This window comes from Streptomyces mayteni (assembly GCF_054783955.1).
On record NZ_BAAGPR010000047.1, the window covers coordinates 1 to 54444 of the forward strand.

Consider the following 54444-nt stretch of genomic DNA (forward strand, 5'->3'; position numbering starts at 1 on the left):
AGACGGGCCGGCGTGGGGCCGGGGGCCGCCGCGCGGCGGCCGCGGCCCGCCGCAGGCGGTGGTGGCGCCGAGGCGGAGCCTGTGGCGCCCCGGCCGAAGCCGAGTGCGGCGGTGGCGCCGTGGTCAAAGCCGAGCGCAGCGATGTCTCAGCCCTCCTCGATCGCGCCGGCGCGGCCGGTGACGGTGATGGGGAGGCTGAAGGCGCCGGGGAAGAGGACGGGGACGTGGAGTTCGACGACGGCCTGGCGGACGTCGCCGTTCAGGGGGCAGGAGACGGAGGCGTCCCAGGCGCCGGATATGACCCGCAGGGCCGCGGCCTGGCAGTCGCCGCCCGCGGCGGCGGCGCGGGCGCCCTCGTCGGCCGCGTTGCCGGCCAGCGAGAAGGTGTAACCGATCACCACGCACTGCCACATGACGGCCAGCATCACCAGGACCAGCGGGAACAGGCCGGCGAACTCCACCATCACCGCGCCCCGGTCGCGCTGCTCGGCCGCCGGTGTCATCCCCGCCTGCCCCGGCGGCGGCCGGCGGCCGGCGCGTTCTCGGGCGGGGTGAGCCCCACCTCGGCGGCCAGCGCCCACATCGCGCGCCGCACCTGGCCGCGGGCCTCCAGGTCCTGGATGCGGCCGGCGTCCTGCGCCTCCTGCAACTCCCGGAAGCCGGCCGGGATCACGCCGCGCGCCACCTGGGTGCCGGTGATCCTGGCGATCAGCGGCGGCTGGATGGCGCTGGCCCGGCTCATCCGGTTGACGACGGTCAGGGTCTCCTGCGCCTTGCGGATCTGCAGCCGGTCCCACATCCGCACCATCCGGTTGACGGCCCGGACCGAGATCACGTCCGGCGTGGTGACGAGCAGCGCCGCGTCGGACATCTCGATGGCCGCCGCGTTGGCGGCGTTCATGTGGGAGCCGCAGTCGACGACGACCACGTCGTGCCGGGCCCGCACCGCCATCAGCAGCTGCCGGGCGGTGGCCTCGCTGACGTCCTCGCCGCGCTCGCCCTCGGCCGGCGCGATCAGCATGGCGAGGCCGGTCTCGTGGCTGAACACGGCCTCGCCGAGCACCTGTGGCGAGATGTCGGCGATGCCGGCCAGGTCGGCGACCGAGCGGCGGAACTGGACGTCGAAGTAGGAGCCGACGTCCCCGCAGAGCAGGTCGAGGTCGACGAGGATCACGCCGCGCTCGTAGCCGCCCGACGTCTGGGCGGCCAGGGCGAGTTGGGTGGCGAGCAGGGTCGCGCCGACGCCGCCCTTGGCGCCGGTGACGGTGATGATCCGGCCGCCGGGGCCGGTGGCCACGGCGTCACCCGCGCCGAGGTGCCGCCGTACGCCGGCGACCCAGTGCGCGGCGGCCGCGATCCGCGCCGCCAACTCGTCGTAGGACAGCGGGAGGCCCACCAGACCGCGGGCCCCGGAGTCCATGGCCGCCGAGTAGAGGCCGGGGCTCGGGTTCTCGGAGACCAGCACCACGGCCACCGCGGGGAACCGCAGCGCGACCTCCCGGATCAGCTCCAACGCCGGCAGCGGGCCCACCCGTTCGTGCAGGACCACCACCTCGGGCAGGTCGGCCACGGACTCGTGGCCGAGGCCGGCGAGCGTGTCGAGGAGCGTGGTGGAGTCCGGCACGGAGCGCATCGGCTCGCTGTCGGGGAGCTGGCTGAGCAGGGTGATCAGGGCACGGGCGGTGTCCGGGTCGCCCACCGCAGGGAGAACGCGCGTCGTCATCGGAACAGGTCACCTGCTTCCTTACGGGAAGAGCGCGTCGAGATCGAGGTGCGGATCTCCCGCGTTGTCACCAATGATGGTGTACGTACGCTCCTCGTCGGGGATCTCCCGCTCGTCCCCGGGCGCGACCAGCGCGAGCCGCACCTGTTCCGCGAACGCCTCGGCGAAGGTGACCCGTTGGGCGTCCACGTTGTCCAGCGCGAAGGTGATCGGCACGGCGTCCGTGCTGTTCCGCTCGTCGTCGATCACCTCGGTGAGGTCGCCGACCTCGATGACCTCGGCGTTGTTGACCATCAGCCGGACGATCTCGTACTCGTCCTCCACGTCGCCGGTCCGCTCCGTGACCCGGAAGGCGGCGTACATGTTGATGGTGGCGCCGGGATAGATCTTGCCGGCCACCCCGGTGGCGGCGTCGATCATGACGGCGATCTCCTGCTGCCCCTCGTCGAGTTCCGGCCGGTCGGAGAGCATGTCGCGCTGGAGTAGCGAGCCTTCGCGCAGCGGCCCTATGGCGACCTGCCCCTCCACCTGCTCGGGGTCGGTGACGGCGGAGTCCGGTATGTAGCGCTCGGGGATGGAGACCTCACGCAACTGGTCGGCCGTCACCTCCTCGTAGGGCTCGACGTCCTCGCTCAGCTCGTAGGCCGTGGCCTCGGGGCCGACCCGGGACTCCACGTCGTTTATCACCCCGAGCACCCCGGCGAAGGCGCCGAGCGCCAGCAGGATCGAGACGACCAGCAGCAGGATGCCGCGTCGCTGGCGAGCGTTCATGAAGCGTGTCTACCTTCTCGTCTTGCGGCACGTGGTCGTTGGAGCAGCCTCGGGGTCAAGGGTTTCCTTCGTGACGGCGGTTATCCACCGCCGGGTGCCAGGGCTCGGCGACCGGCCGCCGCTATGGCCCGCGGTGCCCGCTCCTGGTGCGGCACGGGGGCGGAGCAGAACGCGCAGCGGTCACCGATGAGGGTGAGGCCGCACCAGTGGCAGTTCTCCTGCCGCATGGAGCTGACCATCTGGTAGAGCAGGGACGCGTCGGGGATGGCGGCGGCGAACTCGACCACCTTGGGGGTGGCCCACCAGCCGGTGGAGTCGGCCGGCAGCGGCACCGGGCGCACCGCCTGGACCTGCCACTGGCGGGCGAGCCGGCCGGTGACCCAGGTGCTGTCCAGGTTGCCGGCGGCGTAGGTGAGGGCGGTGGAGAACTGCGGCCCGGCCAGGGTGACGTCGCCCTCGGCGCGCACGAGTTGCGGGATGGGGCCGGCCAACACGGCGCACTGGCCGCCCGATTGGCGCCCGCCGCCCGCGGCGGTGGGCAGGGTGATCGGGACGCGGTCGAGCCGGCTGCCGGAGGCGAGCAGCGCGCCGGCGTAGATGTAGTGGGCCAACAGCCGGGCCGAGGCGCCGAGTACGCCGGGGGCCAGGTCGCTCGCGGAGAGCTGGCGCAGCTGGCGGACGAGCACGGCGGTGCCGAGCGGCGGCAGCGCGCTGGGCAGCAGGGCTATCCGGTCGGTCTCCAGCATCGCCCGCACGGCGTGCAGCCGTTGGACGTGGGCGCGCGGCGTGGTGGTGGGGTAGACCACGATGAAGTGGCCGTGCCGCTGCACGAGTTGACCGGCCTCGGCGAGGGCGGCGGCGAACTCCTGCCCGTCGGGGCCGCCGAGCACGTGGGCGCCCGGGGTGTGCGGGTCGGTGGGCGGCAGCACGAGGTCGGCGCTGGTGACCGCGATGGCAATCGGCATCGCCGCTTCCCCCCTTGGTGAGTCTGCCCGCCGGAAGCTGCGGGCAGCTTATCGACTGCGGACGCTCAGAAGACCGCAAGCCCTCAAAAGAAAGTGCGGATGTAGTCCGTGACCGTGCCGTCGCCCGCGACGAGCGGGATCAGCGGCCACTTCTCGAAGATGGTGCAGGGGTGGGACATACCCAGCGCCACCCAGTCCCCCACCTCGGGCCCGGCGGACTCGTCCGACACGGTGACGAACGCGTGCTGGTCGGCGAGGCGTACGACGTCGAGGCCCGCGCCGCCGCGCACCCGCCCGTCGGCGCCGCGGACGGCCTGGACCTCGGGCAGGCCGAGGTCGTAGGCGATGTCGCGCTTGCCGGCGTTGAGCAGGGCGAGCCCCGGCTCCGGCCGGGAGACGACCTGGGCCCAGAGCCGGAAGGCGGGCAGCAACGACCCTTCCTGCGGTATCCGGTTGAAGGGCGTGACGTGCCGGTAGCGGCCGTCGTCGTGGCTGACGTAGGCGCCGGAGCGCAGCATCCGGCACACCGGCCGCGACAGGTCGGGGAGTTCGCCGAACGCCTCGGCGACGGCGTCGAACCAGGCGCTGCCGCCGGCGCTGACGATGATCTCGGGCAGCCCGGCGAACCGGCCCGCCTTGTCGAACTCGACGGCGAGACCGCACAGCAGGTCGAGCCACTCGCGCACCGACTCCCCGTAGGCCTCGGGCAGTTCGCCCTCGTAGCCGGCGACGCCCACCAGCCGCAGGGTGTGGGTGGCGGCGACGGCGTCGGCGACCTCGGCGGCCTGCCCGACGTCCCGGACGCCGCTGCGGGCGCCCGGCGCGCCGAGCTCCACCACCACCTCGACCTGGCGGACCGCGCCGGCCGCGCGCAGCGCCTCGTCCATCAGCGCGACGCCGCGCGTCGAGTCGACGTAGCAGACGCAGCGGAACACGGGGTCGTCGTCCTGCTCGGCGGCCAGCCAGGCCAGGGCGGCCGGGTCGACCAGCTCGTTGGCGAGGAAGATCCGCGGCACCCCGAAGGCCCTGGCCACCCGGGCCTGGTGCGGGACGGCGACGGTGATCCCCCAGGCGCCGTGGTCGAGTTGGCGCTGGAACAGCTGCGGGGCCATCGAGGTCTTGCCGTGTGGCGCCAGGTCGAGGCCGTGCCGGTTGGCGAAGCGCTGCATGGAGCGCAGGTTGTGGTCGACGGCCTCGGCGGAGAGGGTGAGCACCGGGGTGGTGAAGCCCCCGGTGTAGAGGTCGCGCCGCTCGGCGGCCAGCTCGCGGATCCGGTGCCCCGTCGCGTCGGGCGGCAGGCCCTTGAAACGGTGGTCGATGATCTCGTCGGCGAGCGCGTCGAGCGGTCTGGTCATGGCGACTCCGTGGCCGTTGGAGTGGTGCTGCCGTCCCGACGGCTCCGCCGGGATCCCCGCACCCTACCTAGCACCGGGTAGAGGGCGGGTCAACGGAGTGCGATCGCCACGTTACGTCCGTCACGACCCGCGTGGGCGAAAACACAGGGCGACCCGCGTTACACGGTCGTAAGGTTGCCAGCATGATGCAGGTGATCCAGTCGGCCAAGCTCGCCAACGTCTGCTACGAGATCCGGGGCCCGGTTCTCGACGAGGCGCAGCGGCTCGAGGCTGCGGGTCACCGCATCCTGAAGCTCAACACGGGCAACCCCGCGGCCTTCGGTTTCGACTGCCCGCCGGAGATCCTGGAGGACATCCTCCGCAACGTCTCCTCGGCCCACGGCTACGGCGACGCAAAGGGCCTGCTGGCCGCGCGCCGCGCCGTCACCCAGCACTACCAGACCAAGGGCATCGACCTGTCCGTCGAGGACGTGTACCTGGGCAACGGCGTCTCCGAGCTGATCCAGATGTCGATGCAGGCGCTCCTGGACGACGGCGACGAGGTGCTGGTACCGGCCCCCGACTACCCGCTGTGGACGGCGTCGGTGGCGCTGGCCGGCGGCACGGCGGTGCACTACCGGTGCGACGAGCAGTCGGACTGGATGCCGGACCTGGCCGACCTGGAGCGGAAGATCACCGACCGCACCAAGGCGCTGGTGATCATCAACCCGAACAACCCGACCGGGGCCGTATACGACCCGGCGGTGCTCGAGCAGCTGACGGACATCGCCAGGCGGCACCGTCTGGTGGTCTGCTCGGACGAGATCTACGACCGGATCCTCTACGACGGCGCCACCCACACGTCGACGGCGGCCGTCGCGCCCGACCTGCTGACGCTGACGTTCAACGGCCTCTCCAAGAACTACCGGGTGGCGGGCTTCCGCTGCGGCTGGCTGGCGGTGTGCGGCCCGAAGGACCACGCCAGGAGCTACGTCGAGGGCCTGACGATCCTGGCCAACATGCGGCTGTGCGCCAACATGCCGGCCCAGCACACGGTGGCGGCGGCGCTCGGCGGCCGGCAGTCGATCGAGCAGCTGGTGCTGCCGGGGGGCCGGATGCGGGAGCAGCGGGACGTGGCGCACGAGCTGCTGACGTCGATCCCCGGCGTGACCTGCGTGAAGCCGCGCGGGGCGCTGTACGCGTTCCCGCGTCTTGATCCGAAGGTGTACAAGATCAAGGACGACCGGCAGATGGTGCTGGATCTGCTGCGCGCCGAGAAGATCATGATCGTGCACGGCACGGGGTTCAACTGGCCGGATCCTGACCACTTCCGCATCGTGACGTTGCCGCCGGCGGCCGAACTGCGGTCGGCGATCGAACGCATCGGCTCGTTCCTGGACGGCTACAGCCAGTTCTGACGGCCCCGGCGGTTTCTCCCCCACCCTCCCCCAGCCATGGGGGTCCCCCCGGGACGGAGTCTGGGGGGGTTGGGAGGTGCCCCCACGCCCTTCCTAGCGCTGCGCGCGGCGCAGGCCCTCGCGGGCCCGGGCGCTCCGCGCCGTGGCGGTTCCCCCACCCACCCACCCACCCGCCCCGCGCTCCGCGCGGTGGGCCCTGACGGGCCCGGCCTGCGGCGGCTTCGCCGCCGGGCCGGCGGCCCGCGCGGGCCAGGCCTGGGCGGCCCTGCCACAGTTCCCCCGCCCACCCGCCCCGATGCGTGCTCGCGCGGGCGAGCCCCGGCCGGCCTGCCTGCGGCGGCTGCGCCGCCAGGCCGGCGCTGCACGCGGCGTTCGCGGGCCCCGGGCCTGGGCGGCCCTGCCGCAGCGCCCCCCACCACACCTGCCCTTGTCGCCGCGCTCCGTGCGGGCGGGCCTGCGGCCCGACGCCGCGCTGGCCACCGGCCAGGGCTTGTGGAGGCACCGCCCAGCGTTAGCTGGGGGGGGTGGGGACGGCACGCCGGGCGTTCGCGCACCGCGCGGGTCGGTGCCCTGACGGGCCGACGTCCCGGCGCTCCGCGGGGCCCCGCGGGCCCAGGGCCCGTGGCGGCTGCGCCGCCGGGCCGCTCCCGTCCGCGCTCCGCGCGAGCGGGCCCTCGCGAGCTCAGGCCCGCCGCGCTCCCCACCCGCCAGGGTGTGGGGGCGCCCCCAGCCTCCCCCAGACTCCGTCCGGGGGACCCCCATGGCTGGGGGAGGGTGGGGAGAAACGCAGCGGCCGGGCGGGCCGCGGTCACGGCTCGCGGTGCGCCAACCGCAGGTGGGCCGGGGTCCGCGGGCCCGTCCGGCCAGGGCCCCGCACGTCGTTGGGCGGGGCCCCTTGCCTAGGCCCGCCCGAGCTGGGCCAGGCGTTCGGTGAGGGCCTCGTACTCGGCCCACAGCCCCTTCGGCGTGTGGTCGCCGAAGGTGCGCAGGTGGTCGGGGATGAGCGCGGCCTCCTGCTGCCAGATCTCGGGGTCGACGTCGAGCAGGAACTCGAGGTCGGCCCGCGTCAGGTCGAGGTCGGTCACGTCGAGCGCGCCGGCGGCCGGCAGCACGCCGATCGGCGTGGTGACGCCGTCACCGCGGCCGTCGAGCCGGTCCACGATCCACTTCAGGACCCGGATGTTCTCGCCGAAGCCTGGCCAGACGAAGTCGCCCGCCGCGTCCTTCTTGAACCAGTTGACGTAGTAGATCTTCGGCAGCTTCGCCGGGTCGGGCGCGTTCTCGCCGACCTTCAGCCAGTGGCCGAAGTAGTCGCCCATGTTGTAGCCGCAGAACGGCAGCATGGCGAACGGGTCGCGCCGCAGCTCGCCCACCGTGCCCTCGGCGGCGGCCGTCTTCTCGGAGGCGACGTTGGCGCCGAGGAAGACGCCGTGTCGCCAGGAGAAGGACTCGGTGACCAGCGGCACGGCCGTGGCCCGCCGGCCGCCGAAGAGGATGGCGGAGATCGGGACGCCCGCTGGGTCCTCCCACTCGGGGGCGATGGTCGGGCACTGGGCGGCCGGCACGGTGAACCGGGCGTTGGGGTGGGCGGCCGGGACGTCGGAGTCCGGGGTCCAGTCGTTGCCGCGCCAGTCCACGAGGTGGGCCGGGGGCTCGTCCGTCATGCCCTCCCACCACACGTCGCCGTCGTCGGTGAGGGCGACGTTGGTGAAGACGGAGTTTCCCCACAGGGTGCGCATCGCGTTGGCGTTGGTGCGCTCGCCGGTGCCTGGCGCGACGCCGAAGAAGCCGGCCTCGGGGTTGATGGCGTAGAGCTGGCCGTCCTCGCCGAACCGCATCCAGGCGATGTCGTCGCCGATGGTCTCCACGGTCCAGCCGGGCAGCGTGGGCCGCAGCATGGCGAGGTTGGTCTTGCCGCAGGCCGAGGGGAAGGCGGCGGCGACGTACTTCGCGTCGGCACCGTCCTCCGGCGGGGTGAGCTTGAGGATCAGCATGTGCTCGGCCAGCCAGCCCTCGTCGCGGGCCATCACGGAGGCGATGCGGAGCGCGTAGCACTTCTTGCCGAGCAGCGCGTTGCCACCGTAGCCGGAGCCGTAGGACCAGATCTCGCGGGTCTCGGGGAAGTGCGAGATGTACTTGGTCGAGTTGCACGGCCAGGGCACGTCCTGCTGGCCCGCCGCGAGCGGGGCGCCGACCGAGTGCACGGCGCGCACGAAGGCGCCGTCCTCGCCGAGTTCGTCGAGCACCGCGCTGCCCATCCGGGTCATGGTGCGCATGGCGACCGCGACGTAGGCCGAGTCGGTGATCTCGACGCCGAGCGCGGAGAGCGGGGAGCCGAGCGGGCCCATGCAGAAGGGCACCACGTACATGGTCCGGCCGCGCATCGAGCCGCGGAACAGGCCCTGGGCGCCGCTGAAGATCTCCCGCATGTCGCCCGGCGCCATCCAGTGGTTGGTGGGGCCGGCGTCCTGCTCGCGTTCGGAGCAGATGAAGGTGCGGTCCTCGACCCGGGCGACGTCGGTCGGGTCGGAGGCGGCGTAGTAGGAACCGGGCCGTTTCTCGGCGTTGAGCGGGGTGAAGGTGCCGTTCGCGACCAGCGTGGCGCACAGGCGGTCGTACTCCTCCTGGCTGCCGTCGCACCAGACGACCTCGTCCGGCTCGGTCAGTGCTGCGATCTCCTCGACCCAGGCGACGAGCTTGCGGTGCCGGGTCGGGGCGGTGGCGGCGACGGGAGCTGCTGAACTCAGCGTCACGTTCGCTCCTGTGGTTTGAGGGTTTTGTTGAGCAGTCGAGCTGGTTGAGCAGGTCGAGCTGGTTGAGCAAGCCGCGCGCTGCTGAGCACCGCGCGACCAATGCGCTCATCCGATAAGAAGGAGCGCTCATCTGATGGTGCCGGTTCTTCTCTTCTGTGTCCAGGGCAGCTCATCTGAGCAGCTTGCGCGGCCGCTATACCATCAATCGCATGACTCCGCCCGTCAAGCCCCGATTGCGCGGCTGGCTGCACGCCGGCATGTTCCCGGCCGTGCTGATAGCCGGCATCCTGCTGACCGCCTTCGCCGGCAGTCCGCGTGCCCGTGTGGCCTGCGCGATCTACGCCATAACGGCGTGCGCGCTCTTCGGTATCAGCGCGCTCTACCACCGGGGTGAGTGGGGTCCTGGCTGGGAGGCCGTGCTGCGCCGGCTCGACCACGCCAACATCTTCCTGATCATCGCCGGCACCTACACGCCGTTCACGATCCTGCTGCTGGACGGTGCCCGCGGACAGCTCCTGCTGTGGGGGGTCTGGGCGGGCGCGCTGGCCGGCATCGTGTTCCGGGTGTTCTGGACCAACGCGCCACGCTGGCTCTACACGCCCTGCTACATCGCGCTCGGCTGGGCCGCCGTGTTCTTCCTGCCCGACTTCCTACAGGCCGGCGGGATCGCGGTGCTGGCCCTGGTGGTGATCGGCGGGGTGCTGTACAGCGCCGGCGGCGTGGTCTACGGGCTGAAGCGGCCGAATCCGTCGCCGCGCTGGTTCGGCTTCCACGAGGTGTTCCACTCGTTCACGCTGGCCGCGTTCGTCGTCCACTACGTCGGGATCTCGCTGGTGGCCTACCAGCACGGATGACCGGGTTCCGCACGACAACTTGACAGCCGCACTCTTCCGAGAGTCACTATCACTTGATAGCGACTCTCGGAGGTTTGCCATGACCACGGCCACGACGCCGGCGGACACGACGCTCGACGCCCGCCGCTGGTGGGCACTCGGCGCGCTGGTGCTCGCGATGCTGGTGCTCGGCTTCGACACCACGATCCTCAACGTGGCGCTGCCCACCCTCGCCGCCGACCTCGGCACGAGCAGCAGTGAGCAGCAGTGGATCGTGGACGCGTTCCTCGTCGTCTTCGCCGCCTGCATGCTCCCGGCCGGGCTGCTCGGCGACCGTCCCCCAGCTAACGCTGGGAGGTGCCCCCAGGCCGGCGCCGCATGCTGGTGGCCGGCCTGGCGATCATGCTGGTCGGCTCGCTCGCCGGCACCCTGGCCGGCGGTCCCGGCGCGCTGATCGCGGCGCGCGCCGCCATGGGCCTCGGCGCCGCGCTGACCACCCCGCTCGCGCTGGCCGTGCTGCCCACCGTCTTCGGCCCCGAGGAGCGCGGCCGCGCCGTCGCCGCGCTCACCGCGGCGCTGGCCGCCGGCATGCCGCTCGGGCCGCTGCTCGGCGGGCTGCTGCTCGACCACTACTGGTGGGGCTCGATCTTCCTGCTCAACGTCCCGCTGGTGGCCGCCGGCATCGCGGCCTGCCTGCTGCTGCTCCCCGAGAGCCGCAACCCGGCCGCGCCCCGGCTCGACCCGCTCGGCATCCTGCTCGGCGTCGGCGGCCTCGGCCTGCTGGTCTACGGCGTCATCGAGGGCCCGGCCAGGGGCTGGAACGACGTGCTGACGCTGGGCACGCTCGTCGGCGCGCTGCCGCCGCTCGCCTGGCTGTACCTCCGCGACCGGCGCCGGGCCGAGCCCATGCTCGGCCTCGGCCTGCTCGCCAACCCCGGCTTCCGTTGGGCCACCCTGATCGGCACGGTGGCCAGCTTCGCGATGGCCGGTCTGCTGTTCGTCGTGCCCCAGTACCTCCAGGCCGTCCAGGGCCACAATGCCTTCGGCACCGGGCTGCGGATCATGCCGCTGATGGGCGGGCTGCTGGTGGCGGCGCGCGGCTGCCAGCCGCTGAACCGGCTGCTCGGGCCGCGCTTCACCGTCGCCACCGGCCTCGCGCTGCTCGCCTTCGCCGGCGTGCTCGGCGCCACCACCGACACCGGCTCCGGGTACGGGCTGACCGCCACCTGGCTGACGGTCACCGGCCTCGGCGTCGGCCTGGCGCTGATCCCCTCCATGGACACGGCGCTCGGCGCGCTGCCGACCGACGCCGCGGGTACCGGCTCAGGGCTGCTGATGACGATCCGGCAGGTGGGCGGCGCCGTCGGGGTGGCCCTGCTCGGCAGCCTGCTCGCCGAGGGCTACCGCGCCGACCTCGACACCGGCGGGCTGCCGGCCACCACGGCGGACGCCGCCAGGGAGTCCGTCGTCGCCGCCCATCTGGTGGCCGACCGCGCCGGCCTGCCCCGGCTCGCCGACTCGGCCGACGCCGCGTTCCTGCACGGCATGGGCCTGGTGCTGTTCGCCACCGCGCTGATCGCGGCGGCCGGCGCCGCGTTCGCCGGCTGGCTGCTGCCCGGCCGGGATGTGGCACCGCCCAGGGCGCGTACCCGAGAATGATCCGCATGCCCACCGCACCCCAGCCCGGCACCGGCCTCCGCGAACGGAAGAAGATCCGCACCCGGCAGGCCATCCGCCGGGCCGCCTACCGGCTGTTCGAGGAGCGTGGCTTCGAGGCGACCCGGGTCGACGAGATCGCCGCGGCCGCCGACGTCTCGCCGAGCACCGTCTTCCGCTACTTCCCGACCAAGGAGGACATCGTCCTCAGCGACGAGGAGGACCCGATCGTGGAGGCCGCGCTGCGCGCCCGCCCGGCCGGGGAGCCGCCGCTGGCCTCGCTCCGCGAGGCGCTGCGGCAGACGATCGAGCAGCTATACGCCTCGCCCGAGGCGCCGGAGGAGATCGCCCGGCGGATGCGGCTCATCGCCACGGTGCCGTCGATCCGCGCCAGGCTGCACGAGTCGGTCGCCGACACCAGCGGCATGCTCACCCGGGTGCTCGCCGAGCGAACCGGCCGGCGCCCCGAGGACCTGGAGATCCGGGTCTTCATGGGCGCCGTGCTCGGCGGCCTCACCGAGGCGATGCTGCACGTGGCCGAGCACCACGCGGAGGTGGACGTGGTCGACGTCCTGGACCGCGCGCTGACGGTCCTGCAGAACGGCCTGGCCGACTGACCGCCGCTCACTGGTCGCGGTGCCGGACCGCGACCACCGTCAGCGCCGCGGCGACGGCCGCCCAGACCGCGTAGACCGTCCACGCGCCGCCCGTGGTCATCGGGTAGGGCACGTTCCCCCAGTCGACCGTCCTGGTCAGCTCCTGCCAGGCGGAGGCGGGCAGCGCGTGGCGGATGGTGGCCGACCAGTACCGGCCCTCGCTGAAGAACGTCGGCAGCAGCGGCAGCGCGACGACCGCGCAGATCACCGCCGTCGCACTGTGCCGGACGACGGCGCCCAGGGCCGCGCCCACCAGCCCGCAGACCGGCGCGAGCAGCGCCGAGGCCACCACCACGCGCAGCGCGCCCGGGTGGTCGATCGCCACCCCCGCGTCCCGCGCCGACAGGATCGCCTGGGACGACCAGAACGAGACCGCGGCGACCACCGCGCCGAACGCCGTCAGCACGGCCGCCACCTCGCACGCCTTGGCCGCCATCACCGAGCCGCGCGCCGGCACGGCCGCGAAGGTGGTGCGGATCGAGCCGCTGGCGTACTCGCCGGTGACGGCCAGGGCGCCGATGGCGCTGGTGGCCAGCATCAGGATGAGGCTGGCGTTGGTGGTGAACGCGTCGAGCAGCGGCAGCCCGTTGGCGACGAAGTTCTCACGCGTCTGCTCGTCGTACTGGTGCCAGTAGCGGTAGTGGTCGTAGGCGGCACCCGCGTTGAAGCCGACGACGGTGAGCCCGGCGAGCAGCAGGAACCAGGGCGTGGAGCGCAGCGACCAGAACTTGAGCCACTCGGCGGCCAGCAGGTCCACGAACCGGGCGCGCGGCTCGGCGGCGTCCACGGCGTCGACGGTGGTGACGGCGGTCATCGGGCGGCTCCTGCGGTGTACTCGACGCGGTCGGCGGTGAGTTCCATGAACGCCTCCTCGAGGGAGGCGTGGGGGGTCAGTTCGTGCAGCGGGACACCGTGCCTGAGGGCGAGTTCGCCGATCGCGGCCGCCTTCAGCCCGGTCACCGAGAGGACGCCGTCCGCCTCCCGCACCGTGCCGCCCTCCGCCGTCAACGCGGCCGCCAGCGCCGCCGGCTCCGGGGTCACCACGGTCACGCGGTGCGAACCGCCGCGGGCCGCGAACGCGGCCAGGCTCTCCGCCGCGATCAGCTCCCCGCGCCCCACGACCACCAACTCGTCGGCCGTGTGCTCCATCTCGGACATCAGATGGCTGGAGACGAACACGGTGCGGCCCTCGGCGGCCAGTCCGCGGAAGAGACCGCGCAACCACTGCACGCCCTCCGGGTCGAGGCCGTTCAGCGGCTCGTCGAAGAGCAGCACCGGCGGATCGCCGAGCAGGGCGGCCGCGATGCCGAGGCGCTGCCGCATGCCGAGCGAGAAGCCGCCGATCCGGCGCCTGGCCGCGCCGGAGAGCCCGACCTCGGCAAGCACCTCGTCGACCCGGGCGCGCGGGATCCGGTTGGCGACGGCCAGCGCGATGAGGTGCGCCCTTGCGGTGCGTCCGCCGTGCACGTCGCCCGCGTCCAGCAGCGCGCCGACGTGCCGCAACCCGCGCCGGTGGTCGCGGAAGGGGCGGCCGTGCACGGTGACGGTGCCCGAGGTGGGGGCGTTGAGCCCCAGGATCAGCCGGAGGGTCGTCGACTTGCCGGCGCCGTTGGGGCCGAGGAAGCCGGTGACCTGGCCGGGCCTGACGGTGAAGGTCAGGCCGTTGACGGCCGTGGTGCCCCCGTACCGCTTGGTGAGTTCGTTGACTTCGATCACGCCCTCCACGCTGCCGTGGGCGGGGCGTCCGGCGCGTCGGCCCGCGGCCGACAATGACCGCGACGACTGTCATCCACGGGTGTACGACCGTGGGCCGATGCCCGGGCGCGGGGCGCCCGCCTACCATCGGGTCATGCCTCGAACCTCGTCCTTCCCGCAGCTCAGGGGCCTGTCGCCGGGCGACTGGACCGTCCTGGCCTGGGGCGTGGGCGCGGCGCTCACCTTCCTGATGCGGATCCGGCTGCCGGGCGAGAGCCAGCCGAGCGTCTTCCCCGGCGTGCTGCTCTACCGCTACGACGGCCTGTTGTTCCTGGTGGTGGCCACCCTGCTGACGATCGCCGGCGCCCGCCGGCTCGACCGCCGCCCGGTGCGGGCGCTCGCCCTGCTGCTCACCGGCTCCGTCATCGCGACGATCCCGCTGAGCGTCGGCGAGATACCGATGGCCCAGTTCCTCGCGGTCGACGTCGCCCTCTACTTCGTGGCGGCCGCCGGGCCGCGCCGCACCGGCCACGTCGCCCTCGCCCTGTCACTGGCCACCCTCGTCGGCTTCGTGACGGCCCGGCTGCTGTCCCGCTGGCCGGCCGGTATCTCGGCCGAGCTGGCGGTGGCGCTGACCGCCGTGATCGCCGCGCTCCTCGGCGGCGCGGCCCGGCAGGCCCGCGAGCACGCCGAGGCGGCGCGCGCCCAGGCCGCCACCCAGGCGGTGACGGCTGAGCGGCTGCGGATCGCCCGCGAACTGCACGACATGGTGGCACACAGCATCGGCGTGATCGCCCTCCAGGCCGGCGCGGCCGGCCGGGTCATCGACAGCCAACCGGCGCTGGCCAAGGCCGCGTTGGGCGAGATCGAGACCGCCGGCCGGGAGACCCTGTCGGGGCTGCGCCGCATGCTCGGCGCACTGCGCCGCTCCGAGCCGGGCGCCGCGCCGCTCGCCCCGGGGCTCGGCCTGGCCGACGTGGACCGGCTCGCCGCCGCGACGACGGCGGCCGGCGTCCGGGTGGACGTCCGCTGGCTCGGCGATCCAGGCCCGCTGCCGCCGGAGATCGACGTCTCGGCCTACCGGATCATCCAGGAGGCGGTCACCAACGTGGTGCGGCACGCCGGCACCGCGGCCTGCCGGGTCACGGTCGACCGGCGCAGCGAGGAGGAGCTGGCCATCGAGGTGCTGGACGGCGGCGAGGGGCCGGGCGACACGGCCTCCACCGGCTGGGGGCTGATCGGCATGCGGGAGCGGATCGCCCTGCTGCACGGCGAGTTCACGGCCGGCCCGCTGGCCGGCGGCGGCTTCCGGGTCGCCGCGCGGCTGCCGGTGCCGGTGGGTGTCCGATGACGGTCCCCGGGCCCGGGGGCCCGGGAGGTGCCCCCATCAGGGTGCTGCTCGTCGACGACCAGCCGCTGGTCAGAACGGCCCTGCGGATGGTGATCGCCGAGGCGCCCGACCTGACGGTCGTCGGCGAGGCGGGCGGCGGCGCCGAGGCCGTCAGGCTCGCCGAGCGCGAGGCGCCCGACGTGGTGGTGATGGACATCAGGATGCCCGGCATGGACGGCATCGAGGCCACCCGCCGAATCGTGGCGGGCCCGAGCCCGGCGCACGTGATCGTGCTCACCACCTTCGACGACGACGACTACGTCTACGGCGCGCTGCGCGCCGGCGCGGCCGGCTTCCTCGTCAAGGACATGGCGCTGGACGACATCCTGGCCGCGGTCCGCGTGGTCGCCACCGGCGACGGGCTGCTGGCCCCCGGCATCACCCGCCGCCTGATCCGCGAGTTCGCCACCCGCCCCACGACCCCGGTGGCACGCGCCGCCCCCACCGGCATCACCGACCGCGAACGCGAGGTCCTGACGTTGGTCGGCAACGGCCTCACCAACGCCGAGATCGCCTCCCGCCTCTCGATCAGCGCGGCCACCGCCAAGACGTACGTCACGAGGCTGCTCGCGAAACTCGACGCGAGAGACCGGGTTCACCTGGTGATCATCGCGTACGAGACCGGCCTGACCGGCACCGGCGGCGCCTGACGGCTGGTCTGGCCGGTGGGGCTGTTTTCCCCACCCACCCACCCACCCGCCCACCCTTACCTCTGCGCTCCGCGCGGTGAAGGGCCGACGCTCCGCGCGGCCCCCACCAGAGCGCGGCACCCCCCGCGCGAAGCGCGGCCCGGGCCGCGCCCGCGGACCCACCGGCCCCAAGCCGGACTGCTCGCGCGAAGCGCGGGCCAGCCCGGGCCAGAGTCCCTGCGGCGGCGAAGCCGCAGACCCACGGCCCACAGGGCCACCGAGCCGCGCGCAGCGCGGAAAGGGGCGGGTGGGTGGGGGAAACCCCCCCGGCCCAGCCGGCCCGCGCGAAGCGCCAACCACCGGCCTCACCGCGCGAAGCGCGGGCAGGGCCGCACCCGCGGACCCACCGGCCTCAGGCCGGGCCGCGCGAAGCGCCGGCCACCGCCCCCACCGCGCGAAGCGCGGAAAAGGGCGGGTGGGTGGGGAAGATCAGCCGGCGGCGTTGCCCAGGTGGGCGGCCACCGCCTCCGGCTCAGTCGTCGGGAGGTCGCACACGAACCCCCGGCACACATAGGCCGTCGGACGGCCGTCCCGCAGCGGCCGGTCCGCCAGCAGCGGCGCGCCGTCCGGCGCGCCCGGCTCGCCGAGGGCCACCACCGCGCCCGGCGCGGGCGCCGTGAGCGCCGCGCGGTGCAGCGCCGCGGTGGCCGCGTCGTCGCGCGGGCCGACGACCGCGACCTGGCGCGGGCCGTCGAGCGCCGCCTCGGCCACGGCCAGGCCCCAGCCGATGAACCGCGGGGCCCGTGGCGCGAGCGCCGCCACGATGCCGAGCGCCAGCTCGGCGGCCCTGCGGTGCCGGTCGCTGCCGGTGTAGGCCGCGTACGACAGGAGCGCGCCGGCCGCCGCCGTCCAGCCGGCCGGCGCCGCGCCGTCCGTCGGGTCCTGCGGTCGCCTGATCAGCGTCTCCGCGTCGTCCGCCGTGTCGTAGAGCGCGCCGTCCGGGCGCGCGAAGCGGGTGAGTACCGTCTCCAGCAGCGCCCCCGCGTGGTCGAGCCACCGCCCCTCGCCCGTCACGCCGTACAGCGTGAGGAAGCCCTCGGCCACGTCGCCGTAGTCCTCCAACACCCCGGCGTTCGGCCCGGCCTGCCCGCCGAGCGAGGTGCGGACCAGCCGGCCCTCGTCGTCCAGGTGCACCCGCGCCAGCAGTTCGGCCGCGTCGGTCGCCGCCGCCACCAGGTCGGGCCGTTCGAGGCAGGCGCCGGTCTCGGCCAGCGCCGCGATGGCCAGGCCGTTCCAGGCCGCGATGACCTTGCCGTCCCGCTCGGGCCTGGTTCGAGCGGCCCGCACCGCGCTCAGCCGTTCCCGCTGCGCGGCCGGCGGCTCGCCGGTCGGCAGCAGCAGCGTGCCGGCCTCGCTCAGCAGGTAGCCGATCGTGCCGCCGCCCAGCGCGTCGGCGAGCTGCTCCGACGTCCAGACGTAGTACGCGCCCTCCTCGTGCAGCCCGCCGGGCACCTCGCTGTCCGCGTCGAGCGCGGAGGCGAAGCCGCCCTCCTCGGTGCGGAGTTCGCGGACCAGGAAGTCACCGGTCTCCAGCGCGATCCGGCGGGCGAACGCGGAACCCGTGGTGCGCCACAGGTGCAGGTAGAGCCGCCCGAGCAGCGCGTTGTCGTACAGCATCTTCTCGAAGTGCGGCAGCACCCACTCCGCGTCCACCGCGTAGCGCGCGAAGCCGCCGCCGAGCTGGTCGTAGAGGCCGCCGCGGGCCATCGCCTCGCAGGTGCGCTCCACGATCCGCAGCGCCTCGGGCGCCGCCGTGCGGGCGTGGTGCCGCAGCAGGAACTCGAGTGCCATCGGCGGCGGGAACTTGGGCGCGCCGCCGAAGCCGCCGTGCTCCTCGTCGAAGTCGCCGGCCAGGCCGCTGACCGCGACCGCCAGGTCCTCGGCGGTCGGCGGCGCTGGCGCGTCGTAGGGGAGTTCCCGGCCGGCCAGGTCTCCCGTGATCCGGGCCGCCACCTGGGCGACCTCGCCCCGGCGCTCCCGCCAGGCCGAGTCGACGCCCTCCAGGAGCTGACGGAACGACGGCAGCCCGCCGCGCGGCTCGGGCGGGAAGTAGGTGCCGAAGTAGAACGGCTCGCCTTCTGCGGTCATGAAGACGGTCATCGGCCAGCCGCCCTGCCCGGTGGCGGCCTGCACCGCGTCCATGTAGACCGAGTCGACGTCCGGGCGTTCCTCCCGGTCCACCTTCACCGGGACGAAGCGTTCGTTGAGGAACTCGGCGACGGCCTGGTCCTCGAAGCTCTCCCTGGCCATGACGTGGCACCAGTGGCATGCGGCGTAGCCCACCGAGAGCAGCACGGGTACGTCGCGCCGCCGGGCCTCGTCGAACGCCTCGTCGCCCCACGGCCACCAGTCCACTGGGTTGGCGGCGTGCTGCAGCAGGTACGGCGACTGGGAGTCGGCCAGGCGATTCATACCGGCATCGTCGCACGCGCGGGACCGCACGGCCCGGCACACCTGGTCGCCGGTCGGGGGCCGGCCTCCTGGGTGCTACTGCCAGGAGCAGGCTGACCGTGGCGGGGCTGGCCATACTCGTTCGCATGCACGACACAACGCACGGCACGTCTCTCCTCGGTGAGTTCCTGTCCACGCGTCGGGCGCAGTTGAAGCCGGCGGACGTGGGTCTGCCGGACTACGGCGACCGGCGGCGGGTGCCGGGGCTGCGGCGTGAGGAGCTGGCGCAGCTGGCCGGCGTCAGCGTGGCCTACTACATCCGGCTGGAACAGGGGCTGTCGCTCAACGCCTCGTCGCAGGTCCTCGACGCGCTGGCCACGGCGCTGCGGCTGGACGAGGCGGAGCGGCGCCACCTGCACACCCTGTCGGGTGACGCCCGGCAGAGCCGCCGCCGGCTCCCCGCCGAGCGGGTCACCGAGGCGGTGCGCCAACTGGTGGACGCCTTCGGGGACTCACCGGTGGTCGTGCTCGGCCGGCGCTCGGACGTGCTGATGTGGAACCGCGCCGGGCACGCGCTGTTCGCCGGGCATCTGGCCCGGAACAGCTTGGATCGCGCGGCCACCCGGCCGAACACCGCCCGGCTGGTCTTTCTTGACGCCCACACGCGGGACCTGTACGTGGACTGGCCGAGGAAGGCGCGGGACGTGGTGGGCAAGCTGCGGCAGGCGGTCGGCGAGTATCCGGGCGACCCGCGGCTGGCCTCCCTCATCGGCGAGCTGACCATGGGCAGCCCGCAGTTCGCCACCCTGTGGGCCGAGCACCGGGTGCGCGCCTGGGGCATGAACGAGTACCGGATGCGCCATCCGACGGTCGGGGAGCTCGATGTACTGCAGCACTCGCTCCAGGTGCGCGGGGGGCAGGGGATCCAGCTGGTGGTGACGACGGCGGCGCCCGGCTCCGCCTCGCAGGCGGCACTGCGGCTGCTCAACCAGCCCCTCCAGCCCACCGTGGACGCCCCGGCGCCCGTCGCTCCACCGCACCCCTGACACGACCGGCCGGTCGCCGCGACACCGCGGGGGCCTCGTCAGGCGTGCCCGCTGCCGCCGATGACGACGCCGCCCCGCGCTTCTTCCCCTTCTTCTCCCTTTCTCCCTTTCTCCCTGCGCGTTCTCGCTCTTTCACCCCTGCCGGAGGTACCCCCATGCCCGAAAACCCCGTCCCGGCCTTCGCCGAGGTCGTCGACACCGTGGCCCGGTGATGGGGCACTCCATCACCACAGACCCCAACACCACAGAGGAACAAGGACGATGAAGAACTCGAAGCTGAAGACCGCCCTCGCGAGCGCGATACTCGTCGCCGCCCTGGCCTCCGGGACGGCCTGTGCCGCCAATGACTCCGCAGCCACCGGATCCGCCGCCGAGACACCCGGCACCGAACAGGCCGGGAACGAGCAGGCCGGGAACGAGCAGAGCGAGCAGGAGACGCCCGGCGTCATCGAGGTCGAAGGGCCGAACGTGTTCCCGCACTCGCTGGACCACGACGCCGAGTCGAACACGTTCCTCGCCGGCTCGCTCAGCCAGGGAAGGGTCTTCGCCTTCGGTCCCGACGGGCAGGTGAGCACCCTCGTCGACGACCCGGAGCTGGTGTCGGCGCAGGCCGTCAACATCGACCGCGAGCGGAACCGCGTCCTGGTCAGCAACGTGGACTACGGCACCGCGGAACGTTCCAACCCGGAAGCGCCCTTCCGCGTCGCCGGCGTGGGCAGCTACGACCTGGAGACCGGGGAGCAGGACTGGTGCGTCGATCTGACCGCGATCACCAACGACGGCAGGCCGCACCTGATCGCCGACGTGACGGTGGCGCCCGATGGCACCGCCTACGCCGTCGACCAGCTGACCCCGACGGTGTTCCGCATCGACCCCGAGGGCAACGCCTCGATCCTCGTGCGGAGCGACCTGCTCCAGGGCACCCTGGACATTCCCGACTTCCTGAACGATGTGGGAATGTCGGCGGTGGAGTGGGTCGAGGGGGACCAGCTGATCATCGCGATGGCCGACGGCTCCCTGGTCCGGGTGCCCGTCCGGAGTCCCGAGGACGCGCGGCCGGTGGAGCTCTCCTCGCCGCTGTCGTCCCCCGCGGCCGGCATGCGGCTCCTGGAGGACGGTTCGATCGTGGCGGTCAGCAGCGGCCTGCTGACCGGCGAGCCCGCCCGGATCCAGCGTGTGGAGCCCGGCGACGGCTGGGAGGAGGCCACGGTGAGTGTCACCGACACCGTCGAGAATCCCGTCACCAGCGACGTGACCGCGGGGCCTGACGGGACGACGTTCGCGCTCAGCGGAGGGCTGGCCGATCTCCTGGCGGGCCAGCCCAACGACGGGTTCTCGCTGACCCCCGTCGACGTCGGCTGATCCGGCGGCTGCTCCCTTGAGGGAGCGGGAGGGGCAGGTCAGGCGGCCTGGTAGGGCTTGGCTTCCAGGACCCGCACCATGGCCGTCCTGCCGTTGGGCAGCTCGTACTGCGCGTCGTCGCCGGCCTTCTTGCCGAGCACCCCGGAGCCGAGCGGCGACTGCGGCGAGTACGTCTCGATGTCCGAGGTGGCGAACTCGCGCGAGGCCAGCAGGAACGTCATCGTGTCCGACTCGTCGCCGTCGAAGGCGATGGTGACGACCATGCCGGGCGAGACCACACCGTTGTCCGCGGGGGCGGCGCCCACCTGCGCGTTCTCCAGGAGCTGGGTGAGCTGGCGGATCCGGGCCTCCTGCTTGCCCTGCTCCTCCTTGGCCGCGTGATAGCCGGCGTTCTCCTTGAGGTCGCCCTCTTCGCGCGCCTGCTCGATCTTCTTCGCGATCTCGGTGCGGGCGGGACCCGACAGATGATCCAGCTCGGTCCTGAGCTGGTCATACGCCTCCTGGGTCAGCCAGGTGACAGTGTCGCTGGTCTGCGTCACAGGTGCTCCTCGGGATGTGCGAAGGGGAATAAAAACAAGGCCCGACCCGGGACGACTACGCTCCTGGGCGGGCGGAAACATCGATCGAACTGTCGACTTTAACAACGCTGGTCGATGTGCGGAAGGATTACCCTCCGCTGCCACGCGCAAACCCCACGGTGGTCTACCGGGTGGTCGACGCCTCCGAACAGCTGATCACCTCGGCAGCGGTCGCACGCTGCGTAGTCCTGAGGGTAACGGAGCGGTGCAGGCTCGACTCGTCGTCGTCGAACGTGAAGTCCGCGCGGCCCACTTCGAGGCCGTCCTCCGCCTGGGCCCGGATCGTGCAGACGCCGACGGCCTCCGACGGCTTGCGCAGCGCCACGTTCACGTCGATCCGCTCGTCCGAGACGACCTCGAAGCCGGTGAGTTCGCCGGTGACCCGCTCGCCGGAGATGTAGGAGTATCCGGCCCAGCCGACGAAGCCGAGCAGCAGCACGCCGAGCACGCTGCCGACGATCACCAGCCGCCGGTTGGTGCGGGCCTCGTCCGTGGTACGGCCGTACCGTCCCTGGGGGAGCCCCGCGCGCGTGTCAGCCATCAGGACCTCCGGGAACTTGGTGCGGCCCGGTGCACGGGCCGGTGCGAAAACGGGAACAAAGGCCCCCGCTCCATCAGTCACTATAGAAGCCCGGGGCAGACCCCGGACGACCCACCCGAATGACTGAGGACGAGCCTTGACAGAGCAGCTGCGACTCATGGCCGTGCACGCCCACCCGGACGACGAGTCCAGCAAGGGCGCGGCCACCATGGCGAAATACGTGGCCGAGGGCGTGGACGTGCTGGTCGCCACCTGCACCGGGGGCGAGCGGGGCTCGATCCTCAACCCGAAGCTGCAGGGCGACCCCTATCTCGAGGAGCACATCCACGAGGTGCGGGCCAGGGAGATGGCGGAGGCCCGCGAGATCCTCGGCGTGCGCCAGGAGTGGCTGGGCTACGTGGACTCCGGGCTGCCCGAGGGCGACCCGCTGCCGCCGCTGCCGGACGGCTGCTTCGCCCTGCAGGAGGTGGACGTGGCGGCCGAGCGGCTGGTCAGGCTGGTGCGGGAGTTCCGGCCGCACGTGATGACCACCTACGACGAGAACGGCGGCTACCCGCACCCCGACCACATCATGACGCACAGGATCTCCATGGTTGCCTTCGAGGCGGCCGGGGATCCGGAGCGCTTCCCGGCGGCCGGCGAGCCCTGGCAGCCGCTGAAGCTCTACTACAACCAGGGCTTCAACCGGCCGCGCACCGAGGCGCTGCACGAGGCGCTGCTGGCCCGCGGCCTCGAGTCGCCCTACGCGGAGTGGCTGGAGCGCTGGGACGACTCGGACCGGCCGGAGCGGTCGCTGACCACCCGGGTGCCGTGCGCGGACTACTTCCCGATCAGGGACAAGGCGCTGATCGCGCACGCCACCCAGATCGACCCGGACGGCGGCTGGTTCCGGGTGCCGATGGAGCTCCAGCAGGAGGTCTGGCCGACCGAGGACTACGAGCTGGCCAGGTCCCGGGTGGATACGGCGCTCCCCGAGTCCGACCTCTTCGCGGGCATCCGCCAGAATTAGCCCATGGACGACATGAGCGCGCTGCTTCCGCTGGCGGAGAAGGACCTCAACGAGTACACGGTCACGCCCGGCGTGCTGGGCTTCATCGTGTTCGCGGTGCTCGGCCTCGCGGTGTGGGTCCTGCTGAAGTCCATGAGCAGGCACCTGGGCCGGGTCTCCGTGCCCAAGAAGTCCGAGGTGGACCAGGCGGACGAGGCGGAGGTCGCGGGCGAGGCGGAGGCGGCCGCGCCCGGCGCCTCCGCCGTCCGTTCCTAGCCGCTGTCCCAGTGGGTCAGCCCGCCGCGGTGACGCCGAACACGTCGCGCGCGGCGCGGCGCGGGACCATGCCGAGCCGCCAGGCCGACCAGCCGTCCTCCGGGCCCAGGCCGCGGCGGAGCATCAGGGCGTAGCTGTGCGCCGCGTCCGAGAGCCGGGGGTCGCGCTGCGGGTGCTCGGCGCGCAGGAGTTCCGCCAGCTCCTCCTGGGCGACGGCCTCGCCGACCTCGGAGCCGCCGGGTGAGGCCAGCGGCAGCAGGGTGCAGCGGAGGAACGCGGCCCAGTCGGCGCCCCGGCGGTCCGGCCGGCCCTCGCCGTACCCGTCCGTGAACAGCCGCAGCGCCTCGTCCGTCAACTCCAGCGCCTGGCCGTGCCGTTCGTTGCCGGCCTCGATCACGGCCAGCTCCAGGCAGCTCCAGCCCTCGCCGTAGCCGACGCCGGCGCGCTGGAAGTCGCGGCGGGCGTCCGTCAGCAGCTGGCGGGCGAAGCCGCTGTTGCGCAGCGAGCCGGTGGACTCGGCCCGCATGTCCCTGGTGACCCGGGCCGAGTGGTGCCGGGCGCAGGCCAGGCCGTAGACGTCCCGCATCCGGGAGAACATGGTGCGGGCCTGTTCCAGGGTGCGCACCGCGCCGGCCAGGTCGCCGCTCTCCTCCAGGGCCTGGCCGAGGTTGTAGAGGGTCCACGCCTCGCCGCGGGCGTCCTCGGTGTCGCGGTGCCTGGCGAGGGCGGCGCGCAGCTGTTCCTCGGCGGCGGTCGGGTCGCCGGCGAACACCCGGGCCATGCCGAGTTCGGTCTGGGCCCAGGCGACGCCGCGCACGTCGCGGGAGCGTTCGTACAGGTCGAGGGAGAGCCGGATCTCGTGCTCGGCGGCCGCGATGTCGCCGCCGTAGAGCAGGGTCTGGCCGAGCTGGAACCGGGTCCACGCCTCGCCGTGCACGCTGCCGCTGCCCTGGTGCAGGTGGAGCGCCTCGGTGAGCATGGCGCGGGCGGAGTTGAGCCGGCCGCGCTCGCGCTCCACGGCGGCGAGGGCGTGCAGGGTCCAGGCCCGGTCGCCCGCCAGGGCGCCGCCGGTCTGGAGCTCCAGGGCCTCGTGCAGTCGTTCGCCGGCCTCGCGCAGCTGGCCCTGGTGCTGGAGGGTGATGCCCAGGTCGCGCAGGGCGCGGGCGGTGCCGGCGTCGTGGTGGGCCTGCTGGTAGAGGGTGACCACGGAGGTCAGGGTGGAGCGGGCCTTGTCGAGCTCGCCGAGCTGGCGGGCGGCGACGCCGGTGCGCCACTGGACGGACCGGTTGAGCAGGCCCTGGTTGACGGCCTGGGTCAGCTCGTTGAGCTCGCCGAGGCGGTAGAGGTCGCCGCGGAGCAGGCAGTAGTCGCAGAGGGCGCCGAGCAGGTGCTGGACGGCCTCGCGGTCCACGCGTTCGTCGGCGTGCCTGAGGGTGGCGGTGATGAAGCTGGTCTCGTCGTCGAGCCAGCGGAGCGCGGCGTCGAGCGAGGCGAAGCCGTGGCCGCCGGCGGCGGCCGGCAGCAGGTCGGCGCGGGTGGAGGTCTTGCCGTCGACCAGCCGGATCACGGTGTCGGCCAGCTCGGCGTAGCTGCGGATCAGCCGCTCCTGGGCCGCCGAGCGGTCCTCGTCGGTCTCCTCCTCGTGCAGCCGGGCGCGGGCGAAACGGCGCACCAGGTCGTGCAGCCGGTAGCGGTTGCCGCGGACGTGGCGGAGCAGCCCGGCGGTGGTCAGCTCCTCGAGCCGGCGGGCGCCCTCCTGCTCGCGGACGTCGAGGAGCGCGGCGGCGGCGCGGGCGCCCAGGCTGGCGCGGCCGACGAGGGCGAGCCGGCGCAGCAGCCGGCGCGCGGTCTCGTGCTGGTCGGTGTAGCGCAGGCGCAGGGCGCGCTCCGCCGCGTCGAGCGGGCCGTTCGCCGGGCCGTAGTCGGCCAGGTCCTCGGCGAGGCGGGCCGGGGAGCGCTCGCCGAGCGCGGCGCCGACCATCCGCAGCGGCAGCGGCCGGCCGCCGCACAGCTCCACGATCCGGCCCCAGGCCAGCTCGTCGTAGGGCTCGCCGGCGCCGATGGTGCCGCCGTCGGCGACCGAGGCACGCAGCAGCTCCTCGGCCGCCGCCTGGTCGAGGGGGCCGAGCTCCAGGTGGTGGACGGAGGCCGGGAACCCGACCTCGACGGGCAGCGGCTCGGTGGCGGTGACCAGCACCAGCGAGTCGGACCGCTCGGGGATCAGGGTGCGCACCTGCTCCGGGTCGGTGGCGTCGTCGAGGATCAACACGACGGGCAGGTCGGCGAGATGCTGCTGGTAGCGCTCCATCAGGCGGCGCGGGTGGGCGGCGTCGGCGCCGCTGCCGGCGCCGTCCCTGAAGAGCAGCTGTTCGCGGGGGGCGCCGAGCCGGTTGAGCAGGTGGAGCAGCGCGTCCCTGGTGGTGAGCGGGTCCTCGCTCTCGCCGCGCAGGTCGACGAGGCAGGCGCCGCGGAACAGCTCGCGGGTCTCGTGTGCCACCCACCTGGCCAGCATGGTGCGCCCGGAGCCCGAGGGGCCGTGCAGCACGACCACGGTCGGGCGGGTGTCGGTGCGGGCCCGGTCGCGGTTGACCCACTGGGTGATCTGGGTGAGCTGGCTGCGGCGGCCGATGAACGGGTGGCCCGGGTCTGGCAGCCGCTCGAAGGATCGGGTGAGCACCGCCCTGGTGCGGGCGGCGCCGCCGCGCTCGCGCGGGCGCTGCTGGCTGACCCGGCGGGTGTCGCGCCGCTCGGGGGCCAGCGGCTCGCGCCGTGGGGCGACCGCGCGCTGCTGCTCCAGGTAGGGGCGGATGCCGCGCACCTCCACCGCGTTCCGCCAGGCGAGGCGCAACTGCTCGACGCCGCCCGGCTGGTGGCGGCTGCCCGCGCTCCGCTCGGCGGAGAACAGGTGGGCGAGCACGGCCTGCGCGGAGAAGCCGGTGAGTGCCGCGGCCGCCACGATGATGGCGTCCGCGAAGGCGGTGGCCGCCGAGTCGTCGATGCTGCCGATCAGCAGCAGGGCCGCGACCGCCGCGCCGGTGGCGGCGGCCGCGAGGCCGCCGAGGGCGCGCCGGCCGAAGCGGTCGGCGAGCCGGCTTGGCGCGTTCTCGGTCTCCGCGCGGAGATAGGCCGTGTACTCCTCCTCCGCCGGCCGCAGTATCTCGCCCAGCGCGCTCCGGGCGCGCTGGAGCAACTGGGGCCCGTCGACGCGCCCCTCGGAGCGGCGCACCTCCTCCTCCACGGCGCGCTCCAGCAGCCCGTCGATCTCCGCCCGGTGCCGCTCGGTGAGCGCGCCCGCGACGTGTAGTGCCATCGCTCCGTCCCCTCCCCGCCCTCTCCACTGTTCCGGAGGGCCGACTGCTCACCTGCCCAACCCGCCCCCTACCACGCCCCCTTGACATGTGCAGGTTGCGGCTGGGCCGAATCGTGACAGAAGGCGGAAGCGGGAGGAAGGCCTGGGGGAAGGGGAGGGCGCGGGAGGGAACGGGTGGCTCAGCCGGCGGCCCGCTTGTACTTGCGGACCGCGAGGGTGCGGAAGATCACGATGATGGCCACCGAGGAGACGAGCGAGGCCAGCACCGGGTGCTGCATCGGCAGGACGTCCGGCGGGTGGTAGCCGGCCGGCAGGTTGCCGAAGAGGTCGCGCACCGCGAGCACGACGGCGCTGAACGGATTCCACTCGGCTATCGGCTGGAGCCAGCCCGGCATGTTCTCCGAGGGCACGAACGCGATCGAGATGAAGGTGAGCGGGAACAGCCAGACCAGACCGCCCGAGGTGGCGGCCTCGGGCGAGCGGACCGAGAGGCCGATCAGCGCGCCGATCCAGGTGAAGGCGTAGCCGAAGAGGAGCAGCAGGCCGAAGGCGGCGAGCGCCTTGAGCACGCCGTCGTGCACCCGCCAGCCGACCAGGAAGGCGACGATGGCCAGCACCAGCAGTACCACCGCCGTCTGCACGACGTCCGCGAAGGTGCGCCCGGTGAGGACGGCGCCGCGGGCCATGGGCAGCGAGCGGAAGCGGTCGATGATGCCCTTCTGCATGTCCTCGGCGATGCCGGCGCTGGAACCCGCGACGGCGAAGGTGACCGTCTGGGCGAAGATGCCGCCCATCAGGAACTCGCGGTAGGCGGTGGCGTTGGTACCCGCGCCCGGGATGTTGATGGAGCCGCCGAAGACGTAGGCGAAGAGCACCACGAACATGACCGGCTGGACGATGCCGAAGACCACGACCTCGGGGATGCGCAGCATGCGCAGCAGGTTGCGGCGGGCGACCACCAGGGAGTCGCGGAGGCCCTGGCCGAACGAGATCCGGTCTCCCGTGCGGGAGACGGGCGCCGGGATCGGCTGCTGCTTGACGGTGGTGCTCATCGGTCGCTCTCCGGCTTCTCCGTGGCGGCCGCGCCCTCGCCGGCCTCGGCTCCCTGGTTCCCGGCCAGCTCGGCGGCGTGGCCGGTGAGCGAGATGAACACGTCGTCGAGGGTGGGGCGGCGCAGCCCGATGTCGTCTATCTCGATGCCGTGGCCGTCGAGTTCGCGGATGACCTCGGCGAGCAGCTTGGCCCCGCCGGAGGCCGGCACGCTGAGCTTGCGGGTGTGCTCGACCAGCGAGGGCTCGCCGTCGCCGAGGCGCCGCAGCACCTCCTGGGCCACCGGTATGCGCTCGCGCTCGTGGACCACGACCTCGACCACGTCTCCCCCGGTCTGGTCCTTGAGCTCGTCGGAGGTGCCGCGGGCGATGACCCGGCCGTGGTCGACCACGGCGATGGTGTCGGCCAGGTGGTCGGCCTCCTCCAGGTACTGGGTGGTGAGCAGCAGCGTGGTGCCGCCGGCGACCAGCTCCTGGATCACCTCCCAGAGGCCCTGTCGGTTGCGCGGGTCGAGCCCGGTGGTCGGCTCGTCCATGAACATCACGGGCGGGCTCACCACCAGTGCGGCCGCCAGGTCGAGGCGGCGGCGCATGCCGCCCGAGTAGGTCTTGGTGGTGCGGTCCGCCGCGTCGGCCAGGTTGAACCGCTCCAGCAGCTCGTCCGCCCGGCGCTTCGCGTCCTTCGCGGACAGCTGGTAGAGCTGGCCGACCATCCGCAGATTCTCGCGGCCGGTCAGATACTCGTCGACGGCGGCGAACTGGCCGGAGAGGCCGATGGAGCGGCGGACCTCGTTGGGATGGGCGAGGACGTCGACGCCGGCCACCTCGGCGCGGCCGGAGTCGGGCTGGATCAGCGTGGTGAGCACGCGCACCGCGGTGGTCTTGCCCGCGCCGTTGGGCCCGAGCAACCCCAGCACGGTGCCCTCCGGCACATCGATGTCGACGCCGTCCAGTGCCCTGACATCGCCGAAGGTCTTGACCAGACCCTCGGCGTAGATGGCACCTGGCATGGAACTTCTCCCCGTTCGGATCGGCAGGTTCAGGGTCACCCGCGGGACGCGGGACCGCCAGTCTAGGCACAACGCGATACATCGCGATACCGACTTTGGTATCGAACACTTGTCGCGTCGCGTTGCGTTACGGCGAACCCTCGCGTCTCGCGGTGAACCTCGCCCAGCCGATCCGAACGTTCGGTCGACGATCAGCCGACGACCAGGTAGCCGGCCGCCCGCAGCGCCTCCGCCACCTCCTCGCAGTGCCGCGGCCCCCGCGTCTCCAACTGCAGCTCGACCTCCGCCTCCCCCACGCCGAGCCGCGGATCCGTCCGCATGTGGTTGACCGCGATCACGTTCGCGTCCACCGCGGAGAGCTCGCCGAGCAGCGCCGCCAGCGCCCCCGGCTGGTCGGGCACCCGCAGCCGCAGCGACAGGTAGCGCCCGGCCGCCGCCATGCCGTGCCTGAGGGTGCGCTGGAGCACCAGCGGGTCGACGTTGCCGCCGGAGAGCACCGCCACCACCGGGCCGCCGGCGAACGCCTCGGGATCCGCGAGCAGCGCGGCCACCGGGCTCGCCCCGGCCGGCTCCACCACCAGCTTCGCCCGCTCCAGGCAGAGCAGCAGCGCCCCGGAGAGCGAGTCCTCGGAGACGGTGCGCACCTCGTCCACCAGGTCCGCGATGATCCGGAACGGCACGTCACCCGGCCGCCCGACCTTCATGCCGTCCGCCATGGTGGCCACCTCGGGCAGCGCCACCGGATGCCCGGCCGCCAGCGAGGGCGGGTAGGCCGCCGAGCCCGCCGCCTGCACCCCGACGATCCGCACGTCGGGCCGCAGCGACTTCACGGCCAGCGCGACGCCGGCCGCGAGACCGCCGCCGCCGATCCCGAGCACGATGGTGCGCACCTCGGGGCACTGCTCCAGGATCTCCAGGCCCACGGTGCCCTGGCCGGCCACGACGTCCTCGTGGTCGAAGGGGTGGATCAGCACGGCGCCGGTGCGCTCCGCGTACTCGCTGGCCGCGGCGAGCGTCTCGTCCACCACCGTCCCGTGCTGGCGCACCTCGGCCCCGTACTCGCGGGTCGCGGCGATCTTCGGCAGCGGGGCGCCGACCGGCATGAACACGGTCGACCGCACCCCGAGCAGCGAGGCCGCGAGCGCCACGCCCTGCGCGTGGTTGCCGGCGCTGGCCGCGACCACGCCGCGGGCCCGCTCCGGCTCGCCGAGCCCGGCGATCCTGGTGTAGGCGCCGCGGATCTTGAACGAGCCGGTGCGCTGCAGGTTCTCGCACTTGAGGTGCACGGGCGCGCCGACCAGCCGGCTGAGGTACCGGCTGCCCTCCATCGCCGTGATCCGGGCGATCCCGGCGAGCGTCTTCTGCGCGGCAAGCACGTCATCCAGCCGGGGCCGGTGGTTCTCAGCCATGCGGCCAGTCTGGCAGGCCCGACGCCCCCGGAGCCCGCGGGGGCGCGGGGAACGCGCATCGCCCCGCGGAGTGTCGGCGCGGCGGCGTACGCTGATGCGCAGTCAGCGAGCCACCCCCCACGCCCGCCATTCCGCGACCTCCGCGCCCCGACGACAGACCCGGACATGACTCCTGAATCCACCGCCCGCCCCGCCACCGCCGACGCCGACACGGACACCGGCACGGACGCCGACTCCGGGGGTGCCGGCGCGCCGCCGGCCGCACCGCGCGCCACGCCGGACCGCCGCCTGCTCGACGCCTTCCAGCACGAGGTCGCGGTCTTCGCCAGGCGGGCCGAGCAGACGAGGCTCGGCGGCCTCGGCCCCACCCGCGGCACCATGGACCGGGCCGCCTATCTGCTGCTGAGCCGGCTCGACCAGGAAGGGCCGACGGGGGTCAAGGCGCTGGCCGCCGGCATGGGCATCGACTCCTCGACGGTCACCAGGCAGGTCGCCCCGCTGGTCGACGCCGGTCTGGTGAACCGCACCGCCGACCCCGACGACGGCCGGGCCGTCGTGCTGCGCATCGCGCAGCGCGGCAGCGACCGGCTCGAGGAGGTGCGGCAGTCGCGGCGCCGGCTGATGACGCTGCTCACCGAGGACTGGACGGAGGAGGAGCGCGTCGAGTTCTGCGCGCTCCTCACCCGCTTCAACTCCTCGATCGCCCGGCTCCAGTCGGGCTGAGTCCCAGCGGCATCAACCTCGGCCTCAACCGCCGAGCGCCTGCCCCAGGTCGGCAAGCAGGTCCTCCACGGCCTCGATGCCCACCGAGAGCCGCACCAGGTCCGCCGGCACCTCCAGTGCCGAGCCGGCGGCCGAGGCGTGCGTCATCCGGCCCGGGTGCTCGATCAACGACTCCACGCCGCCGAGCGACTCGCCGAGCGTGAACAGCTCCGCCCGGTCGCACACGGCCACCGCGGCCTCCTCGCCGCCGGCGACCCGGAACGACACCATCCCGCCGAAGCCCCGCATCTGCTTGGCGGCCGTCTCGTGGCCCGGGTGCGTCTCGAGCCCCGGGTAGTACACCTGGACGACCTTCGGGTGCGCCGTCAGCGCCTCCACGACGCGGGCCGCGTTGGCGTTGTGCCGGTCCATCCGCACGGCCAGCGTCTTGATGCCGCGCAGCACCAGCCAGGAGTCGAAGGGGCCGCCGACGGCGCCCAGCGCGTTCTGGTGGAAGGCCAGCTCGTCCGCGAGCCCCGCGTCGGAGGTGACCAGGGCGCCGCCGACCACGTCCGAGTGGCCGCCGAGGTACTTGGTGGTCGAGTGCACCACCACGTCGGCGCCGAGCGCCAGCGGCTGCTGGAGGTAGGGGCTGGCGAAGGTGTTGTCCACCACCAGGCGGGCCCCGGCCGAGCGGGCGAGGTCGGCGACCACCGCGATGTCGGTGATCCCGAGCAGCGGGTTGGACGGCGTCTCCACCCAGACGAGGCGGGTGGTGGGCCGCAGCGCGGCCCGCACCGCGGCCGGGTCGCTGGTGTCCGCGACCGACCACTCCACGCCCCAGCGCTCCACGACCTTCGAGATCAGCCGGAACGTGCCGCCGTAGGCGTCGTTCGGGATCACCAGGTGGTCGCCGGGACGCAGCACCGTGCGCAGCAGGCAGTCCTCGGCGGCGAGCCCGGAGGCGAAGGCCAGGCCGCGCCGGCCGCCCTCGAGCGCGGCGAGGTTCTCCTCGAGCGCGGTGCGCGTCGGGTTGGCCGAGCGGCTGTACTCGTAGCCGCCGCGCAGGCCGCCGACGCCGTCCTGCTTGTAGGTGGACACCTGGTGGATCGGCGGCACCACCGCTCCGGTGACCGCGTCGGGCTCCTGCCCGGCATGAATGGCCAGTGTCTCGAAACGCGACGGGCCCTGCTGCTCGTTCATGGCTACACGGTAGTGGGCCTTACGGTGGATATATCGCACCGGCCGGAACGCCGAAGCACACGACATGCACCCGTCATAGGGTGGACACAGGACATAACGAGGGGGAGCCGCGCCGCCATGGAAGCACTTCTGCTGCTCATCGCGCTGACCGCCATCTTCGGCGTGGTCGTGCTGCCCGCCATCCGTCGGCGCCGCGAGCGCCAGGAGTACGAGCGGGCGGCCGCCACGGCCGACGCCCAGACCGCCGCCCCCGGCTTCGGCGTCTCACTGAACAAGGAAGGCGGCGCCCCGACGGCCACCGGTCTCGTCCCGGTCGACCAGCTCGACGTCCGGCTGCCCGGGCCGGACACGGCTCTCGTCGCCGCGCTCGAGGAGACCCAGCGCACCCAGAACTGGCGTCCGGTGGGGCAGTTGCTCGCCCTCACCGACGACCACGAGCTCCGCTGGCAGCGGGTCCAGTCACTGGCCGGCGCCGGCGCCATGGAGCTGACCCGCGCCCGCGCCGTCGGGGAGACCTCGGGCGCGGGCTGGCTGCGCAGCTGGCGGGCCGAGGAGCCGAACGACGCGGGCGGCTGCCAGGTGTACGCGCAGTTCCTGGTCTGGCAGGCGATGTCCGACCCGTCGTCGGCCGACCACCGGATCATCCTGGAGGAGGCCCGCACCGTCTGCGGCGAGGCCGCGGCCCTCGCCCCCGACGACCCGACGCCGTACGTCACCGACCTGCTCATCGCCCGCGGCCTCAGCTACCGGCCGGCGGACTTCGAGGCCCTCTGGGGCAACCTCGTCCAGCGTGACCCCGCGCACATGGGCGCGCACCTCGCCGCCCTGCCGTACTGGTCGGAGAAGTGGCACGGCTCGCGCAAGCAGGCCGACGCCTTCGCCACGGCCGCGGCCTCCTCGGCCCCGGAGGGCAGTCTGCTGGCCGCGCTGCCGCTGTTCGCGGTCTACGACCACCTGCCCGACGTGCAGCTCTCCCCCGGCATGTACCAGGGCGCGGTCATCCAGGACGCGATCGAGGCCGCCCAGTACGCCGTCAACACGGTGCGTAGCGGTCACCCGGTGGAGCCGCACGTGCGCCACCTGTTGCTGTGTTTCCTGGTGCGCGCCGAGAGGTACGCGGAAGCGGCGGAACAGGTACGGGCCATCGACGGTTATGTGGGTGCGATCCCGTGGGTGGACGGCGAGAACCCGGCCGGGGAGTACGCCCGCTATCGCGCGGTGGCCATCGCCGGAGACCAGCACTGACAGGGACGACCACAGGAGTGAGAACGACCATGCTGTACACCTTCAAGTCTCGGCTCCCCAGTCAGGACGAGGCCCTGCCCGGCCGCGCCGAGCGGCCCTTCGAGGTGCCGGCCCGCCACACCGTCCTGGGCAACCCGCTGCTCGGCCCCTACCCGGAGGGCCTGGAGGTCGCCGACTTCGCCCTCGGCTGCTTCTGGGGCGCCGAGCGCCGCTTCTGGCAGACGCCGGGCGTGTGGACCACCCTCGTCGGCTACCAGGGCGGCATCACCGCGCACCCCACGTACGAGGAGGTGTGCAGCGGCATGACCGGCCACACCGAGGCCGTGCGCGTCGTCTTCGACCCGGCGGTGGTCTCGTACGCCGACCTGCTGAAGGTGTTCTGGGAGTCCCACGACCCCACGCAGGGCTTCCGCCAGGGCAACGACGTCGGCACCCAGTACCGCTCGGCGATCCACACCCACTCCGACGCCCAGGCCACGGCGGCCGAGGAATCGAAGGCGGCCTACCAGAAGGTGCTCTCCTCCTCCGGCTACGGCGCGATCACCACGGAAATCCTCCCGGCCGGCGACCGCCCCTTCTACGCGGCCGAGGACTACCACCAGCAGTACCTCGACAAGAACCCCGCCGGCTACTGCGGCCTCGGCGGCACGGGCCTCTCCTGCCCCGTGGGCGTGGCGAAGGCGTAACCGCCGCACGGCCGGCGGAATCCGACGCGACGGGCGAGCGACGCTCGCCCCCGCGTCGACGTTCATGGGCCCCGGTACAGTCGCGCCATGATGACGCGGCGACACGACGAATCGCTCACAGTCACCGAGGCCGCGCGCCGCGGAGTGGCAGGGCTGATCACGGACGCGGAGCGCGGCTCGCCCCTCGTGCTCACGCGGCGGTGTCGACCCGTCGCCGTCGTGGTGGGCAGTGAAAGCCTGGCCGCGCTGGAGAAGGCCGTCTCCGACGCGGGCGATCTGGCGTCGGCGCTGCAACGCGCCGCCGACGACGCTGGTGGGCGGACCTCGCTCGACGAGGTGCTGGCGGCGTTCGGGCACACCCGGGAGTCGCTCGCGGCCCTGCCTGACGACGAGTGACCCATGTGGACATCACCTTGACGGGCGCGGCCATCGACGGGGCGCCTACGGTCGATCCGATGACTGTCGTGTGCCGCCGTCTGCCTCCGAGGCGAGTGGACGTGACTCGCGCAAGGGAGTTGGTTGGGGATGGGGCCTGCCGAGACGCGGGAGATGGCTGACTTCTCGTCGTCCGGGGCGGGGGCGGTCATGCGGGACGCCTGCGCCGCTGTCGGCCTCGACGGGGAGGGCGCCGACTTGATCCGGTTCGGGGAGAACGCGCTGTTCCGGCTGGCGGCAAGCCCCGTCGTGGTCCGGGTGGCGCGGTCGACCGACTACCTGGACTCGGTACGCACGGAGGTGGGGGTCTCACGCTGGTTGGCGTGGGAGGGCTTCCCCGCGGCTCGGGTGCTGGAGGACGTCGAGCAACCCGTTGTCGTGAATGGGCATCCGGTGACCTTCTGGCACCTGATCCGGGAGGGGGATCGCCGGGCCACCTACGGGGAGTTGGGCGGGGTGCTGCGGGAGCTGCACGCGCTGACGCCGCCAGATGTTCTCGGACTGTCGGCGTACGCGGCTTTCGGGCGGACGGATCTGCGGGTGGAGCGGGCGTCGGGGATACCCGAGGACGACAGGGAGTTCCTGCGCAGGCAGGGGCAGGAACTGCGGGAGCGGTTGGTGGGGCTGCGGTTCCCGTCGCCCAGGGGGCCGGTGCACGGGGACGCGCACGCGCAGAACCTCATGGTGGACACCTCGGGCACGGTGCTGCTGATCGACTTCGAGAACTTCAGCTTCGATCACCCCGAGTGGGACCTGATGGTCACCGCGACCGAGCATCACAGCCTGGGATGGCAGACACGCGAGCAGTACGACGACTTCGTGGCCGCGTATGGGCGGGACCTGCGGGACTGGGAGGGGTTCGCGGTGCTGCGGGGGATCCAGGAGTTCCACATGACGACATGGCTCATGCAGAACATCGGCGAGAGCCCCGCCGTGGCCGAGGAGTACGCGCGGCGGATCGCCTCGTTGCGGGACGCTGACGCGCCCCGGAACTGGCAGCCCGGCTGAGTCCGTTACTCGTCGTCTTCGGCATCGGTCAAAGCCGCGCGCACCCGATCGTTGAACTCTCGGACCACCGGATTGCCAGCGTGCGCGGAGAGTTCACGCTGGAAGTCGGTGACGTAGCGCGTGAAACGGGCGGACTGGAGGGTGCCCCCGGAATCGACGGCGAGAGTCGCGGTGGTCGCCGCCGCTTCGATCTCACCGTTGAGAAGGTGGCTCTGTGCCAGGACCAGGCGGCAGAGACCCAGCGTGCGGGCGTACCTGGGGTCGGTCAGTGCCACCGCGCGCTCCGCGTGCCGCACGGCCTCGGGGCCCTGCCTGAGGTCGCGGAAGCAGTGGCAGAACTCGCCCATCAGTTCGGCCTCGTCCATGTAGGCCAGCCAGTCCGGGTCGTCGTCACCCGACTCCACGCTCTCGAAATACTGTTCCGCATCGTTCATGGCGCGGGCCGTGCCCCGGGCGTCCCCGGCCATGGCGAGGGCACGGGCCTCGTGCGCGGAGAACAGGGCCATGGCCCGCGGCGTGGAACGTCCCTTGCCGCCTTCGACGGACGCGCGGGCGAGGCGGACTGCGCGGCCGGCTTGGCCGAGGTAGTTCGCCTGGTGGCTCAGGTTGGTGAGGATGCGCGCGCCCATCATGCGGTCGTCCACGACCTGGGTGAGCCGGAGCGTTCCCATCAGGTAGCGGTCCGCCAAGGCGTGGTTGCCGATGTCGTAGGCGCTCCACGCGAGGAGTTGCGCGATCTCGGCGGCGGCACCGAACAGGGCGACGCCCACCTTTTCGCGGTAGCTGGCCCGGAGTAGCGGCAGTACGTCCTCTCGGAAGTAGTGCCGCAGCGCGCGGTGTCCGTGGCCGCCTCCGAACCTGAAGTCGAGGAGCATGAACATTTTCGGCGGCAGTTCGCACCGCCGCGACATCGCGCATCCCGACGCAGCGGCCCCCGCCGCCGGCGGACGGCAGGCCATCCGGCCGAGACACCAGCCAGGACAGCGCGGCGGTGTTGACCTCGGCGTCCGGCATCAGGGCGCCGTCGCCGATGCCTTGATCAGGTCCGGTCCGGCTCAGGGCGTCCATGACATCGAGGGCCTGGGGCAGCGAGTCAGCGTAGCCGGTCCTGGAGGCTGCCGCGGCGGTGAACGCGGGCTGCCCGGGAAAGCCAAGGTCGGCGACATTGATGCGCCGCCGCAGCTTCTCGCTCAGCGTCTCGGCAAGGAAAGCCGCTGTCTGCGGATGGATCCCGCTCCCGTTCAGCCATCGTTGAACGGCGACATGGGTGGTTCCCAACTGCGTGCCGTGCCGCTGGGCGACGTCGCGAACGCGTTTGGCCAGGCCCTTGTTGGATGCGCCGGCCTCCGTCATCAGGGCGGCCAGTCTGTGGTTGGGCTCCTTTACCAATGCTCCCCCTGCCGTGGCGGGATGACGCTTGGTGGTCATCCTGCCACGCTGCGCGGGTGGCTGTGTGGGGTTCGCCCGTGGTCCCCCCTTGGGCGCTGACGGAGCCTTCGGGTGCACATGAACCCCTGGATGAACGCTGCCGCTTGAAGACTGGCCCCTCTTCACTGTTCTCCACACGACGGCGGGAAGTCGCCGCGACGGCTGGTGGAAGGGAACGGGCGAAGAGATGTCAGAAAGTACGGGAACGACCGCGCCACAGGTGGGAGAGCTGGTGCGGGACGGACGTGGCGTGGTCGGCCGGGTCAGGGACTGGCAGGCCGGTCGGGTGTGGCTGCGGCCCGTCGGTGGTGGGTGTGAGTGGGACGTCGCGGCGGACGAGGTGACGGTTGGCGCGGCGGCCGGTTCGCGGGAGGAGCCGTGACCCGAGCGATCGTCAGGGCGGCCGAGTGGACGCTGACGGAGGAGATCGTCGAGGGGGCGCCTCGGGCGGTGTTCCGTGTCGCGTGTGTCGACTGCGGGGCCGCGTCCGAGGCCGTGGACAACCAGCCGGATCCGGTGGAGATGTGGGCGCTGCGGCACACCGGCCTGAACACCACGCACCGGCGGTTCAGGCTCACCACCGAGTGGTTCTGGTGCGTCGTCCCCGCGCCCGGCAATCCGTACCACGACCTGGAGGGGACTGCCGGGCGTTAGCGGACAGGACGGCCGTCACGGCCTCGACGTCACCGCCGGGAGGATGGCGGCTAGTTGGTCGAGGGGGTTGTCGCCGATGGGGCGGAGGATGACCGTGTGGGCGCCGGCTTCCCAGAGGGACGTGATGCGGGTGGCGGCGGTGTCGGGAGAGCCGGCGGCGAGGAAGATGTCGGGGGCGGGGATGCCGAGCCACTCGGTGTACTCGGCGATGACGGGGGCCGTGGCGGCCGGGTCGTCGCCGAGGTAGAGGTGGGTGAAGACGATCAGCTCGTGGTCCTGGCGGGGGGACTCGGCCGCGGCGCGGCCGCGGTCGATGTGGGCGAGGGCGGCGGTGACGCGGGCCGGGCCCTGGCCTTCGGCGATGATCGTGCCGTCCGCGACGCGTCCCGACAGTTCGAGCGAGCGGGGCCGCACGACGCCGGTGACCAGGGGCGGGGGTTCGGCCGGCGGGTGGACGAGGGTGACGCCGTCGATCTGGACCGTGCGGCCGGCCACGTCGGTGGTGGCGCCGGAGAGCAGGGAGCGGACCCCGACCAGCGTCTCCTCCAGGAGGGCCAGCTTGGTCGGCGAGGCCGCGCCGACCCGGGCCATCCAGTCCGGCGAGCCGTGGCCGATGCCGGCCACCAGGCGGCCCGGGAAGAGCCGGGCCACGGTGGCCAGCTCCATGGCGAGCAGCGCCGGGTTGCGGAACGGCGCCGGCACGATGCCGATGCCGATCCGCAGCCGCTCGGTGGCGGCCAGGGCGAGGGTCGCCGCCGAGACGCCGCCGGCGAAGCCCAGGTCCTCCACGACCCACAGGTCGTCGACGCCGAGGCGCTCGGCGGCGCGGGCGAACTCGGCCAGGCCCTCGGGCGGGAGGGAACGGTCGTACATCACGCCGATGCGGCGCTGGGCGTCGTTGGTCACGATCACACTGTACGGCCGCGGTGGTCAGAGCTGTTGGGCTCCGGGGCGGTCGGTCTCGACCACGAAGGAGGCCACCGTCTCGACCGACGAGCCTGGCGTGGTGACGACGGGCACCACCCGGTAGTCGGCGCGGAGTTCGGTGTCGGTGAGGCCGACCACCGTGTAACCGCGTTGCGCGTTGTGCCACTTGAAGTGGGGGTTCACCCCGGGCGTCATCCAGTTGAAGCCGAAGGTGTCCATCGGCGTGCCGTCGCCGCCCGAGCTGATCGAGGTGCCGGCGAACTCGGTGGCGACCACGGGCGAGTCCGGGTCGTCGAAGTCGAGCTTGAGGTCGGCGACCACGCTGCGGTGGATGTCGCCGGTCAGCACGACGCAGTTGGCGACGCCGCGGTCGTGCAGGCCGGTGAGGAGCCGGTCGCGGGCCGCCGTGTAGCCGTCCCACATGTCGAGGCCGACGGTGTGGGTGTTCGGGTCGGTGTCGTGGTCGGCCTGGGCGATCAGCGTCTGGTTGGCGAGGACGTTCCACGCGGTGCCGGCGCGCCGGACGCCGTCCAGCAGCCAGCCCTCCTGCGCCGTGCCGAGCATGGTGCGGGACGGGTCGGAACGCTCGGCGTCGCAGCCGGACTTGGTGCCGTCGCCGCACACCTGGTCGTCCCGGTAGGAGCGGGTGTCGAGGACGTGCAGCTGGAGGAGGTCGGCGAAGCGCAGCCGGCGGTAGAGCTGGCAGTCCGCGCCGTCCGGCTTCTGGGGCAGCCGCAGCGGCAGGTGCTCGTAGTAGGCCTGGAAGGCGCCGGCCTTGCGGCTGCGGAAGGCGGTGACGTCGCCGTCGGGGTAGCCGTCGGAGTCGATTTGGGCGACGTCGGCGGCCCAGTTGTTCTCGACCTCGTGGTCGTCCCAGGTCAGCACCCAGGGGAACGCCTGGTGCGCGGCCTGCAGGTCGGGGTCGAGCCGGTAGAGGGCGTGCCGGTTGCGGTACTCGGCGAGGGTCAGGGTCTCGCGCTGGTAGGAGGCGTCGAGGGTGAGGCCGCGGACCCCGCCGGTGGCGCCGACGCCGTACTCGTAGATGTAGTCGCCGAGGTGGACGACGAGGTCGAGGTCCTCGGCGGCCAGGTGGCGGTAGGCGGTGTAGAAGCCCTCGTACCAGCACTGGCAGGAGGCGAAGGCGAGCTTCAGCTCGGTGGCGGTGGCCGGCGCGGTGCGGGTGCGGCCGACCGGGCTGACGGCGTCGCCCGAGGGGACCCGGAAGCGGTAGAAGTAGTCGCGTCCCGCGGCGAGTCCCGTCACCTCGACGTGCACGGAGTGGCCGAGCTCCGGCACGGCGGCGGCGGTGCCCGAGCGGACGACGCGGCCGAACGCCTCGTCCTCGGCGACCTGCCACTCGACGTCGACCGTGGCTTCCGGCATCCCGCCGCGCCCGTCCACCGCCAGTGGGTCGGGGGCGAGCCTGGTCCACAGCACGACGCCGTCCGGCGCCGGGTCGCCCGAGGCGACGCCGAGTGCGAAGGGGTCGGCGGCGAACCGGGGCGCGGCCCAGGCGGCGCGTGAGCTGAGTCCGGCGGCGTGCAGGCCGAGCGTGGCCACGCCGACGCCTGCGGCGCGGCCGAGCAGGCCGCGTCGTGTGAATCCCATGTGATCCTGCCCGTCTTGGTCAGCTGACGTACCGACGGGCGTACATTCCTGGCGGATCACCGCGTTTCCAACCAGGCGCGCCCGGACCAGGGGCAGTTTTGGCAAAATGTTCGGGTGCCGGTGCCGGTGCCGGTGCCGGTGGCGGTTCGGCCGGTCAACCGAGGCCGGTGGGCGAGGCGTCCCGCACGAGCAGCGCGAGCTGGACCCGGTTGGCGCAGTCGAGCTTGCCCAACGCCCGGCTCACATAGGTCTTGATTGACATCTCGCTCATCAGCAGCCGCCGGCCGATCTCCGCGTTGGACAGGCCCTCGGCGACCAGCCGCACCACGTCGGACTCGCGGGCGGTGAGCCGGGCGAGCAGCTCGCCGGCCTCCCGGCGGCGGCGCGCGGCCTCGGGGGCGACGCGGCCGAGGACGAGGCGGGTGACCGGTGGCGAGAGGTAGGCGTCGCCGCGGTGCGCCGCGAACACCGCGCCCACCAGCTCCTGGGGCGTGCAGTTCTTCAGCAGGAAGCCGGCGGCGCCGGCCTGGAGGGCGCGCAGCACGTTGGGCTCGGCGCCGAACGCCGTCAGCATCACGGCGCGCACGCCGGGCGCGCGGCGGCGCAGTTCCTCCAGCGCCGCGAGCCCGTCGAGCTCCGGCATGCTGATGTCGAGCAGCGCCACGTCGACCTGGTGCCGCAGGGCGGCGTCGACGGCGGCGCGCCCCTCGCCGGCCTCGGCGACGACCCGGATGCCGGGCTCCGACTCCAGGACGGCGCGCAGCGCGGCGACGATCGGCCGCTCGTCGTCGGCGAGCAGGACGCGGACCGCGGGCTCGGCACCCGGCACCTCAGCGCACCCCCACCAGCATGCCGGCGGCCGGCACGGCCAGCATCAGCGCGGCCGTCGCCGTGCCGAGGGCGAGGCTGCGGGCGACGCCGACGCGCGACGGGCCGGGCGCCGGCTCGTCGGCGGGGGCCACGGGGACCATGGCGACCAGCCGGAAGCCGTCGTCGGAACGCCGGTGGTCGAGGAAGCCGCCGGCGGCGCCGACCCGTTCGGCCAAGCCGGCGAGGCCGTGGCCGCCGGACGAGGCAGCAGGCGGCGGGCTCGGGCGCGGGCCCGCGCTCGCGCCCGCGCCCGCGCTGGCGCTCGGCGGCAGCGGGTTGGCGAGGTTGAGCAGCAGCGCGTCGGCCTCCCAGTCGAGCGCCACGGTGACCGGCCGGCCAGGGGCGTGCCGGGCCGCGTTGGTCAGCCCCTCCTCCACCACCCGGTACGCCGCCGCCCAGCCGGCCTCGGCCAGCGGGACCGGCGTGCCGTGCTCGCGGAGCGCGACCGGGCCGCCGGCGGCCCGGAACCCGGCGACCAGCCGGCGGATCCCGGCCGCCCCGGACTCCGCCGGCCTTGGCCCGCCCTCGGCGCCGCGCAACGCGCCCACGAGGTCGTGCAGCTCGGTCAGCGCGTCCCGCGCCGAGCGGGCCAGCTGCCGGGTGGTGCGCCGCTGGGCCGGCGGCAGCTCGGCCACCTCCAGTGCCGCCGCCTGCACCGAGACCAGGGAGAGCCGGTGGCCCAGCGAGTCGTGCATGTCCCTGGCGATGCGCAGCCGTTCGCGGAGCCGCTCGCGCTCGGCAAGGAACTCCCGCTCGCGCAGCAGCCGACGGTTGTGCTCGTCGAGCGCCCGCACCAGCCTGTGGTGCTGGGCCAGGTACCGGCCGAGCAGCAACGGCAGGGCGACGAAGATCAGTTGGGCGGAGACCAGCCGCGAGACGGCGGCCGGTTCCAGGGGGACGACCAGCAGCCGGACGAGCAGGGCGCCAAGCGCCGCGCCGCCCACCACCGCCGCCTCGGCGCGGCCGCGCAGCGCCCGCCCGGCGCCGAACGACGACCACACGAGCGCCGCGAAGCCGGCGCCGGTGAGGGAGGCGGCACCCTGGGCGGCGGCGAAGGCGGGCAGCGGGCGGCGCCGGCAGTACGCGACCACGGCGAGGACGACGACCGCGTGTCCGGCGAGCGCCCAGGGCGACGCCGCCCAGGTGCCGCGCAGGGTGGCGGCCAGCATCGCGGTGTCCGCCAGCGCGACGACCGTGGCGGTCAGGAGGTGCCGGGCCATGGCAGCCAGCGTAAGGCCGGGGCGCCGGCCGGCACATGTCCACTTTGGAGGACGGTTTCAGCCCCGGCCGGTCCCTAGCGTGGGCACGGTGATCGACGTACACGAGCTGAGCAGGACCTACGGGGACACGGTCGCGGTGGACCGGCTCTCCTTCACGGTGCGGCCGGGCCGGGTCACCGGCTTCCTCGGCCCCAACGGCGCGGGCAAGTCCACCACGCTCCGCATGATCCTCGGCCTGGAGCGGCCGAGCGGCGGCACGGCGCTGATCGACGGCCGCCCCTACCGGGAACTCGACCGCCCGCTGCGCCGGGTGGGCGCGCTGCTGGCGGCCGGCGACACGCACCACGGGCGGCGCGCGGCCGACCATCTGCGCTGGCTGGCGCGCGCCGGGGACATACCGGAGGCCAGGGTGGCGCGGGTCCTCGAACTGACCGGCCTGGCGTCGGTCGCGCGCCGGCGGACCGGCGGCTTCTCGCTCGGGATGGCGCAACGCCTCGGCATCGCGGCGGCCCTGCTCGGCGATCCCCGGGTGCTGTTGCTCGACGAGCCGGTCAACGGGCTCGACCCGGAGGGGGTGGTGTGGCTGCGCACCCTGCTGCGGGAGTTGGCGGCCGAGGGGCGGACGGTGCTGCTCGCCAGCCATCTGATGAGCGAGATGGCGCTGACCGCCGAGCAGCTGATCGTGATCGGACGCGGCCGGCTGCTGGCCGACGCCTCGGTGCGGGCATTCGTCGACGGCACCGTCGACAACTGCGGTGCGCGGGTGGCCGTCAGGACCCCGCACCCGGGTCGGCTGCGGGCGGCGCTGGCCGGGGAGGGGGCGCGGGTGGCGACGGGCGACGGGGCCGACGCCGGCGCGTTGCTGGTGAGCGGCCTGCCGGCCGCCCGGGTGGGCGAGGTGGCGGCGGCGGCCGGGGTCACCGTGCACGAGATCGCGGAGCGGACGGCCTCGTTGGAGGAGGCGTACTTCCGGATCACCGGCGAGGCGGACGCGGTCGCGCACCGGGGCGGTGCCCGATGAGGCGGCTGGTCGGGGCGGAGTGGCTGAAGGCGCGGACGCTGCGGTCCACGGCGTGGAGCCTGGCCGGCACGGTGGCCCTGGCGACCGGGCTCGGCGCGATGCTCGGCGCCGGCTTCCGCGACCACGAGGACCGGGACTTCGCGCCGCTGGTCGCCGGCTCGCTCGGCCTGACGCTGGCCCAGCTGTGCCTGGTGGTCTTCGCGGTGCAGGCGATCGGCGGCGAGTACGCCTCGGGGACGATCCGGGCCTCGCTGCTCGCCACGCCGCGGCGCGGCGGCTTCTACGCGGCCAAGATCGTCGCCACCGCGGTGCCGGCGGCGGCGGTGGCCGCGCTGGCGGTGGCGGGCGCGTTCCTCGGGGCGCAGGCGACGATGGGCGACCGGGGCGTGACGCCGTGGGCGCCTGGCGCCCCGCGCGCGCTGCTCGGCGGCTGGCTCTACCTCACGCTGATCGCGCTGCTCGCCCTCGGGGTGGCGACGCTGCTGCGCCGCCCGGCGGCCGCGCTCGGCACGCTGCTGCCGCTGCTCTTCCTCGGCTCGCAGGGGCTCGGGAACGTGCCGGCGGTCGGCGCGGTGTTGCAGTTCCTGCCGGACCAGGCGGGCAGCCTGATCCTCGGCACGGCCGGGCCGCCCGACGACCCGACCTTCGACCGCGCCTACGGCCCCTGGACGGGCGTCGGCATCCTGGCCGCCTGGTCGGCCGCGTCGCTCCTGGCCGGCTGGCTGGCGCTGCGCCGGCGGGACGTCTGAGCGCGGCGGAGGGCGGGAGGCGGGAGTGGGCGTGGTTCGGCGGCCGGGGCGGTGTCGCCCCGGCCGCCGAAGTCCCTCAGGGGCCGCGCTGTCGGGTCAGCCGCCCCTGGCGCGCCTGGCCAGCTTGGCCAGCGGCCCTCGGCGCCGCCTGGCGCGGGCGGTGACGCGGTCGGCCAGCCGGTCCAGGTCCTCCGTCAGCCGGGCCCTGGTCTCCTCGATCTGGCCCGCTATTCGCTCGGGTGATTTCGACGGGTTCGGTGACGAGCCCATTCCGCGTCCTCCTTCAGCGTCTGGATGGTCCGCCGTGGCGTCATCGACCGGTTCCGCAGGCCGAGCCTGCCGAGCAGGAAGAGCGCGACGCCGATCACCAGCCAGGCGCCGGCGATGATCAGCGCGGACCAGGTGTTCGCCAGCACGGCGGTCAGCGCGAACATCCCGCCGAGCGAGCCGAACACGGCCATCATGACGAGCGCGAATCCGGCGCCGCCGAACATGCCCCCGGCCCGGCCGGCGCGGCCGGCCTCCTGCCGCATCTCCGCCTTGGCCAGCTCCAGCTCCTGCTGGAACAGGGTCTGCGTGTCAGCGGCCAGATCGGCCACCAGCTCGCCCATCGAGGCCTCGTGGTCCCCGGTGACGCGCTCTGCGGTCTGTTCCCGCTGCCGCGTCCTCCGCGAGGTCAGCGACATGGCACCTCCACCTCCTCCGAGTCGGGAAGCCAGAGCCGAGTAACCCGGGGAGGCGGAACTCAAACCGGCGGTCACGCTCCCAGGGGCTCGGCGCCCTTGGCGTGGCGGCGGGCGAGGGTGCGGTAGCGGTCCGCGTTGGCCACGATCCGCTCGGTGTCCTCCTCGGTGAGCTGCCGGCGCACCTTCCCCGGCACACCGGCGACCAGGGAGCCCGGCGGCACCACGGTGCCCTCGAGCAGCACCGCGCCGGCCGCGATCAGCGAGCCCCGGCCGACCCGGACCCCGTTGAGCAGCACGGAGCCCATGCCGACCAGCACGTCGTCCTCGACGACGCAGCCGTGCACCACGGCCCGGTGGCCGACGGAGACGCCCGCGCCGAGCAGCGCGGGGAAGCCGGGGTCGGCGTGGACGACGGTGCCGTCCTGGAGGTTGGTGCCCGGGCCGATCTCGATCCGCTCGGTGTCGGCGCGGATCACCGTGCCGTACCAGACGCTGGCCTCCTCGCCGACGTGGGCGTCCCCGATGACGGTCGCGCCCGGCGCCACGAAGGCGCCGGGCGCGATGTCGGGGGCTCGGCCCTCGAGTGCGATCAGCCGGGGTCCTTCCGGGACGGGGTGGGGCGTCATGCGCGCTCCTCGGGTCGACGGGCCTGGGCGGCCCAGTCTCCCCGGGGATCACCTCCCCCGGAAGGGCGGGAAACCGCCCGGGGAACTACAGGGCGCTGCCGGCCTCCCAGTCGGCCCAGTCCATGTTCCAGCCGTTGAGCCCGTTGTCCGGGGACATCTCCACGTCCGGCGAGTTCACCACGATGATCACGTCGCCGAGCATGGACTCGTCGAAGAACCAGGCGGCGTCCGTGGAGTCGTCGCCGGCGCCCTGGACGTCGTCGAGGCCGATGCAGCCGTGGCTGGTGTTGGTGTTGCCGAAGACGCTGTCGGACGCCCAGTAGTTGCCGTGCACGAAGGTGCCCGAGGTGGAGAGCCGCATGGCGTGCGGAACGTCGGGGATGTCGTACTCGCCCTCGCCGTCGTCGTCCGTGAAGCCGACGGTGGCCCCGTTCATCCGGGTCTCCTCGTGCTTCTCGGAGATCACCATCTGGCCGTTGTAGGTCGGGGTCTCGTCGCTGCCGGCGGATATCTGGAGGGTGCGCAGCACCTCGCCGTCCCGCACGACCTGCATCTGCTTGCCCTCGGCGTCCACCGTGGAGACCTGCGAGCGGCCGACGGTGAAGCTGAAGGTGCGGTCCTGGACGCCGGTGAGGCCGTCACCGCCCTCGACGCCGTCGAAGGCCAGCGAGACGGTGACCTCGGTGTTGGCCTGCCAGTACTCCTCGGGGCGGAAGTCGAGGCGCTGCTCGTTGAACCAGTGGCCGACGACCTCCTGGCCGCTGCTCGTGGTGATCTGGACGGCGGCCTCGACGTCCGCCTGGTTGGTGATCGGCTTGTCGAGGTTCAGCGAGACCGGCATCCCGACGCCCACCGTGGAGCCGTCCTCCGGGGTGAAGTAGCCGATGAAGCTGTTCTCCGGGGAGACCGTGGTGAAGGTGCGGGCCTCGTGCGCGGCCCGGCCCTCGCTGTCGCTGGCCTGCACGTCCAGCGAGTACTGGGTGGCCCGCTCCAGCTGGATGTCGGGCACCCAGCCGGTCTGGTCGGCGGATATCGTGCCGGTGACCTCGGTGCCCGACTCGGTGGCCGTCATGGTCACCGAGTCGATCGTGCCCTCCGCGACCGAGACCTGGACGTCGTCGTTGATGCCGACGTTGTCGGCGGCGTCGTCCGGCGTGATGGTGATCTCGGCGGCCGAGGTGTTCGCATCCTCGGCGGCCTGGTCCGCGTCCTCCTGCCCCGAGCCGCCGGACTCCGACGACTCCCCGTTCGAGCCGTCATCGTCACCGCCGCCGCTGCACGCCGAGAGTGTCAGTACTCCGGTGAGCAGCGCTGCCGCCACCCCCAGGCCCTTGCGCCGCATGCCGTCCCTCATCAGTAGCTTCTCCGTCCACTGCCGCGTCTCCCAGAGAGGACACATGGAAAGTGACGTGCCACGGCGGCAGCGCGTTCCACTGTAAGTGAATCTGTGCCGTGAACCACACGTTCGAGTGACGACCCGTCGAAACCGGCCTGGAACCGGCCTGGAACCGACCGCCGGGTGGGGGGTCAGTCCTCCTCGTCCTCGTCGTCTCCGTCCCACGGCTCGTCGGGGTCGTACTCGGCCAACTCGCTGCTCCAGGAGGCCTGGGAGAGCACCACGCCCGGCACCTCGCCCACCAGGTCGAGCGGGTCGATGAGGTAGGCGACGGCCTCCGCCTCGTCCCGCGAGACGGCCTGGGCGGCCAGGTCTCGCTCCTCGCGCGGCATCAGCTCGTCGCCCTCGATCCGCGCCCAGGCGGCCCTGATCAACTCGTCCGGCTCGCTGATCTCCAGCACCAGCTCCACGCGGACGCGGACGTGGCGCGTCTCCTCGGTCATGTCATCAGTCATGTCCCGGAGAGTAAGGGTCACCGGTGAGACCTCTTCCCCACGACCCGCACCAGTGCGTAACATCGCTCATCACGCCGCCTCACCGCACAGCTCACAGCAGCACCACCATCGGAGGGCGCCATGACAGGCAAGGCAATCGGCAATCGCCGTCCCCTCGTCTACGCCGTCGTCGCCACCTGCGCCCTGTGTCTCGGCTGGCTGCTCCCCTCCGCCTACACGGAGGACGAGGAGGTCGGCGGCGCGGTGATCCCGCCGGTCGAGCAGCAGCTCGACACCCAGGACCAGTAGCGCCCGCGCCGGTGGCCGCTCAGGCCAGCGGCCCTGCCGCCGACTCGGCCGCCGCCACCAGGCCGCCGCTCCGCACGAACTCCTCGGCCGCCGCCAGGTCGGGCGCCAGACAGCGGTCCTCGCCGGCCCCCCGCACCCCGGCCGCCCGCGCCGCCGCGCCCCCGGGCCGCGCCGCCGGCCCGGGCCGCAGCCCGTGCTCGGCGAGTGGGGCCCGCAGCTCGATCGCCCGGGTCGCGGCGCACAGCTCGACGGCGATCACTCTGGTCAGCCCGTCGAGCGCGGTCCGCAGCTTGCGGGCCGCCGACCATCCCATCGAGACGTGGTCCTCCTGCATCGCCGAGGAGGGGATGGAGTCCACCGAGGCGGGCGCCGCCAGCCGCTTCAGCTCGCTGACCAGCGCGGCCTGGGTGTACTGGGCGATCATCAGCCCCGAGTCGAGCCCGGGGTCGGCGGCCAGGAAGGGCGGCAGCCCGTGCGAGCGGTTGCGGTCGAGCAGCCGGTCGGTGCGCCGCTCGGCGATGGAGGCCAGGTCGGCCACCGCGATGGCCAGGAAGTCCAGCACATAGCCGAGCGGCGCCCCGTGGAAGTTGCCGTTGGACTCCACCCGGTCGCCCACCACCACCGGGTTGTCGACGGCGGCGGCCAGCTCGCGCCCGGCGACGGCCATGGCGTGCGCCAGGGTGTCGCGGCCGGCGCCGGCCACCTGCGGGGCGCAGCGCACCGAGTAGGCGTCCTGGACCCGGGGCGCCTCGTCCTGGTGGTGGCCGGTGAGCCCGGAGCCGGCGAGCACCCGCCGCATGTTGTCGGCGCTCGCGGCCTGCCCCGGGTGCGGGCGCACGGCCTGGAGCTCGGGCGCCAGCACCCGGTCGGTGCCGAGCAGCGCCTCCAGGGTGAGCGCGGCGGTGACGTCGGCGGCGGTGAGCAGCGCGGCCAGGTCGCCGCCGGCGAGCAGCAGCATGCCGAGCATCCCGTCGGTGCCGTTCAGCAGCGCGAGACCCTCCTTCTCGCGCAGTTCGACGGGGGCGATGCCGTGCCCGGCCAGCAGCTCGGCGGCGGGCGCGAGCGCGCCGTCGGGGCCCTCGGCCTCGCCCTCGCCGAGCAGGGTGAGGGCGCAGTGCGAGAGCGGCGCCAGGTCGCCTGAGCAGCCGAGCGAGCCGTACTCGTGGACGACCGGGGTGATGCCGGCGTTGAGGACCGCGGCCATCGTGTCGGCGACCTCGGGACGCACGCCGGTGTGTCCCGAGGCGATGGTCTTCAGGCGCAGGAACATCAGGGCGCGCACCACCTCGCGCTCCACCCGCGGGCCCATGCCGGCGGCGTGCGAGCGGACGATGTTGCGCTGGAGCCTGGCCCGCAGGTCGGCGTCGATGTGCCGGACGGCGAGGGCGCCGAAGCCGGTGGAGACGCCGTAGACCGGCTCAGGGCGGGCGGCGAGGTCGTCGACGACCAGGCGGGCGGCGGCCATCGCGGCCCTGGCCTGGTCGGTGAGCTCGACGCGGGCGCCGTGCCTGGCGACGGCGACGACGTCGGCGGGGGTGGTGCCCGAGGTGGACAGCGCGACCGGCGCGGCGGCGTCGTGTCCTGCGGCGGGCCCGGCGTTGTGCATATTCATATTCAGTAAGCCTAGGCAGTGAATCGATTGTCGTCATCGGGCGGGGCGGCTCCTGGCCGGCCGACGTCGGACGACGCCCCGCCCCTCGGCCCCGCCCCGCCCCGCGGCCGCGGCTCGCCCACCGGCCTGGCCTCGCCCACCTGCCTGGCCCGGAACGCCCGGCGCTCCGGCCCCTCGGGCACCGGCACGTCCGCCAGCGCCACCACCACGTCGCGCGCCCCGCCGCGCCCCGCCACCACCGGCACCGGCGAGCGCGCCGCCTTCGCCCGGTACTGCGCCGCGTCGGCCAGCCGGAACAGCCGCCGCGCCGACCGCAGCGGCCCGATGTCCTCCTCGGTGGTGGCGATCCCGCAGGCCACCCCCTCCCCCAGCTCGAGATCGGCCGCCCGCCGGCACACCTCGCCGGCCGCCCGCTCCACCGCCTCGGCCCCCACCCCCACCGCCAGCAGGCAGAACTCGTCCCCGCCGAGCCTGGCGGCCAGCGCGCCGGGCAGCGCCGCGCCGCACCGCGAGAGCACCGAGCCGAACCGTTCGAGCAGCCGGTCCCCCACCGCGTGCCCGAAGGTGTCGTTGACCTTCTTCAGGCCGTTCACGTCGCAGACCACCAGGCTCACCACCTCCCCGGTGGCGCGGTGCCGCTCCAGCGCCTCGTCCAGGCGTATCTCCACCGCCCTGCGGTTGGCGAGCCCGGTCAGCGGGTCGGTGAACGCCAGCCGCCGCGCCTCCGCGAGCCGCTCGTACTGGACGAGGCCGGCCGCGATCACCGAGGCGAGCACCGAGGCGAAGTCCGCGTCGTCCCGGTCGAAGACCGCCGCGCCCCTGGCCCGCGCCACGTACAGCTCCCCCCAGGCCCGCCCGTGCAGCACGATCGGCGCCACCACGCAGCTGCCGCGCCCCCGCCGGCGCAGCACCGCCACCCGCCGGCTGCCGCGCGGCCCGTCCGCCGTCTCCACCCAGGCCCGCGGCTCGGCGCCCCGCGTCCAGCGCTCGTGCAGGAACTCCGTGATCTCCGGGAAGTCGTGCACCGGATACGACTCGTCCGCCGGGAACGCCTCCTCGCCGGGCGCCAGCTCCCCCGCGTTGACGAGCACCCGCAGCCGGCCGCGCTCCCGCTCCCACGCCGAAAGCGCGGCGAAGTCGCCGCCCAGTGCCCGCCGCGCCCCCTCGGCGGCGGCGTCCGCGACCTCCGGCAGCGCCTGGGCCGCGGCCATCCGCTGCGCGAGCTCCACCACGGCCCGCAGCCGGCTCTCCTCACCCATACGCCCAGGCTATGGGCGTTCCGGGCGCTTTGGGTCGTTACGCTAGCCCTTCACTCGCCTGGCCAGTCCGGGGTGCGCTTCTCGTTGAACGCCGCCACCCCCTCCTTGCGGTCGAGCGAGAACGCCACGGTGCGCCACGCCGCGTCCTCCACCTCGAGCCCCGAGCGCAGGTCGAGCCCTGACCCGGTGCGCAGCGCGCGCTTGGCCGCCCGCAGCCCGACCGGCGAGTTGGCGGCGATGGTGCGGGCCAGTGCCAGCGCCTCCGCGCCGGCCCGGCCGTCCTCGGTCAGCACGTCGACGAGGCCGAGCTCCCGCGCCTCGGCCGCCGCCACCCGGCGCCCGGTGAAGATCAGCTCCGCCGCCCTGGCCGCGCCCACCCGGCGCGGCAGCAGCTGGGTGCCGCCGCCGCCGGGGATCACCCCGACGGTCACCTCGGGCAGGCCCACCACCGCCGTCGGGTCGGCCACGATCAGGTCGCAGGAGAGCGCGAGTTCGAAGCCGCCGCCGAGCGCGAAGCCGCGCACCGCCGCGACGACCGGCACGGGCAGGTCGAGCACCGCGGTGAACGCGGCCCGCAGCACCGTCCGGTGCCGGCCGAACTCCGCGTCCGACAGGCCGTTGCGCTCCTTGAGGTCGGCCCCGACGCAGAACGCCCGGTCGTGGCTGGACGCCAACACCACGGCCCGCACCCGCCGATCGGCCGACAGATCGGCGCAGGCGGCGGTGAGCCGCCACGCCAGCTCGGTCGAGAGCGCGTTCATCGCCGCCACCCGGTCGAGCGTCAACTCCGCGACGTGCGCCGCCTCGTCGATCCGCACCGACACCCACTCGCCGTACCGCTGGGTCACCGCTCCATCGCTTCCATCGCTCATGGCCGGCATTATCCGGCCAGGTGGCCCGCCGGGCACGTGCCTCATTCACGCCGTCCGACCCGCCGGCCACTCGACGCGCCCCGCCGCCCGTGGCATGTTCGAGCGCGAAGGGCTACGTGGCGGCGGGGGTGGTGCCATGTCGGTGACCGAGTTCAGCACGGAGATCGTGGCGCCGCGGGACCGGTTCGCGCTGTTCGCACAGGCGGCCCACCGGTCGCACGTGGTGAGCCGGCTGAACAGCGACCACCGGCACGACTTCGCGGCCGGGATGCGGCTGCTGAGCCTCGGCGAGCTCCAGCTGTCCGCGCTGACGTTCCCCCAGCTCGACGTCCTGAGGACGCCCCCGCTGATCCGCCGCTCCGACCCCGAGGTCTTCATGGTGAACTGCGTCGTCGACGGTTCGGGGAGCGTGGGCGTCGTCAAACGCGACACGGGCTTCGGGGTGGGCGACATCCTGTTGCTGGACAGCAGCCGGCCCTACGACGGGCGGTTCCGGCCGGGCGCCGACGGGTGCGGGCAGTTGGTCGCGCAGTTCCCGCACCGGATGCTCCCGCTGCCGGAGAAGGCCCTACGGCGTCTGCTCGCCGTGCCGCTCTCCGGGCAGCGCGGCCTGGGCGGCGTCCTCCGCCGCTGGATGACCGATCTGCACGCCAGGGCCGACGAGTTCACGCCGGCCGACCTGCCCGCCCTGGCCTCCGTCACCATGGACCTGCTCGCCGCGCTGTTCGGTCAGGCCCTGGACTCCGAGGAGGCACTGCCGCCCGACTCCCGGCGAAGGGCACTGCGGCGCCGCGTCCGGGACTACGTCGGCCGGCACCTCGCCGACCCCACGCTGTCCCCGAGGACGATCGCCGCCGCCCACCACGTCTCGGTGCGGCATCTGCACCAGCTGTTCGAGGAGGACGGCACGACGCCCGCGGCCTGGATCCGGTCCCTGCGGCTGGAACGCTGCCGCCGCGATCTGACCGACCCCACGCTGGACGCCCGCCCGGTGGCCGGCATCGGGCTCCGCTGGGGTTTCACCGACCCGGCGCACTTCAGCCGCGTCTTCCGGGCCGCGTACGGCATGCCGCCCGGCGCCTACCGCCGCGAGGCGCGAGGGACCGGCCGGCTCGCGCGGGAGCGGACGGGCGGGGAAGCCGGGCGGGAACAGCCCGGCTAGCCGGCCGAATCGCCGCGGCGGCTCAGGAGCCAGGGTTCGATGATGCCGAGGCCGCGCACCGGGCGCTGGTAGAGGGGTTGGAGGGCGAAGCGGTAGCCGGCGGACCGGCCGTCGGCCGTGTCGGCCGCCTTCTCCGACTGCGGGGCGAGGCCGGCGCCTGTCAGTTCCTCGCGCATCACGCCGTCCACCAGCACCATGTCCTTGGGCGCTATCGACGTCAGCCGGCTCGCCAGGTTCACCGTGTTGCCGAAGACGTCGCCCATCCGGGTCGTCACGGTGCCGAACGCGATGCCCACCCGCAGCTCGGGCATCATCGGGTCGTCGCCCAGGGTCTCCACGAGGCGGAGCCCGATGTCGGCCGCCAGGCCCGGGTCGTCGGCGGCGAACAGCACCTCGTCGCCGAGCGTCTTGATCAGCCGCCCGCCCTCGGCCGCGATCTGGTCGGCCGCCGTGGTCTCGAACGCCTCGACCAGCTCGCCGAGCTGCTCCTCCTCGAGCCGCCTGGTCAGCCGGGTGAAGCCCACCAGGTCGGCGAAGCCGATCGCCAGCCTGCGGTCCACCATCTCGGCGTCGTCCTGGGCCTGCACCACCCGGCCGGTGGCGGCCGCCAACTGCCGCCGCCACACGTAGACCAGGAACTCCTGGAGCTCCGGCAGCAACAGCTCGACCAGCGGGTACGCGACCTCGCTCCTGGTCATGCCGGGCTCCGGCGGCTCGGTGAGGCCCTCCAGGAACGAGTCGATCTGCCAGTCCGCGAGCCGGGCCGTGGTCTGCCCGGTCGACCTGGCCACCTGGACCGCCATCGACTCGCTGAGCAGCCCGGCCTCCACCAGACCCGCGAGGCGGCGCAGCGCCAGCACGTCAGCCTCGGTGAGTGCCCGCGCCTGGCCGACGTCGGGGAAGCCCATCGCCCGCCAGAACCTGGACGCGAGATCGAGCGGCACACCGGCCGCCCTGGCGGCCTGGAACGGGGTGTACTGCCGCTCGGCGCCGATGATCAGTGCCTCCACCCGCAGCGCGACGCTGTTCTCCTCGTCCTCCGCCGGGTCGCCGCCGGCGTCGGTGGGCTCGGGCCTTCCTGGATCAGACTCGGACACGGTGACCGCCCTCGCCCGCACCGCGCCGATCGAGCCCTTCGCGCGTTCTCACGGCCCCAACCCTACGGCAGGTGTGCCCTATGTCACGTCGCACGGAGGTGGATGATGTCCGCGGCCGCCACCGGCTGGCGAGTTCCGGCCGACTCGATGACCAGCCGCCCGTCGCCGTCCACCGCCACCGCCGCGCCGCGCAGCTCGCCGCCGCCCGGGAGTTCGGCCCGCACCTGCCGGCCGAGCGTGGCGCAGCCGGCCGCGTAGGCGGCGTCGAGACCGCAGCCCGCCGCGTCGCCGCCCGCCTCGGCCCAGCGCCGGTACCAGTCGGCCAACGAGCGGAGCACCGCCCGCAGCAGCGGATCCCGGTCCGTGGTGATCGCGTTCGCCAACCGCAGGGAACCGGCGGTCGGCACCGGCAGCTCGTCGGCGCGCAGCGAGACGTTGAGGCCGATGCCGAGCACCACCGTCCCGCCGTCGCCTGCCACCCGCTCGGCCAGGATCCCGCCCAACTTCCGGTCCTCGCCGTCCACCGGGACCAGCAGGTCGTTGGGCCACTTGAGCGCCATGTCCACGCCGCCGACCCGGGACAGCGCCGTCGCCGCGGCCACCCCGGCGAGCAGCGGCAGCCACGTCAGCCGGTCCGCCGGGACGCCGTCCCGCTCCGGGTCGAGCAGCACCGAGAAGAAGAGGCCGGAACGTGCCGGTGCGGTCCAGTCGCGGCCCAGCCGGCCCCGGCCGCGCGTCTGTTCCTCGGCGATCAGCACGGTGCCGGGCGCGGCCCGGCCGGCGCGCGCCGCCTCGGCGAGGTCGGCGTTGGTCGAGCCGGTGTTCTCGACCACGTCGACCCTGGTCCACAGGCCGTCCGGCCAGATCAGGGCGGTGCGCAGCGGCGAGACGCGCAACGGCGGCCGGTCCAGGTCGGACCAGCGGCTCTCCTGGGGAGTCATGCGGACAATCTATGCGGCCCGTCCGGGGGAGCGTCGGACGGGCGGCGGCGACTCGGCGCGGGTGTGGCGGACGCCGCACGGGCCGATCCTCCCGGCCGCCGTTACCCTACGGAGCGGTAGCTGTTCGGTAGCCGCCCGAGGACGAGGAGCCAGACCCGTGCCCGAGGACATCCACACCACCGCGGGGAAGATCGCCGACCTCAGGCGGCGGAACGCGGAGGCCGTCAACGCCGGCTCGGCGCGCGCCGTGGAGAAGCAGCACGCCAAGGGAAAGCTGACGGCCAGGGAACGGATCGAACTGCTCCTCGACGAGGGGTCGTTCACTGAGCTGGACGAGTTCGCCAGGCACCGCTCGACCAACTTCGGCATCGAGCACAACCGCCCCTACGGCGACGGCGTCGTCACCGGCTTCGGCACCGTCGACGGCCGCCCGGTCTGCGTCTACTCGCAG

At 73.6% G+C, this 54444-nt stretch carries 54 protein-coding genes (1 of these 54 only partly in view); 23 read left to right on the forward strand and 31 right to left on the reverse strand.

What is annotated here, in order from left to right:
• Window positions 1-146 precede the first annotated feature (146 nt).
• The 5 genes from ACYVPE_RS20800 to ACYVPE_RS20820 form a co-directional block, all read right to left on the reverse strand.
• Window positions 147-503, reverse strand: coding sequence for a TadE/TadG family type IV pilus assembly protein (locus ACYVPE_RS20800; RefSeq protein WP_461035162.1), 357 nt, complete (start codon window positions 501-503; stop codon window positions 147-149).
• A complete protein-coding gene (locus ACYVPE_RS20805) occupies window positions 500-1723 on the reverse strand; it encodes an AAA family ATPase (RefSeq protein ID WP_461035163.1) in 1224 nt (407 codons plus the stop codon). Before ACYVPE_RS20805 ends, ACYVPE_RS20800 begins: the two co-directional genes overlap by 4 nt.
• Before the next feature lie 21 nt (window positions 1724-1744).
• The gene (gene cpaB, locus ACYVPE_RS20810) at window positions 1745-2494 is read right to left on the reverse strand and encodes a Flp pilus assembly protein CpaB (RefSeq protein ID WP_461035164.1); all 750 of its coding nucleotides are present in this window, start codon (window positions 2492-2494) and stop codon (window positions 1745-1747) included.
• A gap of 80 nt (window positions 2495-2574) precedes the next feature.
• Window positions 2575-3459, reverse strand: coding sequence for a hypothetical protein (locus ACYVPE_RS20815; protein ID WP_461035165.1), 885 nt, complete (start codon window positions 3457-3459; stop codon window positions 2575-2577).
• Window positions 3460-3542: 83 nt separating this feature from the next.
• Window positions 3543-4814: an alanine racemase gene (locus ACYVPE_RS20820; protein WP_461035166.1), complete on the reverse strand. Its 1272-nt coding sequence runs from the start codon at window positions 4812-4814 to the stop codon at window positions 3543-3545.
• Window positions 4815-4999: 185 nt separating this feature from the next.
• Here ACYVPE_RS20820 and ACYVPE_RS20825 point away from each other — a divergent pair, with 185 nt between their 5' ends.
• Window positions 5000-6211: a pyridoxal phosphate-dependent aminotransferase gene (locus ACYVPE_RS20825; RefSeq protein ID WP_461035211.1), complete on the forward strand. Its 1212-nt coding sequence runs from the start codon at window positions 5000-5002 to the stop codon at window positions 6209-6211.
• Window positions 6212-7110: 899 nt separating this feature from the next.
• Here the strand turns inward: ACYVPE_RS20825 and ACYVPE_RS20830 are convergent.
• On the reverse strand, window positions 7111-8964 hold the full coding sequence (locus ACYVPE_RS20830) for a phosphoenolpyruvate carboxykinase (GTP) (RefSeq protein ID WP_461035167.1): 1854 nt from the start codon (window positions 8962-8964) through the stop codon (window positions 7111-7113).
• A 209-nt stretch (window positions 8965-9173) separates the two neighbouring features.
• Here ACYVPE_RS20830 and trhA point away from each other — a divergent pair, with 209 nt between their 5' ends.
• From trhA to ACYVPE_RS20850, 4 genes are all read left to right on the forward strand, one after another.
• Window positions 9174-9818 (forward strand): PAQR family membrane homeostasis protein TrhA, encoded by a 645-nt coding sequence (trhA, locus tag ACYVPE_RS20835; RefSeq protein ID WP_461035168.1) that lies wholly within the window; start codon window positions 9174-9176, stop codon window positions 9816-9818.
• Between the two features lie 79 nt (window positions 9819-9897).
• Window positions 9898-10251: an MFS transporter gene (locus ACYVPE_RS20840; protein WP_461035169.1), complete on the forward strand. Its 354-nt coding sequence runs from the start codon at window positions 9898-9900 to the stop codon at window positions 10249-10251.
• On the forward strand, window positions 10176-11456 hold the full coding sequence (locus ACYVPE_RS20845; RefSeq protein WP_461035170.1) for an MFS transporter: 1281 nt from the start codon (window positions 10176-10178) through the stop codon (window positions 11454-11456). Before ACYVPE_RS20840 ends, ACYVPE_RS20845 begins: the two co-directional genes overlap by 76 nt.
• Window positions 11457-11461: 5 nt before the next feature.
• The gene (locus ACYVPE_RS20850; protein WP_243745115.1) at window positions 11462-12070 is read left to right on the forward strand and encodes an acyl-CoA-like ligand-binding transcription factor; all 609 of its coding nucleotides are present in this window, start codon (window positions 11462-11464) and stop codon (window positions 12068-12070) included.
• Window positions 12071-12077: 7 nt separating this feature from the next.
• On the opposite strand, the gene ACYVPE_RS20855 is transcribed toward ACYVPE_RS20850, so the two are convergent.
• Window positions 12078-12923, reverse strand: a complete 846-nt coding sequence (locus ACYVPE_RS20855; RefSeq protein WP_461035171.1) for an ABC transporter permease — start codon at window positions 12921-12923, stop codon at window positions 12078-12080.
• Window positions 12920-13825: an ATP-binding cassette domain-containing protein gene (locus ACYVPE_RS20860; RefSeq protein WP_461035172.1), complete on the reverse strand. Its 906-nt coding sequence runs from the start codon at window positions 13823-13825 to the stop codon at window positions 12920-12922. Before ACYVPE_RS20860 ends, ACYVPE_RS20855 begins: the two co-directional genes overlap by 4 nt.
• A gap of 133 nt (window positions 13826-13958) precedes the next feature.
• On the opposite strand from ACYVPE_RS20860, the gene ACYVPE_RS20865 reads away from it, so the two are divergent.
• Both ACYVPE_RS20865 and ACYVPE_RS20870 read left to right on the forward strand, forming a co-directional pair.
• Window positions 13959-15155, forward strand: coding sequence for a sensor histidine kinase (locus ACYVPE_RS20865; protein WP_461035173.1), 1197 nt, complete (start codon window positions 13959-13961; stop codon window positions 15153-15155).
• Window positions 15152-15844 (forward strand): response regulator, encoded by a 693-nt coding sequence (locus ACYVPE_RS20870; RefSeq protein WP_461035174.1) that lies wholly within the window; start codon window positions 15152-15154, stop codon window positions 15842-15844. The genes ACYVPE_RS20865 and ACYVPE_RS20870 overlap by 4 nt, the downstream gene beginning before the upstream one ends.
• A 468-nt stretch (window positions 15845-16312) precedes the next feature.
• On the opposite strand, the gene ACYVPE_RS20875 is transcribed toward ACYVPE_RS20870, so the two are convergent.
• Entirely contained in the window at window positions 16313-18295 is a 1983-nt protein-coding gene (locus ACYVPE_RS20875; RefSeq protein ID WP_461035175.1) for a thioredoxin domain-containing protein, read from the reverse strand.
• Between the two features lie 125 nt (window positions 18296-18420).
• On the opposite strand from ACYVPE_RS20875, the gene ACYVPE_RS20880 reads away from it, so the two are divergent.
• Together ACYVPE_RS20880 and ACYVPE_RS20885 are read left to right on the forward strand one after the other, a co-directional pair.
• Window positions 18421-19320 (forward strand): helix-turn-helix domain-containing protein, encoded by a 900-nt coding sequence (locus ACYVPE_RS20880; protein ID WP_461035176.1) that lies wholly within the window; start codon window positions 18421-18423, stop codon window positions 19318-19320.
• Window positions 19321-19581: 261 nt separating this feature from the next.
• Complete coding sequence (locus ACYVPE_RS20885) at window positions 19582-20682, forward strand: hypothetical protein (RefSeq protein WP_461035177.1); 1101 nt, start codon at window positions 19582-19584, stop codon at window positions 20680-20682.
• A gap of 38 nt (window positions 20683-20720) precedes the next feature.
• On the opposite strand, the gene greA is transcribed toward ACYVPE_RS20885, so the two are convergent.
• Window positions 20721-21221: a transcription elongation factor GreA gene (gene greA / locus ACYVPE_RS20890; protein ID WP_461035178.1), complete on the reverse strand. Its 501-nt coding sequence runs from the start codon at window positions 21219-21221 to the stop codon at window positions 20721-20723.
• A gap of 163 nt (window positions 21222-21384) precedes the next feature.
• A complete protein-coding gene (locus tag ACYVPE_RS20895; RefSeq protein ID WP_461035179.1) occupies window positions 21385-21801 on the reverse strand; it encodes a DUF4307 domain-containing protein in 417 nt (138 codons plus the stop codon).
• A gap of 136 nt (window positions 21802-21937) precedes the next feature.
• On the opposite strand from ACYVPE_RS20895, the gene mca reads away from it, so the two are divergent.
• Window positions 21938-22810, forward strand: coding sequence for a mycothiol conjugate amidase Mca (mca, locus tag ACYVPE_RS20900; RefSeq protein WP_461035180.1), 873 nt, complete (start codon window positions 21938-21940; stop codon window positions 22808-22810).
• 3 nt (window positions 22811-22813) lie between these two features.
• Window positions 22814-23065, forward strand: coding sequence for a hypothetical protein (locus ACYVPE_RS20905; protein ID WP_461035181.1), 252 nt, complete (start codon window positions 22814-22816; stop codon window positions 23063-23065).
• A 16-nt stretch (window positions 23066-23081) separates the two neighbouring features.
• On the opposite strand, the gene ACYVPE_RS20910 is transcribed toward ACYVPE_RS20905, so the two are convergent.
• The 4 genes from ACYVPE_RS20910 to ilvA form a co-directional block, all read right to left on the reverse strand.
• Window positions 23082-26375 (reverse strand): tetratricopeptide repeat protein, encoded by a 3294-nt coding sequence (locus tag ACYVPE_RS20910; RefSeq protein WP_461035182.1) that lies wholly within the window; start codon window positions 26373-26375, stop codon window positions 23082-23084.
• Window positions 26376-26554: 179 nt separating this feature from the next.
• Window positions 26555-27427 (reverse strand): ABC transporter permease, encoded by an 873-nt coding sequence (locus ACYVPE_RS20915; RefSeq protein ID WP_461035183.1) that lies wholly within the window; start codon window positions 27425-27427, stop codon window positions 26555-26557.
• A complete protein-coding gene (locus ACYVPE_RS20920) occupies window positions 27424-28434 on the reverse strand; it encodes an ATP-binding cassette domain-containing protein (protein ID WP_461035184.1) in 1011 nt (336 codons plus the stop codon). Before ACYVPE_RS20920 ends, ACYVPE_RS20915 begins: the two co-directional genes overlap by 4 nt.
• Before the next feature lie 191 nt (window positions 28435-28625).
• On the reverse strand, window positions 28626-29843 hold the full coding sequence (ilvA, locus tag ACYVPE_RS20925; protein WP_461035185.1) for a threonine ammonia-lyase: 1218 nt from the start codon (window positions 29841-29843) through the stop codon (window positions 28626-28628).
• A gap of 165 nt (window positions 29844-30008) precedes the next feature.
• Between ilvA and ACYVPE_RS20930 the strand changes: the two genes are divergently transcribed.
• Complete coding sequence (locus tag ACYVPE_RS20930; protein WP_461035186.1) at window positions 30009-30566, forward strand: MarR family winged helix-turn-helix transcriptional regulator; 558 nt, start codon at window positions 30009-30011, stop codon at window positions 30564-30566.
• 24 nt (window positions 30567-30590) lie between these two features.
• Here ACYVPE_RS20930 and ACYVPE_RS20935 read toward each other — a convergent pair whose 3' ends face one another.
• A complete protein-coding gene (locus tag ACYVPE_RS20935) occupies window positions 30591-31748 on the reverse strand; it encodes a cystathionine gamma-synthase (RefSeq protein WP_461035187.1) in 1158 nt (385 codons plus the stop codon).
• Between the two features lie 117 nt (window positions 31749-31865).
• Here ACYVPE_RS20935 and ACYVPE_RS20940 point away from each other — a divergent pair, with 117 nt between their 5' ends.
• The 4 genes from ACYVPE_RS20940 to ACYVPE_RS20955 all read left to right on the forward strand — a co-directional run bounded on the left by ACYVPE_RS20940 (window position 31866) and on the right by ACYVPE_RS20955 (window position 35122).
• Window positions 31866-32993 (forward strand): hypothetical protein, encoded by a 1128-nt coding sequence (locus tag ACYVPE_RS20940; protein WP_461035188.1) that lies wholly within the window; start codon window positions 31866-31868, stop codon window positions 32991-32993.
• A gap of 29 nt (window positions 32994-33022) precedes the next feature.
• Window positions 33023-33679 (forward strand): peptide-methionine (S)-S-oxide reductase MsrA, encoded by a 657-nt coding sequence (msrA, locus tag ACYVPE_RS20945; protein WP_461035189.1) that lies wholly within the window; start codon window positions 33023-33025, stop codon window positions 33677-33679.
• Between the two features lie 87 nt (window positions 33680-33766).
• A complete protein-coding gene (locus tag ACYVPE_RS20950) occupies window positions 33767-34075 on the forward strand; it encodes a type II toxin-antitoxin system prevent-host-death family antitoxin (RefSeq protein WP_461035190.1) in 309 nt (102 codons plus the stop codon).
• A gap of 153 nt (window positions 34076-34228) precedes the next feature.
• Window positions 34229-35122: a phosphotransferase family protein gene (locus ACYVPE_RS20955; RefSeq protein WP_461035191.1), complete on the forward strand. Its 894-nt coding sequence runs from the start codon at window positions 34229-34231 to the stop codon at window positions 35120-35122.
• Between the two features lie 5 nt (window positions 35123-35127).
• On the opposite strand, the gene ACYVPE_RS20960 is transcribed toward ACYVPE_RS20955, so the two are convergent.
• Window positions 35128-35997, reverse strand: a complete 870-nt coding sequence (locus ACYVPE_RS20960) for a hypothetical protein (protein WP_461035192.1) — start codon at window positions 35995-35997, stop codon at window positions 35128-35130.
• Window positions 35998-36737: 740 nt separating this feature from the next.
• Between ACYVPE_RS20960 and ACYVPE_RS20965 the strand changes: the two genes are divergently transcribed.
• Complete coding sequence (locus ACYVPE_RS20965; RefSeq protein ID WP_461035193.1) at window positions 36738-36932, forward strand: hypothetical protein; 195 nt, start codon at window positions 36738-36740, stop codon at window positions 36930-36932.
• On the forward strand, window positions 36929-37204 hold the full coding sequence (locus ACYVPE_RS20970) for a DUF7848 domain-containing protein (RefSeq protein WP_461035194.1): 276 nt from the start codon (window positions 36929-36931) through the stop codon (window positions 37202-37204). Before ACYVPE_RS20965 ends, ACYVPE_RS20970 begins: the two co-directional genes overlap by 4 nt.
• A 15-nt stretch (window positions 37205-37219) precedes the next feature.
• On the opposite strand, the gene ACYVPE_RS20975 is transcribed toward ACYVPE_RS20970, so the two are convergent.
• The 4 genes from ACYVPE_RS20975 to ACYVPE_RS20990 all read right to left on the reverse strand — a co-directional run bounded on the left by ACYVPE_RS20975 (window position 37220) and on the right by ACYVPE_RS20990 (window position 41829).
• Window positions 37220-38077, reverse strand: coding sequence for an LLM class flavin-dependent oxidoreductase (locus ACYVPE_RS20975; protein WP_461035212.1), 858 nt, complete (start codon window positions 38075-38077; stop codon window positions 37220-37222).
• Window positions 38078-38134: 57 nt separating this feature from the next.
• Window positions 38135-39739 carry an alkaline phosphatase D family protein gene (locus tag ACYVPE_RS20980; protein ID WP_461035195.1) on the reverse strand — a complete coding sequence of 535 codons (1605 nt, stop codon included), beginning with the start codon at window positions 39737-39739 and terminating at the stop codon, window positions 38135-38137.
• A gap of 154 nt (window positions 39740-39893) precedes the next feature.
• A complete protein-coding gene (locus tag ACYVPE_RS20985; RefSeq protein ID WP_461035196.1) occupies window positions 39894-40568 on the reverse strand; it encodes a response regulator transcription factor in 675 nt (224 codons plus the stop codon).
• Between the two features lies 1 nt (window position 40569).
• Window positions 40570-41829 (reverse strand): sensor histidine kinase, encoded by a 1260-nt coding sequence (locus ACYVPE_RS20990; RefSeq protein WP_461035197.1) that lies wholly within the window; start codon window positions 41827-41829, stop codon window positions 40570-40572.
• Between the two features lie 88 nt (window positions 41830-41917).
• On the opposite strand from ACYVPE_RS20990, the gene ACYVPE_RS20995 reads away from it, so the two are divergent.
• Entirely contained in the window at window positions 41918-42850 is a 933-nt protein-coding gene (locus tag ACYVPE_RS20995; RefSeq protein WP_461035198.1) for an ABC transporter ATP-binding protein, read from the forward strand.
• On the forward strand, window positions 42847-43599 hold the full coding sequence (locus ACYVPE_RS21000; RefSeq protein ID WP_461035199.1) for an ABC transporter permease subunit: 753 nt from the start codon (window positions 42847-42849) through the stop codon (window positions 43597-43599). The genes ACYVPE_RS20995 and ACYVPE_RS21000 overlap by 4 nt, the downstream gene beginning before the upstream one ends.
• A gap of 96 nt (window positions 43600-43695) precedes the next feature.
• On the opposite strand, the gene ACYVPE_RS21005 is transcribed toward ACYVPE_RS21000, so the two are convergent.
• The 5 genes from ACYVPE_RS21005 to ACYVPE_RS21025 all read right to left on the reverse strand — a co-directional run bounded on the left by ACYVPE_RS21005 (window position 43696) and on the right by ACYVPE_RS21025 (window position 46762).
• The gene (locus tag ACYVPE_RS21005) at window positions 43696-43869 is read right to left on the reverse strand and encodes a DUF3618 domain-containing protein (protein ID WP_461035200.1); all 174 of its coding nucleotides are present in this window, start codon (window positions 43867-43869) and stop codon (window positions 43696-43698) included.
• Complete coding sequence (locus tag ACYVPE_RS21010) at window positions 43827-44285, reverse strand: phage holin family protein (RefSeq protein WP_461035201.1); 459 nt, start codon at window positions 44283-44285, stop codon at window positions 43827-43829. Before ACYVPE_RS21010 ends, ACYVPE_RS21005 begins: the two co-directional genes overlap by 43 nt.
• Window positions 44286-44356: 71 nt before the next feature.
• Window positions 44357-44911, reverse strand: a complete 555-nt coding sequence (locus ACYVPE_RS21015) for a gamma carbonic anhydrase family protein (RefSeq protein ID WP_461035202.1) — start codon at window positions 44909-44911, stop codon at window positions 44357-44359.
• 85 nt (window positions 44912-44996) lie between these two features.
• A complete protein-coding gene (locus tag ACYVPE_RS21020) occupies window positions 44997-46265 on the reverse strand; it encodes a L,D-transpeptidase (protein WP_461035203.1) in 1269 nt (422 codons plus the stop codon).
• A gap of 173 nt (window positions 46266-46438) precedes the next feature.
• Complete coding sequence (locus tag ACYVPE_RS21025; RefSeq protein ID WP_461035204.1) at window positions 46439-46762, reverse strand: hypothetical protein; 324 nt, start codon at window positions 46760-46762, stop codon at window positions 46439-46441.
• A gap of 120 nt (window positions 46763-46882) precedes the next feature.
• Here ACYVPE_RS21025 and ACYVPE_RS21030 point away from each other — a divergent pair, with 120 nt between their 5' ends.
• Entirely contained in the window at window positions 46883-47050 is a 168-nt protein-coding gene (locus tag ACYVPE_RS21030) for a hypothetical protein (protein ID WP_461035205.1), read from the forward strand.
• Window positions 47051-47069: 19 nt separating this feature from the next.
• On the opposite strand, the gene hutH is transcribed toward ACYVPE_RS21030, so the two are convergent.
• The 3 genes from hutH to ACYVPE_RS21045 are packed head-to-tail and all read right to left on the reverse strand — an operon-like array spanning window position 47070 to window position 50793.
• On the reverse strand, window positions 47070-48656 hold the full coding sequence (gene hutH, locus ACYVPE_RS21035) for a histidine ammonia-lyase (protein ID WP_461035213.1): 1587 nt from the start codon (window positions 48654-48656) through the stop codon (window positions 47070-47072).
• 17 nt (window positions 48657-48673) lie between these two features.
• Window positions 48674-49921, reverse strand: coding sequence for a GGDEF domain-containing protein (locus ACYVPE_RS21040; protein ID WP_461035206.1), 1248 nt, complete (start codon window positions 49919-49921; stop codon window positions 48674-48676).
• A gap of 50 nt (window positions 49922-49971) precedes the next feature.
• Window positions 49972-50793, reverse strand: coding sequence for an enoyl-CoA hydratase/isomerase family protein (locus ACYVPE_RS21045; RefSeq protein WP_461035207.1), 822 nt, complete (start codon window positions 50791-50793; stop codon window positions 49972-49974).
• A 136-nt stretch (window positions 50794-50929) separates the two neighbouring features.
• Here ACYVPE_RS21045 and ACYVPE_RS21050 point away from each other — a divergent pair, with 136 nt between their 5' ends.
• Entirely contained in the window at window positions 50930-51955 is a 1026-nt protein-coding gene (locus ACYVPE_RS21050; protein ID WP_461035208.1) for a helix-turn-helix domain-containing protein, read from the forward strand.
• Here the strand turns inward: ACYVPE_RS21050 and ACYVPE_RS21055 are convergent.
• Together ACYVPE_RS21055 and ACYVPE_RS21060 are read right to left on the reverse strand one after the other, a co-directional pair.
• Complete coding sequence (locus ACYVPE_RS21055; RefSeq protein WP_461035214.1) at window positions 51952-52971, reverse strand: adenylate/guanylate cyclase domain-containing protein; 1020 nt, start codon at window positions 52969-52971, stop codon at window positions 51952-51954. The two genes, ACYVPE_RS21050 and ACYVPE_RS21055, sit on opposite strands and share 4 nt — an antisense overlap.
• A gap of 164 nt (window positions 52972-53135) precedes the next feature.
• Window positions 53136-53993, reverse strand: coding sequence for a biotin--[acetyl-CoA-carboxylase] ligase (locus ACYVPE_RS21060; protein ID WP_461035209.1), 858 nt, complete (start codon window positions 53991-53993; stop codon window positions 53136-53138).
• Between the two features lie 157 nt (window positions 53994-54150).
• Here ACYVPE_RS21060 and ACYVPE_RS21065 point away from each other — a divergent pair, with 157 nt between their 5' ends.
• On the forward strand, window positions 54151-54444 hold the start of the coding sequence (locus ACYVPE_RS21065; RefSeq protein WP_461035210.1) for an acyl-CoA carboxylase subunit beta. It continues 1296 nt past the right edge of the window; only the first 294 of its 1590 coding nucleotides appear in the window; the start codon lies at window positions 54151-54153; its stop codon lies off the right edge, out of view.

Bases quoted from the DNA above. Each gene is read 5' to 3' on its own strand.
- ACYVPE_RS20800 (WP_461035162.1), bottom strand. From the start codon at position 503: ATGACACCGGCGGCCGAGCAGCGCGACCGGGGCGCGGTGATGGTGGAG.
- ACYVPE_RS20805 (WP_461035163.1), bottom strand. From the start codon at position 1,723: ATGACGACGCGCGTTCTCCCTGCGGTGGGCGACCCGGACACCGCCCGT.
- cpaB (WP_461035164.1), bottom strand. From the start codon at position 2,494: ATGAACGCTCGCCAGCGACGCGGCATCCTGCTGCTGGTCGTCTCGATC.
- ACYVPE_RS20815 (WP_461035165.1), bottom strand. From the start codon at position 3,459: ATGCCGATTGCCATCGCGGTCACCAGCGCCGACCTCGTGCTGCCGCCC.
- ACYVPE_RS20820 (WP_461035166.1), bottom strand. From the start codon at position 4,814: ATGACCAGACCGCTCGACGCGCTCGCCGACGAGATCATCGACCACCGT.
- ACYVPE_RS20825 (WP_461035211.1), top strand. From the start codon at position 5,000: ATGCAGGTGATCCAGTCGGCCAAGCTCGCCAACGTCTGCTACGAGATC.
- trhA (WP_461035168.1), top strand. From the start codon at position 9,174: ATGACTCCGCCCGTCAAGCCCCGATTGCGCGGCTGGCTGCACGCCGGC.
- ACYVPE_RS20840 (WP_461035169.1), top strand. From the start codon at position 9,898: ATGACCACGGCCACGACGCCGGCGGACACGACGCTCGACGCCCGCCGC.
- ACYVPE_RS20845 (WP_461035170.1), top strand. From the start codon at position 10,176: ATGCTGGTGGCCGGCCTGGCGATCATGCTGGTCGGCTCGCTCGCCGGC.
- ACYVPE_RS20850 (WP_243745115.1), top strand. From the start codon at position 11,462: ATGCCCACCGCACCCCAGCCCGGCACCGGCCTCCGCGAACGGAAGAAG.
- ACYVPE_RS20855 (WP_461035171.1), bottom strand. From the start codon at position 12,923: ATGACCGCCGTCACCACCGTCGACGCCGTGGACGCCGCCGAGCCGCGC.
- ACYVPE_RS20865 (WP_461035173.1), top strand. From the start codon at position 13,959: ATGCCTCGAACCTCGTCCTTCCCGCAGCTCAGGGGCCTGTCGCCGGGC.
- ACYVPE_RS20870 (WP_461035174.1), top strand. From the start codon at position 15,152: ATGACGGTCCCCGGGCCCGGGGGCCCGGGAGGTGCCCCCATCAGGGTG.
- ACYVPE_RS20875 (WP_461035175.1), bottom strand. From the start codon at position 18,295: ATGAATCGCCTGGCCGACTCCCAGTCGCCGTACCTGCTGCAGCACGCC.
- ACYVPE_RS20880 (WP_461035176.1), top strand. From the start codon at position 18,421: ATGCACGACACAACGCACGGCACGTCTCTCCTCGGTGAGTTCCTGTCC.
- ACYVPE_RS20885 (WP_461035177.1), top strand. From the start codon at position 19,582: ATGAAGAACTCGAAGCTGAAGACCGCCCTCGCGAGCGCGATACTCGTC.
- ACYVPE_RS20895 (WP_461035179.1), bottom strand. From the start codon at position 21,801: ATGGCTGACACGCGCGCGGGGCTCCCCCAGGGACGGTACGGCCGTACC.
- ACYVPE_RS20905 (WP_461035181.1), top strand. From the start codon at position 22,814: ATGGACGACATGAGCGCGCTGCTTCCGCTGGCGGAGAAGGACCTCAAC.
- ACYVPE_RS20910 (WP_461035182.1), bottom strand. From the start codon at position 26,375: ATGGCACTACACGTCGCGGGCGCGCTCACCGAGCGGCACCGGGCGGAG.
- ACYVPE_RS20915 (WP_461035183.1), bottom strand. From the start codon at position 27,427: ATGAGCACCACCGTCAAGCAGCAGCCGATCCCGGCGCCCGTCTCCCGC.
- ACYVPE_RS20920 (WP_461035184.1), bottom strand. From the start codon at position 28,434: ATGCCAGGTGCCATCTACGCCGAGGGTCTGGTCAAGACCTTCGGCGAT.
- ilvA (WP_461035185.1), bottom strand. From the start codon at position 29,843: ATGGCTGAGAACCACCGGCCCCGGCTGGATGACGTGCTTGCCGCGCAG.
- ACYVPE_RS20930 (WP_461035186.1), top strand. From the start codon at position 30,009: ATGACTCCTGAATCCACCGCCCGCCCCGCCACCGCCGACGCCGACACG.
- ACYVPE_RS20935 (WP_461035187.1), bottom strand. From the start codon at position 31,748: ATGAACGAGCAGCAGGGCCCGTCGCGTTTCGAGACACTGGCCATTCAT.
- ACYVPE_RS20940 (WP_461035188.1), top strand. From the start codon at position 31,866: ATGGAAGCACTTCTGCTGCTCATCGCGCTGACCGCCATCTTCGGCGTG.
- msrA (WP_461035189.1), top strand. From the start codon at position 33,023: ATGCTGTACACCTTCAAGTCTCGGCTCCCCAGTCAGGACGAGGCCCTG.
- ACYVPE_RS20950 (WP_461035190.1), top strand. From the start codon at position 33,767: ATGATGACGCGGCGACACGACGAATCGCTCACAGTCACCGAGGCCGCG.
- ACYVPE_RS20955 (WP_461035191.1), top strand. From the start codon at position 34,229: ATGGCTGACTTCTCGTCGTCCGGGGCGGGGGCGGTCATGCGGGACGCC.
- ACYVPE_RS20960 (WP_461035192.1), bottom strand. From the start codon at position 35,997: ATGCTCCTCGACTTCAGGTTCGGAGGCGGCCACGGACACCGCGCGCTG.
- ACYVPE_RS20965 (WP_461035193.1), top strand. From the start codon at position 36,738: ATGTCAGAAAGTACGGGAACGACCGCGCCACAGGTGGGAGAGCTGGTG.
- ACYVPE_RS20975 (WP_461035212.1), bottom strand. From the start codon at position 38,077: ATGTACGACCGTTCCCTCCCGCCCGAGGGCCTGGCCGAGTTCGCCCGC.
- ACYVPE_RS20980 (WP_461035195.1), bottom strand. From the start codon at position 39,739: ATGGGATTCACACGACGCGGCCTGCTCGGCCGCGCCGCAGGCGTCGGC.
- ACYVPE_RS20990 (WP_461035197.1), bottom strand. From the start codon at position 41,829: ATGGCCCGGCACCTCCTGACCGCCACGGTCGTCGCGCTGGCGGACACC.
- ACYVPE_RS21000 (WP_461035199.1), top strand. From the start codon at position 42,847: ATGAGGCGGCTGGTCGGGGCGGAGTGGCTGAAGGCGCGGACGCTGCGG.
- ACYVPE_RS21005 (WP_461035200.1), bottom strand. From the start codon at position 43,869: ATGGGCTCGTCACCGAACCCGTCGAAATCACCCGAGCGAATAGCGGGC.
- ACYVPE_RS21010 (WP_461035201.1), bottom strand. From the start codon at position 44,285: ATGTCGCTGACCTCGCGGAGGACGCGGCAGCGGGAACAGACCGCAGAG.
- ACYVPE_RS21015 (WP_461035202.1), bottom strand. From the start codon at position 44,911: ATGACGCCCCACCCCGTCCCGGAAGGACCCCGGCTGATCGCACTCGAG.
- ACYVPE_RS21020 (WP_461035203.1), bottom strand. From the start codon at position 46,265: ATGAGGGACGGCATGCGGCGCAAGGGCCTGGGGGTGGCGGCAGCGCTG.
- ACYVPE_RS21025 (WP_461035204.1), bottom strand. From the start codon at position 46,762: ATGACTGATGACATGACCGAGGAGACGCGCCACGTCCGCGTCCGCGTG.
- ACYVPE_RS21030 (WP_461035205.1), top strand. From the start codon at position 46,883: ATGACAGGCAAGGCAATCGGCAATCGCCGTCCCCTCGTCTACGCCGTC.
- hutH (WP_461035213.1), bottom strand. From the start codon at position 48,656: ATGCACAACGCCGGGCCCGCCGCAGGACACGACGCCGCCGCGCCGGTC.
- ACYVPE_RS21040 (WP_461035206.1), bottom strand. From the start codon at position 49,921: ATGGGTGAGGAGAGCCGGCTGCGGGCCGTGGTGGAGCTCGCGCAGCGG.
- ACYVPE_RS21045 (WP_461035207.1), bottom strand. From the start codon at position 50,793: ATGAGCGATGGAAGCGATGGAGCGGTGACCCAGCGGTACGGCGAGTGG.
- ACYVPE_RS21050 (WP_461035208.1), top strand. From the start codon at position 50,930: ATGTCGGTGACCGAGTTCAGCACGGAGATCGTGGCGCCGCGGGACCGG.
- ACYVPE_RS21060 (WP_461035209.1), bottom strand. From the start codon at position 53,993: ATGACTCCCCAGGAGAGCCGCTGGTCCGACCTGGACCGGCCGCCGTTG.